Raw genomic sequence first — 57,671 nt, 5'->3', positions numbered from 1 at the left:
GATAGTTGTTGGTAAGCTGGCTTAGTGGAGTGTAATTATAGGTATTTCCATAGTTCGGGTCCTGAGGCGAATGGGTTACCAACGGGCTTAATTGTGGCTTATTCGGTAAATCTGTATAATCTACTCTTACTCCCGGTGAAAGTCTCACCCTTCCCCAATTGATCTCATCCTGAAGATATAGGGAAAGCAGATTCACCTTATATTGGGCATACGGATTATCAAAAAGCGTTTGTTTGCTGTCTCCGTTAAAAGGATATGTTCCTCTTATCCTGGCGGGAGTTCCGTTATAAAAATCATTCAGGCTTTTATAGGAGATTCTTCCGTTCAGAGCATTTACAAAACCGTAGTTAATATTGTATAATTCATTGTGAGTTCCCAACAGGAAGGTATGGTTTCCCTTCTTATAAGTAAGGTTGTCTGTAATTTCAAAAGTTTTCTGCTTCATATTGAAAACAGTAGCTTCCCTGTCATTACCCAGCAAGATTGTTCCGCCATTGTACGCAATTTCTACCTGTGGAAACATTGCATTTCCCGAAGTAGGATCCTGTAATCATGAATGGAAGAATAGCCTAAGACTAAATTGTTGCTCCATTGATCATTAAAACGGCTTTTCAGTTCGAGTGTAGTGGTAGATGCTGTATTTTCTGAACGAAATCCATGCTGGAGAATCTGAAGTTAGCTCCGTCTCTTTCCAGATTGGACGCCTGTGAAAATACAGTATTGTTTTTAATGGATAAAGTATGTTTGTCATTAATTTTCCAATCCAACTTATTGAAAAGTTTAGAGCTTTCAGAGAAGTTATTGTATTGGTTATAACTTCCAACATTGAATCCGTACTTATTGTGTACAAAGTCTGAAATTTGCTGGGCAACCTGTTCATTCACCAGTGCTCCCGGATCATTGGCATTATAGAAGACAGGATCTGTCCTTTTGGTATATTCCAGGTTTGTAAACAGGAATACTTTATCTCTTACAACCGGCAACCCTACTCTTCCTCCGTAGATAAAGTCTTCAAAATCCTTAGGCATCTTAGAATTATCCCCAACCCTGTTTCTACCGGTAATTGCAGCATTTCTTCCGTATGCATACATTGAACCTGTCACATCGTTGCTTCCGCTTCGGGTAACCGCATTAATACTTCCTCCAAGGAAATTCCCCAGTTTCACATCATAAGGCGCAATATACACCTGCACATCCTGAATAGCATCCAGACTTATAGAATTGGAACGGGTACTGCTTCCGGGCATTCCTGAAGTACCTGTCTGCCCTCTAATGAAGGACTGAATCCAATAGCGTCATTATTGATAGAACCATCAATAGTCACGTTATTATAACGGAAATTGGTTCCGTTGAAAGAGTTGTTGGCACTCTGGGGAATCAGCTTGGTAACATCCTGAATGCCGCGGTTGATATTCGGAAGACCGGAAATCTGGGCCTGGCTTATTCCGACTCCATATTTTGCTGTGCTCTTTTTAGAAGTGATTTTTACCTCATCAATTGTTTTCTCTTTACTTCCTACATCTACTACAGGTAAGTCGTTATTCCCTAAAGAAAGCTGCAGATTCGGATTTTCATAGATTACCTGTGATCCGTCAGATATTTCAATTTTATAAGGGCCTCCCGGCTGAAGATTATCTAAACTGAACTGACCTTTGCTGTTACTTTTCGTTTCAAAGGTACTATTGGTAGGAATGTGCACTACCTTTACTGTAACTTCGGAAGAAATTCCCTTTAATCTTCCAAAAATTTTAGAACTGGTTTCCTGTGAAAATGCAAACCCGAACGATAACAGAGCAAAAGCACAGATGATTTTTTCTTCATATTTTATTCGCTATAAACTTGGTGTAAAATTAGACCTAGTAAAAACGAAGTGTGGTAACACAGAATTAACATTACGTAACAGAATGTTTAATATTTCCTTAAAAAAACTTAATAGAAACTTAGTAAAAGTGTTAAAAAATTTTCTACATACAATGTAAAAAAACTATTCCTGGAGTATTTCAAAGGGGTTCAGTTTCTTAAAATTTTACAATCAATAATTTTTCATGTTTAATTACTTTCCATGGAAATCGTCAAATGCTCTGGGTTTTTTGGTTTATATTTGTGTTAATTGTTTAATACCAAAACTACAGATATGAAATTCGGACAAGTAGAAGACCCTTCAAAAATAGATTTCACATTACCTAAAGATCATCCCAGAACGAAAGAGATACTGGCTCTTAATAAAAAAGGACTGGAAAATATCTCTATCGGATGTGCCAAGTGGAATAAAACGGATCTCAAAGGGTTTTATCCCAAGGGAACTAAGGATGAACTGACCTATTATGCTACTCAATTTAATTCTATAGAACTGAATGCCACTTTCTACGGAATGCCAACACCGGATCAGGTAAAAACCTGGAAAGAAAAAACTCCGGCAAATTTTAAATTTTTTCCTAAGATCACCAATACGGTTTCCCATTTCAGAAGACTGATTGATGTTACCGATCCGGTGACTCATTTTGCTTCTGCTGTCATCAATTTTGATCAGAAGCTGGGAATGGCTTTCCTTCAGCTCCATGATAATTTTAAGCCTAAAGATTATGACAGACTGGAAAAATTCGTAAAAGAATGGCCAAAAGAGGTTCCTCTGGCTATAGAACTCCGCAATACGGAATGGTTTACTGATGAGGAAATTCTTAATACAACATGTGAACTTTTTGAAGCCCATAACATTACCAATATTATTGTAGATACTGCCGGAAGAAGAGATATGCTTCATATGCGCCTTACTACTCCCAATGCATTTATCCGTTATGTAGGAGCCAATGCAGAAAGTGACTACGAAAGACTGGATGATTGGTTGAAACACCTTACAAAATGGAAAAAAGAAGGCCTGCAGAATCTTTACTTTTTGTTCATCAGAATATTGAGAAAGCCTCTCCGTTATTATCCGCTTATTTCATCAGGAAAGTAAATGAGGAATGGGGAACTGATATTCATATTCCACAAATGGCAACTGAAAGTACCGGAACACTTTTTTAATATAAAGGGTTATTGTAAAAATAAAAATTTAAACAGGCTGATTTCAATTTATTTCACAAAAACAAAATTCCTTTTTCTTAACAAAAATTTCGTATATTAGAGTATAATGTATTTCACTAAACATTATAATTTAAAACATAAATCATGGAAAAAGAAATTTGTACAATCAGTATTGCCAATAACTGGCTGGGTGATGAATATATTTTTTATGAAAATCATACCATAAAAAGAGTATATGACAACCATAGTTTGAACTCCAATAAAAGCGAGTGGCTCAACCCTAAAGAAATCAGTAAACAGAATAAGGACAAACTTATCAAATCATGTCCCGAAGAATTTAAAGAACAGATCATGCAGATTCTGGATTATCCTTAACAAAAAGGCAAAAGGTAATGAGAATAAGAACTCATTACCTTTTTATTTATTCTTTCTGAGAAGCAGTACCAGATTGAGGAACAGAAGCAGGAAATCCAGTGTAATCCAGATCCCCAGTTTTGTATTCTCATAATTGTAGGCATCTACCTGTTTTTTGGCTGCATCAGAAAGTTTCATACTCTGATTAATATAATTCTGCACTTCAACAATCTGATCTATATTTTTATTCGGTACAGAATGTTGGGAAAAATACACAAGATTTTTCTTTCCGAGATATCCTGCAATCCAGTATTCATCGGATTTATCCATTTTCAGGTATTCTATTCTGTAATATTCCGGACGTATTTTTCCGATATGTTTCGGTTCAAGAGCCGTACTTTGATCCGTTTTGTTCACATTGATCAGGTAAAAATCCAATGTCTGGGGAAGTTTGTTCACCACCTGCAGCCCTACGGAATTATCCACAAATGCCACAGCACTTTTCTTAATAAACCAATAGGTAAAAACAGAAATTGAAAAAACGACTGTTACAATACGAAACAGCTTTGCCCACCTGGCCATACTTCCTGATCTGACCTTAAACAGGACCAAAGAAAAAACACAAGCCAGGAATATTATAAAAATAATGAGTGTCATATTGTACAAAGATACTTCTTCTCTATATTTTATCTATAGTTGTGCCCAATTTTCTAATCTACATTCCATTCTTTATAAAACTGGTCGAGGAAATTCAGCATGTAATCATGTCTTTCTTCGGCCATTTTTTTCCCTTTTTCAGTATTCATCATATCTTTCAGAAGCAACAGCTTTTCATAGAAATGATTAATGGTTGTTCCGTCAGATTTTTTATATTCTTCTTTCGACATTCCCAGTTTGGGTTTTATATCCGGATGATACATCAGATTATTTTTAAAACCTCCAAAGTTGAATGTTCTGGCAATTCCGATAGCTCCAATGGCATCAATGCGGTCAGCATCCTGTACAATCTGAAGTTCAATAGGCGGATTTACCGGAGCCTGGTCCCTGTTTTTAAAAGAAATATTTTCAATGACAAACAATACCTTCTGAATTATTTCCTCAGGAACATTCTGCTCTTCAAGAAACGTTCTGGATATTTTAGGAGCAATGGTTTCATCTCCATTATGGAATTTAGGATCTGCAATATCATGAAGAAGTGCAGATAATTCTACGACCTCTTTATCACAGTCTTCTGTTTCTGCTATTTGGGCAGCCAGCTTCCAGACCCTTTCAATATGGAACCAGTCATGACCGGCTTCTGCACCTTCTAATTTTTCTTTTACAAATGCTACAGTGTTGTTTATCGTACTTTTCATTTATCTGTCAGTTCATTTAAAATAATATCCCAGAGTTTACTGTTGTAACTTCTAAAAAAATTGATATGCCCTATTTCCTTTTTATCAGATTCTGAAACAGCTATCAGCCTGTAAGTGGGTTTAAGATTAGGATAGGTATTATTCAATAAGCTTAATACTCCTTTTTCTGTGAGCCATATGTCATCTTCGGCACGGATTACAAATACCTTTTGTGTCAAATTTTTTGAGAAGTTATCAATTTTTTCCAACAGCCTGTTGGTTGATTTTCTGTTTAAAATTAAGGTTCTCCAGTCATATGCGCAATTTTTGGGGAGACTTTCTCCAAGCCCGAACCAATGTGCCGGAAAATAGCCTAACAATGAAGTAGTTACTGGCTGTGCAATTCCAAACCCTAAATAGGCTTCCACTTTTGTTATTCCTCTAAGGTTTCCGACAAAAGCATTTTGGGTTCCTACAAAAACAAGTTCTTCAAATATTTCAGAATCTTTATTCATGCCCAGAATCAATGCTCCCACAGAATGCCCAAGGCAGTATTTTTGTATTCTTTAAAATTAGTCTTGATATATTGAGTGACGGCTTTATAATCTTTTGAGCCCCAGATTCTCATGGAACCATGAAACCCTCTCATATTCTTTGGTTTGGAAAGTCCTATTCCCCTGTAATCATAAGTAATCACCGTGAACCCCTGTTCAGCGAAGTAGCTGGCAAATGAAAAGTACACCTGCTGTTTTACTCCTGTTGCCGAATTGATCAGCAATAATTTCCCATTATCTTTCTGCGGTTTAAAGAGGTGGGCAGCCAGCATAATATCGTCTTCCGTGGTCAGTATTAGTTTTTCCATAGTATAAAAGAAAAAATCCACTATAAAAGTGGACATTTTACTTATCTTTTTATGTTAAGTTTCAGACTTTTGATATGTCGTAAATAGCTTTATGAAAAGAAATCTGAGATTCTCGGCAGTCCGGTCTGGGAACCTTTCCCTCCGGAGACTCTTGAAGAAACTTCATTCCCGAATTTCACACACTCCTCAATAGAATTCCCATGGCAAAGTGCGATAGCAAATCCTGAGGTAAATGCATCTCCCATTCCCATTTTATAAACGGTTTCATCCTTATCGTTTCTGTAATACTTCATCTCAGTACCATCAAAATAAATAGTGGAATTGGTATCATCTCTCACGAAAACTTTATTGAAATATTTTTTAAGGATGTCTTCTCTTTTTTCTTCCCCAAAGATAATGTATAACTCATTGCTTTTAGCCACAATAAAGTCGACCTTTTCTAAAATTTCTTCACTGACTCTCATTGCAGGAGAAGCATACAATCCTACTTTTTTCCCGTACTGTTTAGCTTTTTTAACGGTATGTTCCACTACATCCATAGAAACCTCAAGCTGTACCAATATAAGATCTGCGGTGTGAAAATATTTGTCAGCTTCATCTATATGTGATTTGCTGAGATATTTATTGGCTGCCGGTACCACCACAATGGCTGCATTCCCGTGGGAAGTTGTCACATAAGCAGTTCCTGTAGCTTCTTTATCTGTTTCATGAACAAATCCTACATTCACATTTTCGCTTACCAGATTTCTCATGATCTGCTGGCCAAGAGGGTCCATTCCAACACATCCGATAAAGTATACACTGGCCCCCAGTCTGGAAGTCCCTACCGCCTGATTGGCTCCTTACCTCCAAAATAGCTGTCTGACTTTACGGCCAGAACCGTCTCGTTAGGCAAAGGGAGTTTTTCGGTTTCGAGAACCAAATCTATGGATGAGCTGCCCACAACAATAATACGGGGTTGTTCTGATGAGAAATTCATTGTGTTTTGTATTAGCTTTAAAATTTATACCTTATAAAATTAAGTCTCTAAAATAACTAATTTTAATTTAACTTATTTCTATAAATTCAGTAATTATTTTCACCGGCAATTGATCTTTGTCATAAGCTATATAACTTGCATAAAATCCTTCTCCATATCCTGTTTCAAAAGCAAATATAGTTCCGGGATGTTCCTTTGCCGGTTTCAGAAAGGCATACTGATCTATGGCTCCGTTTTCATCAAAGAAATAATCATGGAAAAACTCTTCGTAGATTCCCATAAAATCACCTCCTTTATTTTGATACAGCCTTTGTTCAAGTTCATTGAGACTGTTTTGGGTATCAACATCCATGAAACATCCCATGCCGCTTTCTACAGGATATCCAAACACCTCTCCTTCTTCAAGGTCTTTTATTTGCTGCCCTGCTGTAGTGGCCAGTTTCCATTCTTTAACTTCAGAATTGCTGAATATAATTTCGGCATAAGCCACACAGTTGCTTTCTCTTTCTTTGTGCAGCATTACAGAGAAATCTCCCTTCGGAAATTCTGTAGTAAAAGGAAGCATATCATTGGTGATCAAAGGATCACAGGCTACCAGCTTTCCGCTCGAAAGATAAATCTTTCCTACTTCAAAACTTTCCAGTAACGGACTTTCCACAAAGTCTTTCGAGAATAGTTTTTTTATGTTTTCTATATGTGTCATTGTATTTATTCTTTTAAACCATCAGGCTGGATACAATTTTCATCTGTATCCAGCCTGAGATTTTGACAAATTTAGATTGTCTGTATTTTACAAACTTTTCAGTTTCTCTTCAAGGATCGCAATCTTATCCTGAGCATCTTTTTGTTTTTGACGCTCTACTTCTACGATTTCCGGTTTTGCATTCGCAACAAATTTTTCATTGGAAAGCTTCTTCTCTACAGAAACCAGGAATCCTTTCAAATATTTAAGCTCTTCTTCAGTCTTCGCTTTTTCCTCTCCCAAATCCAGGTTTTCACTTAGCGGAATAGAAACTTCAGTTGCTCCTACCAGGAATGTAAAGCTTGGTTTATCTGTTTTCTGTCCGAAGTGGATTTCAGAAACATTAGCCAGTTTTCTTACTACAGCTTCATTGGCAAATTCAGAAGCATTGGTATAAATTTCAGCAGCTTCTCTCGGCGAAATTCCTTTTGTCTGACGGTAATTCCTAACCCCTGAAATCAATTCTGCAGCAGTTTCAAAATTTTTAATAATGTTTTCATCAAACTGTCCTGCCTCTTTCTGCTGAGCAATCACCAAAGCCTCATCAACCTTCCTTTCTGAGATCATCTGCCATAATTCTTCCGTTAAGAAAGGCATGAACGGATGAAGCAACTTCATCAGCTCTTCAAAGAAATGGATGGTTTTGTTATAAACTTCTTTTGAAATTCCTTCTCCGTAATTAGGCTTAATCGCTTCAAGATACCAACCGCAAAAATCATCCCAAATTAATTTATAGATCAAATGCAGTGCATCGGAAATTCTGAACTTCTCAAACTGATCATTAATTTCAAAGATGGTTTTGTTCAGCTTATTTTCAAACCATTCAATAGCCTGGTTATCGGTAGCAGCAGCCGGTTTGTCTTCATGATTCCACATATTGATCAGACGGAAAGCATTCCAGATCTTTGTCATGAAATTTCTCCCCTGAAGCATTAAATCTTCATCAAAAAGAAGGTCATTTCCGGCAGCAGAACTCAATAGAATACCTACACGTACACCATCAGCTCCATATTTATCCATTAATTCAAGAGGGTCGGGAGAGTTTCCTAAAGATTTTGACATCTTTCTTCTCTGCTTATCTCTTACAATTCCTGTAAAATATACATTCTTAAACGGAACTTCTTTTCTGTATTCCAGCCCTGCCATAATCATTCTGGCTACCCAGAAGAAAATAATATCCGGTCCGGTTACAAGATCAGAAGTAGGATAATAATAATTAATATCTTTATTTTCCGGGTCAAGCAGGCCATCAAATACAGACATCGGCCACAGCCATGATGAGAACCATGTATCTAATGCGTCATCATCCTGTCTGAGATTTTCTGCCGTAAAACCTGAATTTCCTGTTTTTTGTCTCGCCAGTTCCAAAGCTTCTTCTTTGGTTTCTGCTACCACAAAATCTTCATCTCCTTCTCCATAGTAATAAGCAGGAATCTGCTGTCCCCACCAAAGCTGACGGGAAATATTCCAGTCACGGATGTTTTCCATCCAGTGTTTATAAGTATTCTTAAACTTCTCCGGATAGAACTTTACCTCATCATCCATTACGACATCCAAAGCCGGCTTAGCAATTTCAGACATCTTAAGGAACCACTGTACTGAAACTTTAGGTTCGATAACGGCGCCTGTTCTTTCAGAAGTTCCTACTTTATTGACATAATCCTCAGCTTTAAGCAAAAGATCTTTTTCTTCAAGTTCTTTAGCGATCTGTTTTCTTACATCAAATCTGTTTTTCCCTGCATAATGTAAACCATGCTCGTTAAGATTTCCGTCGTCGTCAAGAGCATCAATCATTTTCAGCTGATGCTTCTGTCCTATCTCATAGTCATTGATATCGTGTGCAGGAGTAATTTTCAAAGCTCCTGTACCGAACTCAATATCAACATACTCATCCTCAATAATCGGGATTACTCTGTCAACGATCGGTACAATTACATTTTTACCTTTTAAATGTGCGTATCTTTCATCATTCGGATTGATACATACGGCTGTATCCCCAAAAATAGTTTCAGGACGTGTAGTAGCTACTGAAAGAAACTCTTCCGAACCTTCAATCTTATATTTTAGGAAGTATAGTTTTCCGTTCTGTTCTTTAAATATTACTTCTTCGTCAGAAATATTGGTTTTGGCTTCCGGGTCCCAGTTGACCATTCTGTACCCTCTGTAGATCAGCCCTTTATTATAAAGGTCTACGAAACTTTTAATAACCTGCTGTGAAAGCTTGTCTTCCATAGTGAAGCGGGTTCTGTCCCAGTCACATGAACATCCCAGTTTCTTCAGCTGCTCAAGAATGGTTCCGCCGTATTTATTGGTCCAGTCCCAGGCATGAGTTAAAAATTCTTCACGGGTAATATCTGATTTATTGACTCCTTCAGATTTCAATTTAGCAACAACTTTAGCTTCAGTAGCAATTGAAGCGTGATCCGTCCCCGGAATCCAACAAGCATTAAACCCGCGCATTCTTGCACGACGGACCAGAACATCCTGAAGGGTATTATTCAACATATGCCCCATGTGTAATATCCCCGTCACGTTTGGCGGAGGAATGACCACGGTATATGGTGGTTTATCATTAGGCTCTGAATGGAAAAACTTATTTTCCAGCCAGTAATTGTACCATTTCTGTTCTGTTTCCTGTGGATTGTACTTTTCTGAAATCTGCATAAATTCTATTTCTTTGGCTTGCAATTTGCAAAAATAGTCTAAAGAAAAAAATTTTTAAGCATGAATTAAAATAATTTTTAACTTTGTTTCACAAAATTTATCTAACAAACATATTAACATTCAAGAATATGAAAAAACTAATTGCAGGAATTGCACTATTCGGGACATTTGCTCTTGCATCTGCACAAACAATTACATTTGATAAAACGACTTTCGATTACGGAACGATCAAGCCTAACGCTGATGGTACAAGATTCTTTACAGTAACGAATTCAGGTGATAAGCCTTTGATCCTTTCAAATGTAAAGCCTTCTTGTGGATGTACAACTCCTGAATTCAGCCAGGATCCTATCATGCCGGGTAAATCCGCTAAGATTAAGGTTGGATACAATACAGCGATCCCTGGACCTTTCAACAAAATGATTGAGGTTTTCTCTAATGACCCTGCAAACAACAGAAGCGTAATCTATATCAAAGGTAACGTAGATGCTAACGCTCCTGAGCCAAAAGTATTGACTCCTGCTGAGCAGAAAGAAGCTGCTAAAGCTGAGAAAAAAGCTGCAAAACTAGCTAAAAAGGCTGCTGCAAAGTAAGCTCTACTCAAAAAATAAAGGAACCGTCTCTATTGAGGCGGTTTTTTTATTACATTTATGTTGGATTAGATCACAGATGGTAGGAATAGTCGGCAGTAAATGTATTAGCATTGATCAATTGTTTAGGTTTTGGCTGAAATCCCGGGATTACTTAAATGGCTGGGCTAAAGCCCACCTCTATTGAATTTTAATAACATAATCTTTTAATCTTAAAAATATATGGACACCAATTTCTCAGATGACTTTAAAGTAAACGGAAAATTTTCAATAAAAAACTTCAACGTCCTATAAAGGGAAACTCACTAAAGAAGAAGGAGAACAGATGCTGATTCAGGAGAAAGAAAAGCTCCGTGAGCTGCAGGAAAAATTATATGCTGACGGAAGCCAGTCTCTGTTGGTCGTGCTACAGGCTATGGATGCAGCAGGAAAAGACAGTATGATAGAGCATGTTTTCGGAGGAGTGAATCCGCAGGGATGCAATGTGACGAGCTTTAAAACACCAAGCCCGAAAGAATATTCCCATGATTTTCTATGGAGGCATTACCTGGCACTGCCGCAGAAAGGCATGATCGGAATATTTAACCGCTCACATTATGAAAGCGTTCTTGTATGCAAAGTACATCCTGAATATAACCTGAGTGAAAAAACATGGTCTTCTGTAAAAGATTTTGACAGCAAATTCTGGGAAAACAGATATGAAAGCATCCGGAATTTTGAAAAACACCTTTCGCAAAACGGAACAACTGTGGTAAAAATCTTTTTGAACGTATCCAAAGACGAACAGAAAAAAGGCTTTTAGACAGAATTGACGAGCAGGAAAAAAACTGGAAATTCTCTGCAGGAGATCTTCCGGAAAGAGCATTATTTGATCAGTATATGGAAGCCTATGAAACAGCTATTAACGAAACCGCAAAAGAACATGCTCCATGGTATGTGCTTCCTGCTGACAACAAATGGTTTGCAAGAGTTGCTGCCATTCAGATCATTATTGATACCCTTGAAAAGATGAATCTTAAATATCCTACGCTTTCTGATAAGGACAGACAGGCATTGCAGGATTCTAAAAAACAATTGGAAAACGAATAAATTAGGTTGGAAGATGGAAGCATGAAAATGAAGATTTAAAATCATACGTTTAAAAAACTTCACTCTTTCAGCCTCTGACTTCCAGCTTTAAAAAAATCACGAGAAAATCTATAAGCCGGATTCTGTACTTCCTGAGAAGCGCCTGTTATTTATCTGCGTGTTACATTGCTGCAACACTTGAGCTGATTACCCCTCGGTTTTCAGGACGAGCCGCCCCTATTTTCATTACTGAAAAGAACCGATATACTTACCATTGCACCGCAAAGAGTTTACCTGGTTTCACTACAGCCGAACTGTACCTGCTTTCTGTTGCACTTGTCCTACCCTCACGGGTGACGGATGTTATCCGCTTTGCTGCTCTGTGGTGTCCGGACTTTCCTACCTCCCGTAAAACGGGAAATCAACAGGCCGATTTTCTCGCGGAGGCAAAGGTACACAAATTTTGTGGTAAAAAGCAAATGGTAAAACACCTAAAGATCTTAGTTCCGTGCAAACGATATTGATTGATCAATATTTTTTTCCGTTTTTTACCTTTTTACTATTTTACATGATAATTTTCCCTAATTACCAGTTTATTATTATCTTCGTGCCATTATATATCTATGGATTCCAGAGAAAAAGAATTTGCGCAGCTTATCAAGGATAATCAGGGACTGATTATCAAAGTATCGCGCCTGTATACCAATTCTCTGGAAGATGAAGAGGATCTTTTCCAGGAAATTGTGTTACAGCTCTGGAGAAGTTACGATTCTTTTAAAGGGAATTCTAAAATTTCCACATGGATGTACCGTGTAGCGCTCAATACAGCCATTACCCTCTTTAGAAAAAAGCAAAAGCCTACCTACGAATGAGCTGGACATCAACCACAGGGATTTTGTGGAAGATGATGATGAAAAACAGCAGCAGGTATCACTTTTGTATACTGTAATCAAGACTCTTCCTAATGTAGAAAGAGCCATTGTCATGATGTATCTTGACGATCTGCCTTACAAGGATATTGCAGAGAACCTCGGAATCACTGAAGTCAATGCACGCGTGAAAATGAACAGATTAAAGAAAACCCTTAAAGAACAGATGGAAAAATATGCCTGAATTTGATTTAGACAGCTTTAAGAAAACATGGCAGGAACAACCTGTACAGCATAAATATGACAACACTGAGATTCTTCAGATGTTGAACAGAAAGTCACGCAACTACGTGAAATACATTTTCTGGATCAGCGTCGTAGAATTACTTTTCTTTTCAGTACTGGGACTGTTTTACTTTTTCCCTGAAGAGGAATCGGACAGTTTCCGTAAAATGCTGGAAAGATTAGGGGCACAGGAAGCTCCTGAAGCAGAAAATAACTTTGGTCATGTTTATCTGGCTATAAAAATCTTAAGCTTACTGATCACAGCCTATTTCGTGCTGAAATTTTATCAGAATTACCGGAAAATAAAGATTGAGGAAAATCTGAAAGGACTTATTACCCGGATCATTAAATTCAAAACAACTGTCAATGCCTTTATTCTGATCAGTATTGTATTGCTGTTAATATTCACGTTTGTACTGGTCGCTTTTATATTTTATATATTGGATTCCCAGAATATACAGCCCAGCGGCTCCAACCTTACCATTATTATTGTTGGAATTGCCGTAAGCACATTGCTCGCAGTCTCTATGATCTGGCTTTATTACAGACTGGTTTATGGTACCATTATCAAAAAGCTTGATAAAAATCTAAAACAGCTTAAAGAAATAGATTCTCAGGAAAATTAATATCCATAGGCATAGTTCGGGATATAATTATTAATTTTATTCCACCAAATCTTAAACTATGCCCTTATCTTATGTGTATGGAACATCTGAGGTTCCATTATTAGGACAGACCATCGGAGCCAATCTTAAAAGTACTGTCGAAAAACATCCCCATCAGGAAGCTTTAGTCTGCGTTCATCAGAATTACAGAGCTACTTACCAGGAATTTTACAATCAGACAACAGCTGTTGCAAAAGCTTTATTGTTTTTAGGAGCAAAGGCAGGCGACAGAATCGGGATCTGGTCTTCCAACCGCTATGAATGGGTACTTTTGCAGTATGCCACTGCAAGAATAGGAACTATTTTAGTGAATATCAATCCGGCCTACCGGACTCATGAATTAACTTATGTGCTTAACCAGTCCGAAGTTCGTTTTATTTTCTCTTCTTTAAGTTTTAAAACCAGCCATTATAAAGAAATGGTTGAGTACGCAAAAGAAGTATGCCCAACCCTGGAACACGAAATATTCTTTGATGAAAACTGGGAACATTTTGTCAATAACGGACAGGAAATTTCTGATGAAGTGCTTCACAGTTTTGAAGAGCACGTACAGTTTGATGATCCTGTCAATATTCAGTATACCTCCGGAACTACCGGTTTCCCGAAAGGCGTTACACTTTCCCATCATAATATTCTCAACAACGGCTATTTTATCGGTATCAGATTAAAATACACGGAGAAGGACCGTGTCTGTATTCCCGTTCCTTTTTACCATTGCTTCGGCATGGTGATCGGAAATATATGCTGTACTGCCCACGGAGCCTGTATGGTAATCCCCAATGACAGTTTTGATCCGGAAATTACTTTAAAAGCTGTTTCGGATGAGAAATGTACTTCTCTGTATGGTGTGCCAACTATGTTTATTGCAGAATTGGCTGTAAAAGATTTTGACAGCTATGATTTTTCAAGTTTAAGAACCGGTGTTATGGCAGGTTCCGTATGTCCTCCGGAAATTATGAAAAAGGTGGAAAATCTGATGAATATTAAAGAAATGAGCATCTGCTACGGAATGACGGAAACATCGCCTGTATCTACCCAGACTTTAATAGGAACACCGCTGGAGAAGCAGGTCAGTACTGTAGGAACAGTTCAGGATCACCTTGAAATAAAAATTATTGATGAAAACGGCAGAACATTAAAGCGTGGTGAACATGGTGAGCTTTGTACAAGAGGTTACTCTGTCATGCTGAAATACTGGAATGATCCTGAAAATACTAAAAAAGTACTGGACGACGCCCGCTGGATGCATACCGGAGATATGGCCGTAATGGATAAAGACGGTTATATTACTATTTCAGGAAGGATAAAAGACCTCATCATTCGTGGCGGAGAAAATATTTCCCCAAAAGAAATTGAAGATTTTTTATATACTTATACCAACATTCTTGATGTCCAGATTATTGGTGTTCCCAGTGAAAAATTCGGGGAAGAAGTAATGGCCTGGGTGAAAGTGAGAAAAGGATTTACCATCACTGCAGAAGAGCTCCAGGAATACTGCAAAGGCAGAATAGCCCATTATAAAGTACCCAAATACTGGAAATTTGTAGATGAATTCCCCATGACTATTTCCGGAAAAATAAGAAAGGTGGAAATGCGGGAGATTTCGATGAGGGAACTAGGACTTGAAAATGTAAAACAGAACTGATCTCAGCAGAAAGGCGAAGAGGCAAAGGAAAGTTGAAAAACAAAAACTTCATCATCTTCATTATAACAGACAACAAAAAAGCATTTCATCTGAAATGCTTTTTTGTTTTTTATATTAAAGTTCTTTTCTTAACCTTGCTACCGGAATATTAAGCTGTTCACGATATTTTGCAATCGTTCTTCTTGCTATATTATACCCCTGTTCTTTCAGAATGACCACTAATGCATCATCTGTAAGCGGCTTTCTCTTATTTTCTTTATCAATAACTTCCTGAAGGTGGGTTTTGATCTCTTTGGTGGAAACTTCTTCCCCATCATCATTCGTTAAACTGTCTGAGAACAGATCTTTAAGATATACAATACCGTTAGGCGTATCTGCATATTTACTTTTTACTACCCTTGAAATCGTAGAAATATCAAATCCTGTAATATCAGCAACATCTTTTAAGATCATTGGTTTCAGAGATTTTTCATCTCCTGTGATGAAATAATCTTTCTGGAATTTCACAATGGCTGTAATCGTTTGCAGCAATGTATTCTGACGCTGATTAATGGCATCGATATACCATTTTGCAGCATCCAGTTTCTGTTTGATAAATAAAGCGGCCTGTTTGTGTTCCGATGAGTTTTTATCATGGGAATACGTTGTAAGGATGTCCTTGTATTCTTCAGAAACTCTTAAAGTAGGTGCATTTTTACTGTTCAGCATAGGAATTACCTGGCCGTCTTTTACCTGGATAACAAAATCCGGAATAATTTCCTGATTGATGGTAATCGTCTGTGTATCAAAGTTTCCTCCTACTTTAGGGGATAGTTTTGATATTTCATCCAAAGCATCTTTCAGATCATCTTCTTCAATATCGTATTTCTGGATGATTTTGTTATAATGCTTATTTGTCAAAGCTTCAAACTGATGTCTCAGGATGTTGGCAGCCAAAGAAACTGCCTTATCTGAACTGACTTTCTTTTCAATCTGTAATAAAAGACATTCCTGCAGTCCTCTTGCTCCCACTCCTGGCGGATCAAGTTTCTGAACATAATTTTCCAGGATATCCTCCACTCTTTCTTTAGTCGTGTAAATTCCCTGTGAGAAAGCCAGATCATCAACAATAGACTTGATCTCTCTTCTCAGATATCCGTCCGTATCTAAATTCCCGATAAGATATTCTGCAATCTTCAGATCTTCATCACTGATATTCACCAGATGAATCTGCTCTGTAAGATAATCATATAAGGACTGGCCTTCCGTTAAAAGACTCTCGTTATCAAATTCTTCATCATCCGGAGAGTAGTTGCTGGATGCGGTTTTATAGCTTGGTTCGTCATCATAGATATATTCATTGACGTCGAAATCTGTTTCAATGCTTTCTGTACCCTCATCCTGATAAGCGTCTTCAAGGGAAGAATAATCATCTTCCTTAGAATCTTCTTTCGCAATTTCCAAAGCTGGGTTTTCTTCTAACTCTCTTTCCAACTCCTCTTCAAATTCAAGAGTATGAAGCTGAATAAGCTTCATCAACTGGATCTGCTGAGGGGCCAGCTTTTGTCCTAATTTGAGTTGTAAGTGTTGTTTAAGCATATTCTTATTTACGTTTTAACATAACATATTCTACGAATTTAATAAATTTATTTGATAAAAAACACATTTAGCATGATTTTTGCATTACTTGTCTTAACATAATAAACTATTAAAGAATAAAAAAGCCTTAACTTGTGATTAAGGCTTTTTTTATGGTTCTAGAATTCAGCACTTTTCGGCGTTCTAGGGAAAGGAATTACATCTCTGATATTTGTCATTCCTGTTACGAAAAGAACCAATCTTTCCAGTCCTAAACCAAATCCGGCATGCGGTACAGAACCGAATTTTCTGGTATCAAGATACCACCAAAGCTCGTGCTCATCTACATGCATATCTGCCATTTTCTGTTTTAAAACATCTAATCTTGCCTCTCTCTCTGATCCACCGATGATTTCACCGATACCAGGGAAAAGAACGTCCATAGCTGCAACGGTTTTATTGTCATCGTTCAGTTTCATGTAGAAAGCTTTAATTTCTTTCGGATAGTCAAATAATACTACCGGGCTTTCAAAATGTTTTTCAACAAGGTATCTTTCATGCTCAGACTGAAGATCAGTTCCCCATTTTTCAACCGGGTAAGCAAATTTTCCTTTTTTATTCTCTTTAGAGTTCAGTAAGATTTCAATAGCTTCTGTATAGCTTACACGCTTGAAACGTTTTGCCACTACGTTCTTAAGTTTTTCAATAAGACCTTCTTTTGCTCTTTCTTTTTCAGGTTTTGACTTTTGTTCTTCTTCAAAACGCTTGTCTAAGAATTCAAGATCATCTTTACAGTTATCCAATACATACTGGATCACATATTTTAAAAAATCTTCCGCAAGGTCGATATTATCTTCAAGGTTGTTGAAAGCTACTTCCGGCTCAATCATCCAGAATTCAGCAAGGTGTCTTGTGGTGTTGGAATTTTCTGCACGGAAAGTAGGTCCGAAGGTATAAATTCTTCCCAATCCCATAGCTGCAGTTTCTCCTTCAAGCTGTCCTGAAACGGTAAGGTTTGTTTTTCTGCCGAAGAAATCCTGTGCAAAATCTATTTCTCCTTCTTCAGTTCTCGGCATATTGTTCAGATCAAAGTTGGTTACCCCAAACATTTCTCCTGCTCCTTCCGCATCAGCACCTGTAATAACCGGTGTGTTAATATAGAAAAACTGGTTCTGGTTGAAGAACGAGTGAACAGCAAAGCTTACTGCGTGACGCACTCTGAACACTGCTCCGAAAAGGTTTGTTCGGAATCTTAAGTGTGCCTGCTCACGAAGTTTCTCCAGACTGTGCTTCTTAGGCTGAAGAATTGTACTCTGAAGTTCTTCCGTAAAGTTATCCCCTAAAATAATAATCTTTTTAGCGATAATTTCCACAGACTGTCCTGCTCCTGGCTTTCCACCACTTCACCTACCACTTTCAGGGATGAAGCCGTACTGATATTCTTGATGATCGCTTCATCAAAATTTTCGAAATCAACAACTATCTGCAAATTATTAATCGTAGAACCATCATTAAGCGCAATAAAGCGATTAGCACGGAATGATCTTACCCATCCGTAAACTGTAATGTCATGATGTAATACTTTCTTGTAATCCTTCAGGATTTCTTTGATCGTTTGCTTTTTCATTTGTTGATGATAAATTTTTTATATAAAAATTAATGTCTGCAAAGTTACAAAAAAACAGCGCAACTTAATGATTGCGCCGTCTTTAAAAATCATTTAACAAGCATTTAAACTTTCAGTTCAGGAAATTTACCTTTTTCTGCTGCTCAATCTTTTTCATTGTAAGGATACATTTCCACTCAATATTGTCCTGAACTTCAAGATAAATCCGCATCTGACCGGAGTGAACCACTCTACATTATCACTTTTAGAAAGAATAAATTTTAATTTATTCTGAGTTTTCATGGAATTAGTTTTTATTTATTGAAATGGTTATTAGTTTTTAAGCAATAATTTCATGATCAACTACAGGCCAGCGAATCCAAATTAAACTATACTACACTTTTAAACACTTTTGGATGGATTCTGCGGATTTTGTTTTTAATTACTTTAATGATTTTTCAAATGATCACCACTCTTTTACATCTCTGAATTCTGAACAATTACCTCATTCTTTTCCTATTGTTTTTTTACTGGTTATCTTTTCTCACTTTTACCCGTTCGTTAATAATTTTTGTTATACAGTTCCTGACCTGATTCTTTAATTAACCGGCATTCTGGAACTGATATTTTGTAATGTGCACATACAAAATAAAACGTTGTGTTTTTACCTGAAGCAAAGATGCAGAAAAGAGGAAGAATGATACAAGTGAATGATATATAGATTCATAAATCTATATATTTAAAATCATGAATTTATAAATACAAACAAATAAAAATCAGCAAATTAAATAATTATTCCGCCATGTTTTCAATTTCTTTCAGATAGATAGAAAGAGGGGTACCGGTTCGTTTTTTGAATGCTAAAGTGAAGGCCTGCTCGTTATTATATCCTAGTTCTTCAGCGATAAATGGAATCTTATAAGACCTGAATTTTTTATCATTGGCCAATCTGTTGATGGCATAATCAATACGTAGATCATTAAGATAAGTGGCAAAGTTTTTTCCTTTGTAGGTATTGATAATTTCCGACAGATATTTTGAGTTTGTTTTTATTTTTTGGCAAGACTTCCAAGCGTAATTCCCTTATTCAAAAACTGATCTTTGTTTTCAAATATTTCAAGTTCTTTTAAAATGGTCTGGGCAATATCTTCGGAAATCGTTCTTGGTGTTTTGTCCTCAGCATGTTCTGTATTTTGTAACTTAGTGGCTTCAGGAAGAATTTCTTTGGCTTCCGGCATCCTGTTTTTTCCTACCTTGTTTTCATTAACAGACTGAATAAGGTCCTGGGCAATCTTTTTATAGTTCTTTTCGGATTTTTTATATTTAAAATAAACATTGATAAACAACAGGTGTGATATCAACAGAAGACTCAGTACAATATAAAATAAACTTTTTCTTTTTGTAAGCTCATTGGTAATGCTTTCTTTCTCCTGCTGCAGTTCCGGAGTATCATATCTTCTGGGGAGTTCTCTGGAAATATACCTGAACTGGGTATCCAGAACATGATCTACATTTAAAAACCGATCTACATAATACAGCTGCTTTTCTTTATCATTGTTTTCTTTATAATAATCGATCAGGTAAGTATATACATCTCTCAGCTCGGGATAAATGTAATTGGTTTTAAGAACCATAGAATCAATCTTCCGGAAATACTCTACCGCTTTCTCTTTTTTGTTGAGGCCAGCATAGGATTTCCCTAAATATAAAAAGGTATAATGATGGTTTCTTTCAGAACCGTTATTGTTTGTAAAGAAATATTTTTCACACTCCAATAAACCATCGATCGCTTTCTGGTATTTTTTTGAATGCAGATGATAATATCCTAACATTCCAAGGTTCTGGTGATAGCGGTAGACATCCTTATTCTTTTTAGAATCCAGCAAGCCTTCTTTTATAAGGATATAGGCAGAATCCATCTTATTGATTTCTATATATGCGTCCGCCAGATTCAACTTAAGGGCGTTCTTCTCATTCTGATTCATATAATCGGCATCATACGCATAATGTCTTAAAACCTTGGCTGTCTCCGCATGTTTTCCAATATAATTATTAAGATAGGCAATACTGATATGTGCCATAGCAATCTGCCTTTTATTTTTTTCTTTGGCATATTTCAGTCCTAAAATATAATTGTTCAGGGCAGCCTGAAGATTATCTGTTCTGAAATACAGATTCCCTTTAAGAAGATAGATTCTGGCCGGATACGTATTTTCTTTGGAATTTTTGGTGATATACTGTAAGCTGTCAAGATATTTTAATGCATTGGGCAGGGTCTCATCAAAATGAAGCATAACGTATCCTTCAGCAATCTGAGTAATGTTTTTTTCAGATTTTGCTTTTTTAAGATAACTTTCTGCAATACTTTTACCGTTCAGATCCCCTACATGGCTGCTATAGAATTCTTTTTCCAATTCTTTATAAGACCGCTTTTCAGGAGTATTTTTTTCTAAATTATTGGTTTGTGCATGAAAAAACAGATTTCCAATAATAAAAAACAGTATTAAACATTTTATTTTCATCATTCATCCGAGCTATATTACAAAAATATTATTTTTTCTTCAGTGCAAGTGCCATTGCTTTCGCTTTTTTCAACGTATTCATCAATATTTCCATTAAAATTATTTTCGATAAATATAAACAGAGAGTACAGGCTGAAAATGCACGCTCTTCAAAAATTATTTCCATTCTATTTTACCTTCCATATAATATACTCTTCCGTTGTTCTCATAGAGAAGATCATAGCCCTGAGAGGTCAGATAGAAATGACAGACTTTCATTTCATTGTTTCTATCGCTGAATTGAATCACTGCAGGGCACATTTTAGCGCGGTCCATTTTCTTCACCATCAGATTGAAGTTCTTCCGGATATTTTTTTTGCTATACAAGGACAGCATTCTGTCATCAATAAAACGGACATATTTCAAAGATGACAGAGGATAAGTAATCAACTTAAAGGACTGCCCTGCGAGCTTAGCAGCATTCTCATTGAAAAAATTAGTGATTGAAATACTGTCCTGGGTAATACTTTTCACCACACTTGATTCATATCTCTGCCCATCCGCAAATTCCATACTATAGATTGCTTCCATTTTAATGGCAAAACCTTTCCCGGATTTTCTTAAATCTGTCAGGTCTGTAAATTCTTTTCCCTTTTTAATGACAATCAAAACATTCCCTTCTCCAAAATCACAGTCATAATATTTTTTATAATCGAAAGGTTCTTCAATATTTGTTTTTAAGGTATCATTCATCGTATTTTGTGAAAAAATGCGTGCTGATAACATCAGTAAAAATAAGATCAGTTTATAATTTTTCATGGTTGGCTATTTAAGGGTTAAACTGATTTTGGTTACTCTCCTGCAGGGTCTTATTTACTTTCTGCTTCTTAAAATTCCAGTTGATAAGAGGAAGCTTTCTTTTCCCGTTCTCATTCCATCCGCCAATCTGTATTCCTCTGAAATCCTTACATTGATTATACAACCCGATCTGAATTCCCCGGCATTTCTGACCAATATTTGCCAGTGGCGCTACAGAAACACCTTTCATCTCATGATGCAGATTAAAAAACGGAGAAACAGACACCCCGTTCGTAACAGCGTAAGTATTTACATTACTGGAAACATTGATTTCCAGGCCATTGGTTACTGTAGGCTCCATATTGATCAGGGATAATTGCAACCCGTTAATCGTATTCATTTTCTCACGGGGAACAATTACATAACCACCATTAAGATTCCAATTACCCGGCTGGAGGGTGACAAGCATCAGCGGTGGAAGAAAAATCCCCATACAATTGAATCCCATTCCCAATCCGTTTACTTTCTTAGGTTTAAAATGATCTTCCTCATCAAAATATTTAAATAAAATCCCGTTGACATTCCGGACATTCTTTGAGGGTGAAGCTGCAATTAATCTTGGCTTCAAAGAATCAACCTTCAGACTGTCTGATGCGTATGTCAGACCATGGACTAAAAGAACTGCTGTTACTAAAATTCGTGTTTTCATAATTCGTTATTTTAAAATTACAGTTCAAAATTATCGGCAGAAGGTACAGTTCCGAATGTGAAAAAAAATTAAAAAATGTCCAGTTTGCGAAAATCACAAATATGCAGATGACGAAATGAAGTGTTAACTAATATAAGCGGGCTGGAAGCGGGAAGAAAGAGTCTGGAAATTATTTTACATGATAAACAGTAATAATGATATAAATCCTATTGATGTTGTAAACGGCTATTTATTTTTTCGGCTTTCAAATACTTCCCTTCTCCCAACTTCCATCTTCCAGCCTTTAAAATAGAAAATCAAAAACTTTCTCCACAAAAAATGCTACATTTGTGAAAATCACAAAACTATGCATCAGGAAGCTCTATTGAAGGAAATCCGAAGAAAAATCGGTGAGAAATCTTTAAATGATGAGATTGCCAACATTCTTAATATCAGCTATGATGCAGCCCACAGAAGAACTTCACTGAAAGCAAAATTCAGCTTTGAGGAAGCACTGGAGCTTGCCGGATATTATCAGATCTCACTGGATCAGTTTTTGGGAACAGAAAACCAGTTGGTTGTCAAAAGAACACAGCCTGTAAAAACCACAGAAGACCTTTTGAATTACTTTGAAAACTCTTTAAAGATTCTGAATGTTTTTCAGAATATCGCTGATTCCAAAGTATTTTACTCTGCAAAAGACATCCCTTTTTCTATACCATTTCAGATTCCATCCTCTCCCGTTTCAAGTTTTATGTCTGGATGAATCTGCTGAATCAGGATAAGTTTTTAAATCCCTTCCATGAATTTACCATGGAATATCATTCTGTAAAAAACGAGATGCTGAAAGATCTTTACGAGAAACAAAACGTAACGGAAATCTGGAATGACACTACCATTATGAGCGCCCTGAGGCAGATTTTGTTTTATAATGAAATGGGATTACTGAAGAAAAATGAAGCAGATCTTATCCTGGATGATCTGAAAAAATTATTAGAAAGCCTGGAAACTAAAACACTGGAAAAAGCTAACTTTCAGATTTATGTGAATGATTTGGTCATTTTAAACAACAGTATTTTATTCAAAAATGAAGAACAGTGTTCTTTTTGTCCCTTTCAGTATGTTCGGATATATGATGACCAATGACAAAATAACCTGTGAAGATTCACTGAGCTATTTTGAGCATCAGATCAAAAACTCAAAATCTCTGAATGAATCCGGAAACCGGGAAAGGAAAATATTTTTTAATAAAATGTATGAACAGATTGACCGGTTAAAACAGAATATATCATGAATACTCTTCGGAACGGTGAATATTTTGGGGAAACCAATCAAATGGTCAGTTCAGATGGATGGACAATTACTGATACGGAATATACCCATCCCTATGTAGACTGGCATTATCATGAGAACGCTTACTTTACCTTCCTGCTTCAGGGCAATATGACGGAAGGGAACAGAAAAGAAACTTATTGCTGTTCTGCGGGAACTTTACTGTATCACCAATGGGAAGATCCACACTTTAATAGTAAACCGGATATCTTTACAAGAGGCTTTCACATAGAGATCACCCAGGATTGGTTTGACCGGTTTGACATTAAGAAAAATAAAGCCGAAGGCAGCTTTACTATAAAAAACCTGGGCTTAAAGCTATTGGTCTGGCAGTTATTCAAAGAAACCAAAATAAATGATACTTCTTTTGAATCCTCCGCCAATCAGCTTCTATTACATCTTTTCAGCGAACTGACCCAAGAAAAAGAAAGCAAAGAAAGAAAACCTGTCTGGGTAAATCAGATCAATGAGATTTTACATGAGAACGCTGCTGAAAAGCTTACCCTTACCGGAATTTCAGAAACCCTGAATATCCATCCTGTTCATTTAAGCAGAGATTTTCATAAATATTTCCATTGCAATCTTGGAGAGTATCTCCGGAAATTAAAGGTCAATAAATCGGTCAAGCTTCTCCATTCTCCTTCTTCTTTAACGGATATTGCGCTGGAATGTGGTTTTTCGGACCAGAGTCATTTTATCCGGTGCTTTAAAGAAAACCTCGGAATCACCCCTTTGAAATACAGGAATCTTCTGAAAAACCATTAAGATCCTGCCGGATCAAATCATCATTCACGATTTGGATACATCATTCCCCGATTCGGCTACATTTTCCTCTTTCTGACTTTCCATCTTTGTACCATCATTTAAACAAAAAAATATTTAAAATGGAAACAAAAAAGTATGGTTCGTGACAGGAGCTTCAAAAGGTTTAGGATTCGAGTTGGTAAAGAAATTATTATCCGAAGGGTTTCAGGTTGCTGCAACCAGCCGTACCGTTGAATCCCTGGTCTCTTCAATCGGAGAAACTTCAGAAAACTTCCTTCCTCTCAGCGTCAATATTACAGACAACAACGATATCAAATCTGCTATTGAAAAAACAGTTTCTCATTTTGGAAGACTTGATGTAGTGGTTAACAATGCAGGCTACGGACAGATCGGAACTCTTGAGGAGCTTACCGACGAAGAAGCCAGAGAAAATTATGCAGTGAATGTTTTCGGAACATTAAACGTGATCAGAAACGCGATGCCTTACCTCCGTGAGCAAAGATCAGGAAACATCTTCAACATTTCATCGGTCGGCGGATATTCAGGAAATTTTCCGGGCTGGGGAATTTACTGCTCTACAAAATTTGCCGTTGCCGGATTTACGGAAGCGCTGGCGGAAGAGGTAAAAGACTTCGGAGTTCATGCTACCGTTGTTTATCCCGGCTATTTCCGTACAGATTTCTTAAATAAAGATTCTGTGAGAACCCCTTCAAATCCTATCCAGGCCTATGAAGCAGCAAGAAGCTCCGAACAGGCACACCTTAATGAAATCAATGGAAACCAGCCGAATGATCCGGTGAAAGCCGCTGATGTTCTGATCCGGATCAGCAAAGAGAAAAATCCCCCAGTACATTTATTATTAGGGGTAGGAACCATGGAGTTTCTGAACAATAAGATTGATATTTTAAAAAAAGATGCTGAGAAATGGGAAAATCTGACAGTTTCAACCGCCATTTAACTTTACTATGATATTCTTCGGCTCTGCTTAATCAAAACAGAGCCGAAGTCTTTCATTAAACTTTTTACAAAAACAACTACATTAGCTATTATGAAACAGCCCGTTCGTTTTAATACCATTTCAGATTTTCATGCTTTCTGCAGTCTTCCGAATCCTGAACACCCGCTGATCAGCCTGATAGATTACAGCAAGGTCCGCTATGCTGTGGATAATAAAGAGTTGAGATGGATCCAGGATTTTTATTCTATCGGCCTGAAAAAAATGTCAGCCCGAAATTCAATTATGGACAGCAGCAATACGATTTTGATTCGGGTGTATTGTGCTTTGTTTCCCAACAGTACTTAAGCCTGGAGATTGATCCTGATGTTGAAGTGGAACCGACTGGTTTTTTACTGTTAATTCATCCTGATTTTCTGTGGAATACCTCATTGACCAAGAAAATAAAATCCTATGATTTTTTCAGTTACCAGGTGAAGGAAGCTCTTTTTCTTTCTGATAAAGAGGAGAAAGTGATTGTTGATATCCTTAAAAATATCGAAAGGGAATATATGGCCAATATCGATAAATTCACGCAGGATCTGATTATTGCCCAGATTGAATTGTTACTGATTTATTCAGACCGCTTTTATGAAAGGCAGTTTTTTACCCGAAAGAAATCAAGCCATGAACTGCTGTATAAGTTTGAAGATATTCTTTCCCGATACTTTGAAAACGGCAACCTTCTTGAAAACGGGATTCCATCGGTAAAATGTATTGCTGAACAAATGAATATTTCTCCCAACTATTTGGGAACTTTGCTTCGTCTGCATACCCGGCAAAACACACAGCAGCATATTCAGAATAAATTAATTGACCTGGCTAAAGAACGTCTGAGTACAACGAATCTTTCTGTAAGTGAAATTGCTTACGAGCTGGGATTTGAACATCCGCAGTCTTTCAGTAAACTTTTTAAACAAAAAACAAATCAGTCACCGGGAGAATTCAGAAAGCTTTTCAATTAAAGATTGGGTTTTTAAACAGTAATGTTAATTTCATTCTATTTTACCCTGTAGAAGTTTTTTATTTTTGTTTAAATACTTCTTTGAGATGAAACCATTTCTGTTATTGATCTTTAATTTTATATTTTGTCTTTACCTAGGGCAAAACAGCAATATTGTCAATCCTGAAAAAATTGAGAATCTCCTCCAGAAAAAATATTCCGGGAAAATTGTTTTTCTCAACAAAACCGTCTCCCTGGAAAACCTGAAAGATCCGGATATTCTTACTTCCTCCGTATTTCAGGAAAATGGTGACCTGGGTATTTACGCTTTTTTCGACAATTCGCTTGTTAATTATCTTCATCAGCTTGAACCTAAATGGACTGCAGATGAGTTGTTGAAAAACGGAAATTACCAGTTTTCATTCTATGTTGACGGAAAACTGATCTACACAGAAAATCTCAGCACAGGAGCCGGTACCCCGGAAAATAAAAAATTCAAAACTGCATTGCGGATCCCTCTTATCAGCAGCAGGAATGAAGACTCATGGGGAAGATATTTATGGATGCGTTTTTACATGGCTCATGACGGAATTGATGCGCTGGCTGCAGGAAATCACATTTTAAAACTTGAAATCCGTCCTTATCTGAAGGCTGCCACCATCAAAACAGGATCTGTTATTGCAGAAGGGCAGATTAGCCTTACTGTTCCTTCCCAAAATATTCCTGAAAAACAGATTGCTGTTCAGCCCATCCTGCCCAACAGTGGCTGGAAGATTTCCAAAGAAAAATCAATACCGAAGTTATCAGAACATTGAACAGGAAAATTGCAGAAAAAAGATTTAAAGAACTGACCGGAATTGTAATGGTAAAAGACGGAAAACTGCTTCTGGAAGAATATTTTAACGGTTCAGCAAGAGATTCTCTGCAGGATACAAGATCCGTAGGCAAATCTTTTTCTTCAGCTTTGACGGGAATTGCGATCAGAGAAGGGTATTTAAAGAGCGAAAATCAGTATTTAAAGGAATTTTATGATGTAAAACAATTTAAAAATTATTCTGTTCAAAAAGGCAATGTCACTATAAAAAGCTTACTGACGATGAGCTCCGGTTTTGAAGGAAATGACGATGATTCCGAATCTCCCGGCAATGAGGAAAATATGTATCCGACACAAAACTGGGTAAAATTTGCATTGGATCTGCCAATGTCCGGGAATGAAACAGGAAAAAAATGGAGTTATTTCACTGCAGGCGTGGTAGTAACCGGAGATATTCTGGATAAAACAGTTCCTGAAGGATTGGAAAACTATGCGGACAAAAAACTGTTTCAGCCTCTTGGAATCACACGTTATCAATGGCAGTTCACTCCCCAGCAAAAGCCTTCCCTGGCAGGAGGATTACGGATGAGAGCTCTTGATTTTGCAAAATTCGGGCAGCTGTATAAAAATAACGGGGTCTGGAATGGAAAAACTATTTTAGATAAAGATTGGGTGAAGAAGTCGTTCACCAATTATTTTACAGATCATTCTGATTTTGAAGGATACGGATATTTATTCTGGAGAAAAGTTTACACGGTTGGAGATCGTAGCTATGAAGCATTTCAATCCAGCGGAAACGGGGGAAATAAAATCATTTTGTTTACTCAGATTCCAGTTGTTATCGTGATTACAGCACAAGCTTACAACAAACCATATGCCCATCAGCAATCTGAAAAAATAGTACAGAACTATCTTTTACCAGCCTTAAAATTGAGTAATGAGTAATGTGGAAAAATGAGAAAGAATAGTAATAGCTGTTGCTTATTGCAAAACTATTCGTCTTTCTTAGAAGGAATCAGAAAAACATCGATAAGACCTTCGGGAAGTTCCATTTTAATGGTTCTTTCTTCTCTGTCAACTTCAAGAATCCAGTCTTTGATCATAGGAATAACCACTTCTTTCCCATCCAGATTTGTAATGAAATATACCTGTGCTGTCTGATCGTTTACAGATCTGATTACTCCACAGTTGTGATCATCCTGATCAAAAATTTCAAATCCAATGATTTCGTGGTAGTAGAATTGTTTTCCTGAAAGTTTGGGTAGTGTGGAAAGAGGAAGGTAGACGCTTTTACCTAAAACCTGATCTACCAGTGCCTCAGAAGAGTTCTTGAATGCAATATTCAAAGCATCAAGCTTGCTCCATGATGATTTTTCAATAAAAAATGGAACCAATAATCCGTTGATTTCAACGAATATTGATCCCAATTTATTGTAAAGCTCGGGTTGATCGGTATCCAGTTTAAGGATTACATTCCCCGCAAGTCCATGTCTGCGTGTGATTTTTCCTAAAAATAGCAATCTTCTTTACGCATAACAGGGTTTGTTCTTAAGCTTCAGTGTTTTCTTCAGTTTCAGCAGCAGGAGCTTCTCCTTCTGTAGCTTCAGCAACTTCTTCAGCAGGTGCGTTTGCAGCTTCTTCAGCAGCTTTAGCATCAGCTTCAGCTTGTGCAGCAGCAGCTACTCTAGCTTCGTTTACTTTTACTTCAGCTTCTAAAGCAGCTTTCTTAGCATCAGCTTTAGCAGTAGCTAAACCATCTACTTTACCTTGAACTTTAGCATCTTTAGCTTCTACCCAAGCATTGAATCTTTTTTCAGCTTCAGCTTCATCAAAAGCACCTTTAGCTACACCACCTTGTAAGTGTTTTTTGTAAAGAGCACCTTTGTAAGATAGAATAGCTCTAGCAGTATCAGTAGGCTGAGCACCGTTGTTTAACCACTTTACAGCAGAATCAACGTTCAATTCGATAGTTGCCGGATTAGTAATTGGGTTGTAAGTTCCTAGTTTCTCGATGAATCTACCATCTCTTCTAGCTCTAGAATCTGCAACCACGATGTGGAAAAAAGGCTTTCCTTTTTTACCGTGTCTTTGTAATCTGATTTTTACTGACATAATGTTTGAATTTTATGGGAACTCGTCCCAGTTAAATATTTAAGAGTGCAAAGATAGTAAAAAATTCTATTTGAACAATTAATAAATATAACAATTTATCAATCTAACAGTGTAACAATATTTGATTTTTTTTTAACCATTGTTACATTGGTAAATTTTCAGATTGTTACATTAAAAATATTATACCTTCCCCATATAGAAAAGCCCCAGACATTTCTGGTTTTCTTCAATAGTCAGGGAATCTTTCAAATGATCTACAATTTTGGGAGAACTCCAGTAGCACCCGATATTGTTGGCGGTACAGGTAAGATACATGTTCTGAACAGCCATTGAAGTAGCTGCTATTTCTTCCCATTCAGGAACCATGCCGCTGAAATTGACAATAATGGAAACCACTACGTCAGCTTTATTGATTTTGAAACCGATGTCATTATATTTTTTTCCAGAAATAGTTGTTCAGGCTGGGTGGCTTTATAGATGGCCTGCATTTCTGATGCCAGTTTAGCTTTTTCTTCTCCTTTGAATATTTTAAAACGCCATGGCTTTGTACGTTTATGGTTCGGAGCTAGTGTTGCCGCGTGTAAAATTTCCTCCAGCACTTCCTGAGGAATTTCCGCATCAGTATAATCTTTCGGGAAAATACTTCTCCTCTCCTGTATAATTTCTTTTAAAATGGTTGCTTTATTCATACCTGCAAATTTACAACATGGAATTCAATCTATCTCATTTAAAACGTTAAGGATTTACAGCCAGTTTACGATTTTTATACGCCTGATAATTGCTTATGATAAATGTTGCTGCAATGATCAAAGCAATCGGAATACTCAGCCATTTTTCATAGACCTCGCCTTTTGCAGGATTCAGCATAAACAATGCAATAAAACTTATGGAATATACTACCCCGGCAATGACCCATCTGTTATCCGGATCAGGATATTCCTTCACCATACTTGCTTTATTGTAATTAAACAGAGGGAGCAGTTTATGTTGATCCCAGATAATCAATATCAGTACAGCAATCATCATTAAGGAGGTGATTATCCAGGTCCCTGTAAAGGAAAGGCTGAGGGTAATCACCCAGATATTACTCAATATAGCCAGAAACATCAATGCTCCAAGTGTTGCAAAGCGTTGTGTCATCAGTAAAATTCCGGCTGTCACCTGTGCCAGTCCTAAAAATTCCAATAAAAACCGGACTGATATAAGGCCTCAAAAAAATATCCGACCGGGTTATCGGTTGAAATTCTGGTAAATCTTTCTCCCATAAGCTTTATTAAACCTGATGGAAAAAAAGCGGATCCCACGAGATAACGAAGATGAATAATGATCCACTGATTCATTCTGCCCGTTCTTAATTTTTCAAATTCCATAGTATAGTATTTTGCATAGCAAGGTACTAAATAAAAATAAAACTTCAAACATAAATCTGAAGTTAATCCTTATAATGATGAATAACTATACGTTGAAAAGAAATACTGCTTAATCTTGTTTAAAGTACCTCTACAATCTTCTGATGGATTTTATTGAGGGTAAACTCATCGCCTGGTTTCATCCCCATCATTCTTTTGGCCATCGGGCTTTCCGGAGAAATGGCGTAGAATCTGTCGCCTTCAAAAAACTCACCCAATGACACGGAAATATAGAACCGGGCTTTGTTGGTGATCACCAACGAGCCAAGCTGAACTCTTTGTGTAGCCGTATTCAGTACTTTTGCCATATTTCTTTTAAGATCATTCAAAGCACCCAGCTGTCGTTGCATCTGGTAGATCTCCTCCTGCATTTCTTCTCTCATACTGTCATATTTAGGAGTTTTTTTGATGTCACGGCTTGCTTCCAGGGTAAATTCGATAAAGTTTTTAAGCTTTTCTATTTTCTCTGCGATAGTCATTTTCACAAAGTCTCTGATGTCACTTTTTTCAAATACAATCTTCTCCATACAATCGATTCTTTATATAAAGATAATATTTTTAAAATAATTTTCAATGACCTTCCATAAAATAAAACTTCTTCTCAATCACCGGAATCAGTAAAAAGAATTATAAAAAAGCCCTGTAAATTTTACAAGGCTTTCATTTTATTTTTCTGCAAGCTTTTTCAGATCTCCGAGTCCCTGGCTGAACATTTTGTCCATGTTACCGTTCATCAGCGGTTTCATGATCTTCATCATTGGAGTCAGCTCGTTATCAATCATCCATGTTACTTTGGTGCCGCTGCCTTCAGGAGTCAGTATGATATTACTTTTAGCAGTCCCTTCAAAAGGTTGTATGAAATGAAGCCGGGTTCCCAGTTTTTCATTCGGGATAATTTCTGTGATAGACTGTTCTCCTTCACTGCCATCACCCTTCCAGTGATAAGAACTGCCAGGCTGATTACCTGGACCTGAATAAGTGACAGAAAAGTTTTTGATTTCTTTAGAAAAAGGATCCCAGGTATTGTATGCTTGTAAAGAGTTGGTATGTTGCCATACTTTTTCCTTTGGAGCATTAATGACAACAGATTTTTCATAGTGATAATCTTTACTGAAAGCCAGCACGGCAATTACAGCATATATAAGTACCAGCACGATGATGATACCAATAATTTTTAAGAGTGTTTTCATAGTCTATATATTTAAGGTTATATTATTACTGATGATTTTACATCTGTTCCCAAAATTAAATATTCCCACATCACTCCTTCTTTCCATATGACAAGATTAATTAAAGATAAGGTATTTTTGTCATACCACACCAGTAAGGCATTATTTTTGAGCAGTTCAGCTGTGATTCCCGGTGAATCATTAAATTTACCTTATAATAAAAATCGAAAAATGAATATTTTAACAGAAAAATTTAACACTCCATATCATTCGGCTCCGTTCAGTGACATTAAAAATGAAGATTATCTTCCGGCATTTAAAGAATTGATCCAAAATCTGAAGCAGAAATTGATGCTATAGTCAACAATCCTGAGGCACCCACTTTTGAAAATGTTATTGAAGCATTAGCTTATTCCGGAGAACAGCTGGATGTGGTTTCAAATATTTTTTTCAACTTGAATTCAGCGGAAACGAATGACGAAATTCAACAGATCGCCCAGGAAGTTTCGCCGATCTTAACGGAATATTCTTCAAAAATATCTCAAAATGAAGCCCTTTTCAACAAAATCAAAAAGGTATACGATGAAAAGGAAAAATATAATCTCAATGAAGAGCAGGAAATGCTTTTGAATGAGACCTACAAAGGTTTTGTAAGAAGCGGAGCTTTACTGAATGAGGAAGACAAAGAAAAATTAAAGAAAATCAGCATGGATCTTTCTTTAAAGTCTTTACAATTTGGACAGAATGTACTGGCATCTACGAATGCTTATTTTAAACATATCACCCATAAAGAAGATCTTGCAGGCATCCCGGAGGCCATTACCGATCAATATGCAGAGGAAGCTAAGGAAAGAAATCTTGAAGGCTGGGTGGTAACTTTACAGTACCCAAGTTATATTCCCTTCATGACCTATGCACAAAACCGCGAACTGAGAAAGGAACTGGCTTTGGCCAATGGTAAAAAATCTTTCGACGGTGGAGAATTTGACAATCAGAATCTGATTAAAGAACTTCTGAATTTAAAACAACAGAAAGCTGAACTTTTAGGATATAAAAACTATGCTGATTTCGTTCTGGAAGAAAGGATGGCTAAGTCTCCGGTGAAAGTTTTCGATTTTTTAAATGAACTTCTGACCAAAGCAAAACCTTATGCTGACAAAGAAATTGAAGAATTGAGATCTTTGGCAAAAGCTGACGGAATAGAGGATATGCAAAGCTATGACCACGCCTACTATGCTGAAAAACTTCGTAAGGCAAAATTTGATCTGAATGATGAGGAACTGAAACCTTATTTCCCGTTAAATCAGGTACAGGATGCTGTATTCGGGCTGGCAGGTAAATTATTCGGCCTGACTTTCGAAGAAAGAAACGACATTCCGAAATATCATGAAGATGTAAAAGTATATGAAGTAAAAGAGAACGGGACCTATAAATCCTTGTTATATGTGGATTATTTTCCGAGAAAAGGGAAAAGAGCCGGTGCATGGATGACGAGCTATAAAAATCAGTATAAACAAAACGGTGAGAACTCGCGACCGCATATCTCAATTGTCTGCAACTTCAGTAAACCGACAAAAGACACGCCTAGCTTACTGACCTTCCAGGAAGTGACTACCTTATTTCATGAATTCGGCCACGCACTTCACGGGATGATGGCAGATACCCAATATCCTACCCTATCAGGAACTTCAGTAAAATGGGATTTTGTGGAACTTCCGTCTCAGTTTCTGGAAAATTTCTGCTATGAGCCTGAGTTCCTGAAAACATTTGCAAAACACTATAAAACAGGAGAAGTACTTCCGGACGAAAAAATTGAAAAAATCGAGCAGTCCAAAAACTTTATGGAAGGTTACCAAACTTTAAGACAGCTAGGTTTCGGACTTCTGGATATGAATTACCATACAAAAGCCGGAGAATTGGAAAATGAAAGTGTAAAAGAGTTTGAAGATAAATATACAAAAGCGACAAGTCTTTATCCTTCCAATTCAGAAACCGCCATGAGCCCAAGTTTTTCACACATTTTCCAGGGAGGATATTCTGCAGGATATTATTCCTACAAATGGGCGGAAGTTCTGGATGCTGATGCTTTCCAGTATTTCAAAGAAAACGGAATCTTCAATCCTGAAATTGCAGCGAAATATAAAGTATTGCTTTCTTCAGGAGGAACCAAAGATCCAATGGAATTATATAAAGCCTTCAGAGGCAGCGAGCCAAAAGTAGAAAGTTTATTGAAAAGAGCATTCGGATAGAATATAAATTCAAATTATGACAGAAAAAATCAATAAGCTGGAAGCCATTTTTAATGATGCTTTGAAAACGGCTCTTACCGGTATTACTCCCGAAAAGATAGATGAGATTCTTGATAACAGAGATTCTGCAGAATTTTCTGATGCATGGATGAAAGCATATCGCACCGTTGAAGAGAAGGTTACTGATGAGGAGACTGAAGACAGAATCAGTGATATCCGAAAGGAAATTTTTGTATCTGTCTTCAAAACTACAGGTTCCTCTGACCTTCCGGCTTATATTTCTGATGATTTTGGCCTGATCTGCTCTTACTCTGTTCATCAGATTGAAAACAATTGGGTAACCAATTTGCTTTTCACTTATCTTCATCATCAGATCCCTCAGGGTGAGCTGATGAAAACAGAAAAAACAATGGAAGAACTGATTCAGTAAATCAAAAATGATAAAGTACAACAGAACAGCAATTGCTGTTCTTTTTTTGTTGATAATCATATTACCCTACCTTAAAAATTGATAAATTAGTCGTTTTTAGCAACGTTAAATTTAATATGGACATTCAGGAACAAATCAAAGATTATATCAACAGTCATTCTGAAAAGAAATGCAATGATATGCGGGAGCTTCACTGCATTATCCTCGAACTTATGCCGGAATGCCGGCTGTGGTTTCTTGATGGTAAAGACAGTGAAAATAAAACTGTGTCCAATCCCAATATCGGCTACGGATCGTATACCATGCAATATGCCGGAGGAAAAACCAGAGATTTCTATCAGATTGGGTTGAGTGCCAATACTACCGGGATTTCAATATACATTATGAATATCAATGATAAAACCTATTTACCTGAAACTTACGGAGAAAAAATAGGTAAAGCCAGTATAACAGGGTATTGCATTAAATTCAAAGCGTTGAAAGATATCAATACTGAAATACTGAAAGCCGCAATATTGGACGGGATTAAAGGGTAATTATTCTTACCTCTTAATGACATCTATATTTAATAAAGCTAAATTTGTACAGCATAACAAAACATGCATCCTTTAATTTTAAATAATGAGCAGCATAACACTAAGATTAGAAAACGTAAAAAAACTTCAGGCTAAAAGATGGGAAAATGAAGATCATTGGGATACCTTAAACGATCTGCTGGTCAGAGAGCTGGAAGAAATTCTGCTTATTGAGCCTGAAAATACTTCTGCTTTAATAAATATAGGCGCTGTTTATTCTGATATGGGGGAGAATGAAAAAGCTTTGGAGTATTTAAAGACGGCATTAAATCTGGGTTCTAAAGACAAAAACCTGTTTATCAACCTTTCCATTGTGCTTGTTTATATGGGAAAACATCAGGAAGAATATCTTGAATACCTTGAAGAAGCTGAGGACAAAACAGAAGATCCTCTTACTTTTAAAGCTCATTTTGAGCCTCAATCGCGTTAAAAAAATCGGTTCAATTAAAAGTCAAAATCATGTTACTGGCTATCTTACTTCCCTTCTTATCCTTTATTGTCCGTGGAAAAATTTTCACAGGAATTATCTGTCTGATTTTACAGATCACCTGATCGGCTGGCTCCCTGCTGCCATTTGGGCTGCACTTTCTTTACAAAATGAAAGAGCAGATAAACGGAATGAAAAATTAATTAGAGCCCTTAGACAAAACAAAAAATAATTTTTCACCGACAACCAAAATGCTGATTATAAAATAATTACACAGTTTATTTCATCATTTTTTAATTTCTGATAAGTAAATTTTCCAGAAAAAACTTGCGAAACCGAAAAGTTGCACATATATTTGCAACCATATGGTTTCATTTAAAAATTGTTATTGATGAGAAGAGATATTTTCCAGGCTATAGCTGATCCTACACGCCGGGCCATTATTGCACTGATCGCAGTACAGGCCATGACACCGAATGCCATAGCAGAGCATTTTGATACCACAAGACAGGCGGTTTCAAAACACCTGAAAATCCTGACGGAGTGCGAACTGGTAACTCAAAATCACCAGGGAAGAGAAATTTATTACCTGTTAGAAATTGATAAAATGAAAGAAATAGATCATTGGCTGGAACAGTTCAGAAAGATCTGGGAAAACCGCTTCGAACAGCTTGACACTTTACTGGCTACATTGAAAAGCCAGCAGAAATAAAACTCGACAAAGTAAAACCAAAACAAACTATAAAAATACTATTATGAAACATCATCTTCAGTTCGATTTTCTTGCAGACAAAGAAAAGAACACCCTTACTATCAGACGTGAATTTATGGCCAACAGACAAATGGTCTGGGACTGTTATACAAAAAGTGAGCTTCTTGACCGCTGGTTTGCTCCGAAACCTCTGACCACCAAGACAAAATCAATGGAATTCCGTGAAGGAGGACATTGGCATTATGCCATGGTGGAGCCTAACGGGACAGAGTACTGGGGCTGGGTAAGCTACCATAAGATCAATCCGATTGACTCCTATACTTCAAGCGATGCCTTCTGTAATGAAAAAGGAGAGATCAACACCCACCTCCCTCAGGCAGAATGGACAGTAACTTTCACAGATAAAAATGAAAATACCCTTGTAGAAACCGTTGTAAGCTATGAATCCTTAACTGATCTGGAAACCATTATCGAAATGGGAATGGAACAGGGCATGATCGCGACGCTTGAAAAACTTGATGAATTACTATTAACATTAACTCAATAAACATGACCCGCAAAATCACAGTTTCTGCTACCATCAATGCAGATGCACAAAAAGTATGGAATTACTACACCAATCCTGAGCATATCACCCGGTGGAATTTCGCAGATCCTTCATGGCAATGTCCTTCCGCTTCCAATGATATGAAAGTCGGAGGGAAATATGCAGCCAGAATGGAAGCAAAAGACGGAAGTTTCGGTTTCGACTTTGAAGCTGTTTATAATGAAATAAATGAGGGTAAAAACTTTACATATACTATGCCTGACGGAAGAGAGGTTCATGTTGATTTTAAAGAAAATAACGGACAAACCCAGCTGAATGTAGCTTTCGATCCTGAAAACCAAAATCCTGAAGAAATGCAGAAAGGAGGCTGGCAGGCAATTCTTGATAATTTCAAAAAGTATACGGAAACAAACTAAAAAAATTTCTGATCGGGAACAATAATATAAAGCTGGATGCAGAGCATTCAGCTTTTGCTTTTCAGTCAGACTCTCTCAGAATTCCGATATAATTGTTGTAAATTTACTCAGCTCTTATTTTCAGTAAGAAATAATGTCATGATAAATTCTCTGCCACTATGAAAGAAAATAAATACGACAACCCGTCATTTTTTGACCAGTATGAAAAGATGCTCCGCTCTCAAATCGGGCTGGAAGGAGCCGGAGAATGGCATACTTTAAAAAATATGCTTCCTGACTTCCATGGGAAGAATGTGCTGGACCTTGGATGCGGTTTCGGGTGGCATTGCCGTTATGCTATGGAAAACGGAGCAAAATCCGTGATTGGAATTGATCTTTCGGAAAGAATGTTATCCAAAGCAAAAGAAATCAACAATCTGGAAGGGATTCAATATGAAAGAAAAGCCCTTGAAGATGTTGATTATCCTGCTGAAAAATTTGATGTGATACTCAGTTCACTTACTTTGCATTATGTAGAATCATTTGATGCTTTGATCCATAATATTTACCAATGGCTTACTCCCGGCGGGTCATTTGTTTTCTCAGTAGAACATCCTGTTTTTACAGCAGAAGGAGGCCAGGACTGGATATATGATAAAAACGGAGAAAAAATCAGCTGGCCTGTGGACCGCTACTTTCTGGAAGGAAAAAGAAATACCACTTTTCTGGGAGAAAATGTTATCAAATACCACCGCACTTTAACGTCATATTTAAATACTTTATTAAAACATGGCTTCACCATCAGAGAAGTCACAGAACCTGAGCCCAGCCGGGAAATGATCAAAGAAATTCCGGAAATGAAGGAAGAGCTCCGCAGGCCTATGATGCTATTGATCTCCATTGAAAAATAATTGAAAAAGTGTAGGGAAATAACCTTAAAAAAATATCAGCGATTAAAATGTATATTTGCAAATATCACAAATAACAGGTTATGAAGCTTTTAAACTTTTTCTTCATTCTTATATTTTCAGTAAAACTTTCTGCGCAGCAATACAGCAAGGAGCTTGATCATTACTTTACAGCACTCACGGATCTGAAAAATTTTAACGGAAATGTAAAAATTGCCAAAGACAATAAAGTTCTTCTTGACAAGACCTATACTATTTCTGGTGAAGACAAGGCTTTACTGGTCAATAAGAACAGTAAATTCATTATTGCTTCAGTTTCAAAAATATTTGTCAAATATGGGATACTGAAACTGGTTGAGCAAGGAAAACTTAAACTGTCAGACCACCTTAATCAATACATTTCTGATTTTCCAAACGGAGGAAAAATTTCTATTGAAAATCTGTTATTTCATCAGTCCGGCCTTCCAAGGGAAATTAAAGATTACGAAAAATATGATCACCTCAGCCTTGAAAAGACTATAGAACTGGCAAAGCAGGAGTCTTTACAGTTCGAACCCGGAACCCAGACCTTATATTCCAATGTGGGATATTTTATCTTGCATTATCTTATTGACCAATTGTCTGATAAAGGATACTGGCATTTTATCCAGGAAGAGATCATCAAAAAATACCAGCTGAAAAACACAGGTGAGTTTAATTCTTCCCGATCATTGTCTGATTTTGCTTATGGATTTTCAGCTGAAAACGGTAAAATTATTCCTGTTTCCCATAGCAGCATCAACCGGTTTGAAACCGGAAATTATTTTTCGACGATTGACGATTTATACAGCTTTAGTCAGCAGCTCATTTCCGGAAAGAATCTCAGAAAAGACCTCGTCCTTACCATGTTCGGAAAAGACAGCCAATTGATCCAGGCAGGAGGAAGACCGGGTTACAGAGCCTATTACTATCAGGATTTAAAATCAGGAATCACCTTTATTTTTACTTCAAATTTCACAGATATCCCTTTCCAGAAAGTGACTGAAGATATCATTAATCTTTTGAATGGCCAGCCCTATCGTATTCCTCAAAAAATAAACAGGAAAGCAATTGAAGTTTCTGATGAAGTTCTCAAACAATACACCGGAAAATTTGCTCTTGAAGCTGATTTGTCACAGGTTTTCACAGTCATCCTGGAAAATCATTTTCTGTATATCCTTGATAAAGACGGAGAGAAAACAAAAATCTACCCGGAATCCCCGACCTCTTTTTTTGATAACCCGGGATCTGAAGACGGCTATCAGTTTTTAATTGGAGAAAATAATCAATACCACTTAATGATTATTTCAACAGGTGTTAAATTCAATACCAGAAAAATACAATAATTAATATTCTTTTTAGACATCAAAGCATAAATATAAATAACTATATTGTATAACATAGTAATATAAAAATATCATATCTTTGCATAACAAAATACATCCATATGCATATTAAAAAACTAATAACCGGCCTTGCCTTGTTTTTACTTTTCAATACAACAGATGCCCAGATCAATGGATTTGAAAAGAAAATCGACAGCATTATCCAGACAGAATTCGGGAATCATGACGAACCCGGCGGCGTTTTCATGATTACTAAAAACGGCAAAAATATCTACAGGAAAGCATTTGGAAAAGCCAGCCTGGAACTTAATGTCAATCTGACACCTGATTTTGTTTTTCAGATTGGATCTATGACCAAACAATTCACAGCTATAGCAATTCTGATGCTTGAACAGCAAGGCAAACTTAATGTCAGCGATCCTGTCTCCAGGTATATTAAAGATTATCCTGACGGAGATCATATTACGGTTCATCATCTTCTGACCCATACTTCAGGAATAAAAGATTTTACCAAATGAAGTCTCTCTTCCATTGCCCAAAAAGAGATGAAGCCGGAAGAAATGGTGAATTTTTTAAAAGGGAACCTGTGGATTTTGCACCGGGAGAAAAATTTGATTACAACAATTCCGGGTATGTGGTTCTGGGTTATATCATCGAATTGGTCTCAGGAGCTTCTTATGAAGATTTATCAAGAAAATATCTTTGATAAAGCAGGAATGTCTCACTCTTACTATGCGTCTGACAGGAAAGTTATCCGGCAAAGAGCATATGGCTATCACAAAAAAGAGCAGGGATTTGTAAATAAAACAGCCATCAGTTTCAGTGTTCCATTTTCTTCAGGCTCACTGATGTCTACTGTGGATGATATGCTGAAATGGCAACAGGCTCTGAATCAGAATATTTTGCTGAATTCTAAGGAAACTCAAAAGCATTTCAGAAATATAAACTGAATAATGGTGAGGAATTTACCTATGGATATGGATGGCATCTGAAGGATATCAACGGGATTCCTGACCGTGAACATGGTGGAAGTATATTTGGATTTAAGAGTATGGGAGTTTACATTCCCGGTGAAGACATTTATGTGGTAGGATTCAGTAATTGTGATTGCCATTCTCCGACTGAAGTTACCAGGAATATTGCAAAGGCAGCTTTAATTGAGTTCAAAACTTCAGCAAAGATGCCACAGAAATAAGTCAATGTTATTGTTTACGTATTTCCGGAAGAACATGATCGGGAACTTTAACCACAGAAGCAATAACCAGAATCAGACAGAAAATATTGATCAGTAAGGTCACCGAAAAAGCTCTCTGATAATGCTGTACTGCAGGTTTTTCTCCGAGAAAATAATAAAATATGCTTCCAATAGCAACAATTCCTATGATGGCAGCAATCTGCTGAAAGGTATTATATACCCCTGACGCATTTCCTATCAGTTTTTCAGACATGCCGGATAACGCAATATTGGCCAGCGAAGGAATAATGGAACCTACTCCCAACCCATGCAGAAACAATAACAGACAGAAAAGCGGAAAACCCGCCTCCATACTGAATAAGAACAGCTGAAAAATAAGAATAACAATAATAAACACCAGTCCAGCAACCAGGGCTTTTTTCCATATCGTAAAATCAGTCTTACAGAAATAACGGAGGCAAGTATAAAACCCAGCCCCTGAAATACAATGATTTCACCGGCTTTTAAAGGGTTTATTTTTAATCCGTCCTGAAAAAAGTGAAAGAATATAAAAATAGGAATCCAGCATAATAAAAAACAGGGAAACTGCCACGATTCCAAGATTGAAATTTTTATACCGGAACAATTCAAAATCAATCAGATAAGATCGTTCATCTCTGATTCTTTCTTTTGGTTTTTAATAAAAATAAAAAGAATAAGTACTGAGACCACCATCAATGAAGCATTTTTGAGATGAATCTCCTCATGTTCAGATATTGTTAATGCATAGGCAGCACAGAACAATCCGGCGGAAAGCATTACAACACCACTCATATTGAAGGATTGTTTCACTGGTGTTTTAGATTCGTTTAATACTTTCAGACTAAGAAAAATGGCCGGCAGGCATACCGGAATATTCATCAGAAAGATAAGCCGCCAGGGTTCTTCCATCATTGTTAATGAGGAAAATATCCGCCCAGGAACTGTCCCAGAATAGTTCCTGCCCCGATTGTAATCCCATACCATCCCATTGCTTTTGTGCGTTCCTGATGATCAGAAAACAGTACCTGTATCATTGAAAGTACCTGTGGGGCCATCATTGCAGCGCTTACCCCCTGGATAAACCTTGAAACAACCAGCTGGCCGGCCCCTACGGAAATTCCGCAAGCCACCGAACTCAGCATAAAAGCTGCTAATCCGATCATATAGACCTTCTTTCTGCCATACACATCACCCAATCTGCCGCCGGTAATCAGAAAAGAGGCAAATCCGATGAGGTAAGCTGCAATCATAAACTGAATTTCCCCGCTGCCGGCACGCAGATCCCTTTGGATAGATGGAATAGATACGTTAATGATAAAAATATCCATAATCGTCAATAACTGACCCGATAATATCACCAATAATTTCAAACAGTTACGTTTCATTTTTATATAGATATATCTATTTTTTTTAAGATCAAAAAAAATTAAGGTAGTAATCCCTCAACAATTTTTTTCACCTGATCAAAGGAATCATTTTGTCTCCTGATTGTGGATGCAACAACTGCTCCTTCTATTAGCAAAAAAATATTCTCTGCTAACAGATCCGGGTCAGAAACCTGTCTTTGCATTCCGTATTCTTTTACAAGGGCTGTGATCAAATCCTTTTGCTTTTCTTTATGCCGTTGGGCAAAACCGGATACGGAAGGATTGCCCTCTCCTATTTCAGAGACAATTTTAATAAAATGACATCCGGCAAACTTTGAAGTCTGCTGCAATTTTTTCCTGTAATCAATCAGGTTTAAAAGTTTTTCTTTGGGGTCTGAGATGTTGGATGTACTGTTTTCAAACCCTTCAAACCAATCCGATTCCTGTTTGATCAGATAAGCCTGCAGAAGATCGTTCTTAGATGAAAAGTGGTTGTAAAGTGAACCTATAGCGATATCAGCCTCTGCAATAATCTGATTGATTCCTGTAGAATTAAACCCTTGCTTATAAAACAGATCTGAGGCAACCCTGATAATTCTGTCTCGCACTTTTTCCTTTTTCATCGATAAATTTTTACAAATCTAAACAAAAATAGATAAGTCTATCTATTTTTAACACAGATAAAATTGATTACACTTCTGAAACAGTAAAAATAACTGTACCATTCAGTGCATATTATTTTTTTTAATAAAGTTGAAGCATATTTTGTATCTTTAATAACCATTATAAAAGACTATTTGGTAAATAACTATGGCGGAAGAACTTTATTTCATCAAAACCAATCCAACTATTGCCAAAATTAATTTGTACAATAAGCTCAGTCGTGAAGAAGAGAATATTCTGAAACACCTTCCAGCTGATGCAGTACACACCCTTGAAAATATTAAAAACAAAGTAAAAGATTCTGTGGAAGAGCTCACCCGGGAGGAACTCTTACTTATTTTCCAGTGGTTTACCAAAGTATATTCTTCAGATCACGAAGAGGCCAAAACACAGCTTTTTATCAATGGTATTGATCTTTTTTATGAAATTCCGACAACCGTTCATGCCGAAAATTTTCTTAAGATCCTTTCTGACTATGAAAAACTCCTGAAACAGGACATGAATTATATCGTGGATTCCGGCAATTTCAACCAGTTTCTGATCTATGGAATTTTCTCACGGAAATTCTCAATAAAGAACAGCATCAGGAAAATATCCTCTGTGAGTATCTGAAACCGGATAATCAGTCTTTATACGTACTCGCGGAGGACCAGTGCAATGTGAAGGAATTTGACGGTAAGGTCATTCCGGATCTCCAGCAGCATTTTACAGATTTATATGATCTGACCCGGTTTTACAAAGGCCCTATTATCAAGCTGGAACAACAATAAAATAGAGGCTTTTCAGACCTCTTTCTGCAATTCAGGACTTTTATAAGAACATTATTTCCCACTCAAAACAGTGTTTGACAGCTTCTGTCTCTCATCAGTAAAAGCATGTCCTGAACGGATATATTCCCAAAAAATAAAACCTCAATATTTATCAGCATTAAAAAAGATTCTTCACCATACGATGTAATATCAAAGACAAAACAATTGTCTTTGATATAAACTAAAAATATGAATCGGAAGATTACCATTCTTTTAAGTCTTATTTCTTCGTCTTTTCTTTTTGCGCAGAGTGTTGAAGGGATTATTACAGACAAAGACAATAAACCGGCATTGGAAACCGAAGTCCTGATTACCAAAAATGATGTGAAGTTTTCAGCCATCACAGACGATAAAGGGATGTTTAAAATTCCATTGAAAGAAGACGGAGAATATTTATTTGAGATCATAAAAGACGGGGTAAAAACCAATAGTGAAAAAATTACGGTAAAGGGAACACACAGAAAAGATCTGCAAATTAAAGAAGCACCTGTCACCGAACAGAAAATAGAAGGGGTGACCGTTACTGCAAAGAAGAAATTATTCGAAAGAAAAGTAGACCGCCTGGTTTTCAATGTTGAAAACTCTGTTGCCTCTCAGGGAATTGATGCGATAGAAGCGCTCGCGAAAACACCGATGGTAAAAACCAGTGATGACGCTATAAGCATTGCCGGAAAAAGTAATGTGGCAGTGATGATCAATGACAGACTGCTGAATCTTAATGGCCAGGAACTGATTAACTACCTGAAAACATTACGCTCCGATGATATTCTTAAAATTGAAGTCATCACCACTCCACCTGCAAAGTATGATGCAGAAGGAAAAAGCGGACTGATCAACATTATTCTCAAAAAGAACGCCAACCTGGGCTGGAACGGATCTGTTCAGACTTCAGGTAACTATTTCTGGGGCAGACCTACAGTATCAGCAAGAAGTGGGGCTACATTCAATTATCAGGGAGAAAAGTTATCTCTGAGCACCAATCTTTCCGTGGGAGATAATTACTGGTACTACACTACCTATAATTACCTTTCCGCCAACAACAATAATGATTACTGGAACCGGGATACTCAGAATCTCAATAACTACAGGTATAAAGGTGGTAATGCAAAGGCTGAATACAAGATCAATGATAAAAATCTTATCGGAATCAATTACAATTATTCACACAGTAATCCTCTGGAAAAAGGAGAAAGCCAGGCTGTAAGGTCCAATGATGAAGGATTTCTGAATATTCTTTCCAACTTCAGGAACCGGAACAGCAGGGATGTTCACAACGCTACGGCATTTTATGAAACAAAGCTTGACAGTGCAGGAGGCAAGCTGAATATTACCGCCAATCTGATGCTTAATAATTCCAATGCCAGAAATTTCTCCAATACCATTACTACGGAAACGATTTCTACCATAGCCAATCCCATCAGCAAATACCGCATTTATTCCGGGCAGGCTGACCTTGAAAAAACATTCGCCAAAATCAAAACAGAATCCGGTATAAAGTATACTAAGATTAAAAATGATTCTGAATTTAATTTTTTCAATATCAACAACGGACAGTATGACCTGAACCCGGGCAGAACCAACACGTTCTTTTATAATGAAGAAAATTATGCGGTTTACTTTTCTACCAACTTTAAAATCAGTGAAAAATGGGATGCAAAAGCCGGTCTCCGCTATGAGTACACCACATTGGAAGGGATTTCCATGAATGATGACACCTCAGCAAAGATCAATTACGGAAAATTTTTCCCTACTGCTTATATCAGTTATAAGCCTAATGAGAATCATTCATTTTCTCTTAACTATTCACGAAGAATTTCACGTCCTTATTTCGGTAACCTGAATCCTTTCAGATATTACACTTCCGAGTACGAATACAGCACCGGTAATCCTTACCTTTTACCTACGTTTTCAGATAATTTCGAATTTGGATATGTTCTGAACAATAATCTCAATATCACTTTATATTACAATTACAATAAGGATAGCTGGGACAGAGTACAAATGGTAGATGGTGATTACAGATACACAGTCGCTAAAAATTTTTACAATGAAGATCAGGCAGGCATTAATATCAGCTATAACTACAACAAGCTGAAATGGCTGGAATCTACAGTATTTGTAAACGGATATTATACGAAATCAAAATCATATGATCCTTTGATACTGACTGCTCCTGCAGGATACAGTGCCAATCTTAATATCGATAACAGTTTCTTCCTCAACAAAGAAAAAACAGTCACTTTTATGCTGGGGCTTTGGGGCAGTCTTCCTAACAGGGTTGGAAATTCATATTATTACAACAGTTCTTCACTGTATACGGGTATGAAACTGGCATTTATGGAAAAAAAGCTGCTGGTTAATCTGTATCTTAACGATATTCTGAATACCAACCGTGAAAAAGGAATTGAGTATTATCCTGCTTATAATATTGATTTTCAGTACAAAGGAATTACCCGGAATGTCCACCTTTCTCTTACCTATAAGTTTGGAAACAATAATGTTAAAGGAGCTACCAAGCAGGTGAAATTTGAGGAATCAAACCGGGCGGGCGGCAGTAATTAAATTTCATCTTCATCAATTATTACAAATCAGGATAAAAACTATAGCACCGCCGGCAGCTTCCTTACGATATGAAGCTGCCGGCTTTATTTCACTATGTTTCCAAAGGCTTGACCTTTATAAAATAATATATTGTTCCACCGGCGCTATAAGCCAGTGCATCAAACAAATCACCTGTAAAATTTCCGGATAAGCCCGGACAAAGTATTTCAAATAAAAATGAGAGATAAAGTACCGAAGTCAGTACAAATTTAAGGTCAGGTTTCCAATGATAACCTAAAACATTATTCATCAGATATTCTATCAGATAACAATACATGGGAACAGTAATACAGTCTGTAAAATAATTATTGATAACAGGAATGTAAATTCCGGTATGCCTCATAAGAACAATCAAGCCCCATGCTGCAAGCCCCAGCAAAAACCAATATGAAATTCTTTTTTCATTACATATGAAGTACTGCCATGATAACTCCAAGGATGACCTGCAGGATTTTTGATATCACTTCCTGCGGATCCGTTTTCTTTTCTGTTTCGGTCCTTTCTGCTGATTCGTAATCGAATTTCTGCTTTCCTTCCATTATGACAAGATTTATAATGCAAATATATAAAATTAGAACAAATGTTCTAATTTAAAAATATGATTTATTTCAATCTGTATATTCTTATCTTTGAACTATGAAGACCAAGGATAAGATTCTGTCTAAAGCACTGGAGTTATTTAATGACAAGGGGTATAATAATATTACTACCAGGCATATCGCGGCTGAGCTCAATATCAGTGCGGGAAATCTGCATTATCATTTCAGGCATTCGGAAGACATTATTAAAATTCTTTTCTCAGAGCTAACTTTGAAAATGGATGAGCTCCTGAACCATATGAAAGAAAAGGAACATAAAACCCTGGAAGACCTTTATCAGTTTACCTTTTCCACTTGTGAAATCTTTTATTCCTACCGCTTTATATTCATCAACTTTATAGATATACTGAATCAGATTCCTGAAATAGAATCCAGGTATGAGGGCATTAATTTCAGCAGAAAAGAAGAGTTTCAACTGATTTTTTCAGATCTCCAGAGGAGCCGTATTTTTCAGAAAGATGTTCCCCTCTTTATTGTAGACTGCCTTACTGAACAAATTTTTATCATTGCAGATAACTGGCTTACCCATAACAGGCTTATCCTGAAGCTGAGTCCTGAAGAAGCTATACAGCATTATACGCTTCTTCAGATGAATCTTTTATCCACTTCTCAATAAAGAACAGCAAAAGCTTTATGAACAGCAATATATCCGATAGCCACAGTATGACCATCCGAAAAGGCAGTGAAGCAGATCTTCCGGAAATGTTGCAGCTTTTTGCAACCACTATAGATGCAGTGTGCAGAAAAGATTATACACCTCAACAGCTCGAAGCATGGAAATCCGGAGCTGAAAATGAAGAAAGATGGACGAAAGTGATCAGAGATCAGTATGTTGTAATTGCTCTCAACGAAAATAAGATCGTTGGTTTTTGTACTCTTGATCAGGGAAATTATATCGATCTTCTTTTTGTTCACAAAGATGAGCAGCAAAAAGTATTGCATCAATTCTTTATCAGGAGATTGAAAAAGAAGCATTCCGGCAGCATGAAAAACAACTGACAGCGGATGTAAGCAAAACTGCCAGACCATTTTTTGAGAAAATTGGTTTTCAGATGGTTCAGGAACAAGAAGTCAATATTAAAGGAGTAAATTTGACCAATTATAAAATGATAAAAAGTTTCCTTTAATTTTCTGAATAATGGAATTACCACCGGAATATAATGAGTTCAGAATTTCAGTTCCAGAGGAATTTGAAAATATATTCACGCATTTTTATTTTGCTGAAAACACAGCTGAAAGACCGGTCACCAAAACACTTTTACCCACCTACCAGACGATCCTATTATTCTGTTTTGGAGAAAGCGCCACCATGTCTACCCTGGAAAAGACAAACATACATGTTGATAAATGTATGGTATTCGGTCCTGTGAGGCAAGCCTTTGATTATACACTTCCTGCCGGCTGCTCCATTTTAGTGGCCAATTTTAAAGATGATGCATTCTACAGGTTTTTCGGGAAAGCATCTATTGAGCAATCCGTAAGACATCCTGACGAATTGCTGGAAGAAAATTGTTTTACAGAACTGTGGCATCAGCTGGCAGAATTACATTCCGCCACAGCACAGGTGGATCATATTCTTGAATTCTGCAAGCCTTATCTTCAATATCAGGACATTACCGGCAAGCTGCTAAGCAGTTTTGAAAATGATCTTTTAAACCCAATAAAAGTGATTGCAGAACAAACCCGGCAAACGGAGAGAAACATCCAGCGAAAACAGAAGGAACAGTTTGGATATTCCTTAAAGGAAATTAACCGGTATAACCGTTTTTTAAAAGCAATCAAAATTATTGAGCAGGAAACCGGAAAACAGAATAAGGTCCAATGGTTTACCATCATTGATGAATGCGGTTATTATGATCAGAGCCAGCTCATCCATGATTTCAGACATTTTATCAACATTTCACCGGCACAGTATCTGAAATTCCAGCAGGATATCTGCAATCCAAAGTCCGGATAGACCGTTTCGTTTTCTTACAATTTTTGAAAAGCTCACGCCTCTACCTTTGTCTCATTAATCTAAATCATCAACAACAATGAGACATTTAATCATTTACGCACACCCCAATGAAAACAGTTTAAATCACCATCTTTTAAACACAGTAATTGAAACCCTCCAATCCCATCATCATGAGATCATCGTGAGAGATCTTTATAAAATAGGTTTTGACCCTCTCCTTTCTTTGGCTGATATGCAGGGACAACGTATAGGGAAAGTATCGGATGATGTAAAAAAGGAACAGGATCATATTACGTGGGCAGAACAGATAACTTTTATTTATCCCATCTGGTGGACAGGGCTTCCCGCTATGATGAAAGGCTATATAGACCGTGTGTTCAGTTATGGTTTTGCCTACCGTTATGAACAGGGGGTACAGAAAGGGCTTCTGAAAGGGAAATCAACAATGATTATCAATACCCATGGGAAATCATATGAAGAATATGAAAGATCAGGAATGGATAAAGCACTTACGCTGACTTCTGATCATGGCATTTTCATCTATTCCGGACTGGAAATCACCAGACATTTATTTTTTGACAAGGCAGACAGGGCAAGTTCTGAAGACCTTGAAATCTGGAAAGAGCAGATTAAAAATTTATATTCAAAACAGCTGCTTCATTATTAAAATTCTTTTCATGAAAACAGATAACGAAAAACATAGCATAAACCCAGCTTTATTAACTTCATACAAACTAATGAAGAAAATAATAAAATACAGTTTTTACATTCTGATCTTCTATTTTGCTTTAAAGGGATTTATGGCATGAAATTAGCTTCAGAAACCGCAAGTAAAATTGTTTTGAACCATTATTTTAAGCCATTAAGATTGATGGATGGTTAAGTTTTTCTTTTAAAACAAATCTTGTTATAACCCTGCAATGCGTCTTAATGGTTTAAATATTGGCTTCACAGGTAAATCCTGTATATTTGCATCATAATGAAACATCTGAACAGTATATTACGTCTTCCGTTCTTCAGTGAATATTACATCCGGACTATCGTTCGGGAAGACTTTCTATATCTGTAATCCAATAAAATAATCTAACGTATATATAGAGCCCGGACAGTACCTGTCCGGGCTTTTCATTTTAAAACTATTCAACATGATTCATCCATTACAAGAAAATGTGGCCATCATCCTTCCGGAAAACGGCCTCGAAGAAAAGCTTAATCAGGCAAAAAAAGAAAACAGAAAACTTTCTGTCAAGCTGGGATTTGATCCTACCGCTCCGGATCTTCATCTGGGGCATGCAGTCGTATTGAAAAAACTGAAGCAGTTTCAGGATCTGGGGCATCAGATTATTATAGTCGTTGGAAGCTTTACAGCAAGAATTGGCGATCCCACCGGAAAAAATAAAGCAAGAAAACCTTTAGGCCCTGACGATGTGCGGCATAATGCACAGACTTATATCAGTCAGCTTTCCAAGGTTATTGATGTAAAGAAAACAAAGATTGTTTTTAATTCCGACTGGCTGGATATACTTGATTTTTCAGATGTGATCCAGCTGCTTTCAAAGGTTACCGTAGCTCAGCTGATGCACCGTAATGATTTTAATAAAAGGTTTACTGAAAATACTCCTATTGCCATACATGAACTGGTGTACCCTATTCTTCAGGGCTACGATTCCGTAAAAATTGAGTGTGACATTGAAATGGGCGGCACGGACCAGCTTTTTAACTGTACAATGGGAAGACAGCTTCAGGAAGTCCACCAGATGCCTGCTCAGATTGTGATGTGCATGCCATTGCTGAGAGGGCTTGACGGAAAAGAAAAATGAGCAAGTCCCTGAACAATATTATCGGGCTTACAGATGAACCCAATGAAATGTTTGGAAAAACCATGTCTATTCCGGATGCTTTGATTGAAGAATTTATCAGCCTGACCACCGATTTTTCCCCGCAAGAAAAAGCAGACCTCCTGTTCAGAATGACAGAGGGTGAAAATCCTATGAATATCAAAAAGATCATTGCAAAAAACATCATTGCACAATATCATAATAAAACGGCAGCAGACCAGGCGGAACAGTTCTTTATCAACCAGTTTCAGAATAAAAATTTTGAAGAGAAAGAATATGAACCCATCCCTATCAGCTCTTTGGGTATTGAAAACAAAATTTCTGTTGTGGAACTTTGTCATCAGCTTAAAAATGACCTCAGCAAATCTGCTATACGGAGATTAATTGAAAACGGAGGAGTTCAGATCAATAACAATAAAATAACAGACTCCAATAACGAATTGGGGCTGATACCCGGAACAAAAATAAAAATCGGAAAAAGAGGCTTTTTGAGCTGATATAAAGCCGGAAGAGGGAAGCTGGCAGAGGGAAGTTTTTATCAGACGTGAAACATCTGAAGTTTTTTGATTGCATTTTTTAAAACAAAAGTTAAATTAAAAAATGCAGGAGTTCAATACAGCACAATAACTTCCAGCTTCCTTCTCCCAGCTCCCAATCCTTGCCCTTACATTACTATTCCCTCCTTCAAATTATTTCAATATCTTGCTTTTTGAGCATATAAAGCCGGAAGAGGGAAGCTGGCAGAGGGAAGTTTTTATCAGACGTGAAACATCTGAAGTTTTTTGATTGCATTTTTTTAAAACAAAAGTTAAATTAAAAAATGCAGGAGTTCACTACAGCACAATAGTAACTTCCAGCTTCCTTCTCCCAGCTCCCAACCCTTGCCCTTACATTACTGTTCCCTCCTTTTCATATTTCAATATCTTGCTTTTTGAGCTGATATAAAGCCGGAAGAGGGAAGCTGGGAGAGGGAAGTTTTTATCAGACGTGAAACATCTGAAGTTTTTGGTTGCATCTTTTTTAAAACAAAAGTTAAATTAAAAAATGCAGGAGTTCACTACAGCACAATAGTAACTTCCAGCTTCCTTCTCCCAGCTCCCAACCCTTGCCCTTACATTACTGTTCCCTCCTTCAACTTATTTCAATATCTTGCATTAAAATAGAAACACTAATCTTTGACTATGAGTCCAGACCTGCATTACAAAAAAGCCGATGAAGCTGATATTGATTTTCTTCTCAATCTCAGAATGAAAACCATGAATCCTCATTATGAAGCTTCCGGGCTTTCTACGGACAGGGAAACAACCCTTCAAAGAGTTCTTCATGAGTTTGATAAAGCCCATATTATTCTTTTAGACAACCAACCCATCGGGCTGTTAAAAGTAAGCAGAACCTTTACCAATATTGAGGTTCTTCAACTTCAGATTGATCCCGGCCAACAGGGTAAAGGACTTGGAAAAAAGATTCTGTCGGATATTCTGTCGGAAGCCTCATTAGCAGGAAAAACAGTATCATTAAGCGTCCTAAAAACCAATAAGGCTCAGCATCTCTATACAAGTCTGGGATTTAAAATCGTAGGAGAAGATGAGCATTCTTATTTTATGGAAACTGAAAGGCAGTAAATTGAAGTGTTTAGATTTTGATCAAAATGAGCATAAAAAAGTCCAATCAAAAAATTGGACCTTGTATAATGTAAACAGCTATGTTGAACTTAATTTTCAAAGCTTTTATCTGCAACAGCCGTATTTCTTGCTTTTGCCAGCATAGGAATTGAAATCAAACCCATTACCAGCATAATAACAATCTGCAGCGGCAAAGAAATAAAGGAATAAGTAAGCCCCATTTCACCTCCGAAGTCAGCGCTTTTACCCACTGAAATAAAAAGTGCCATGAAACCGTATTTCATTGCAAGATTATAAGCACCGATTCCTCCGCTTGCAGGGATAATCATTCCCAATGTTCCCACTACAATGATAAAGAAGCCGTCCGCAAAGGTAAATCCGGAGGTTTCAGGAAGGGCAAAACAGACAAGATAAGCCGCCAGATAGTAGCAAATCCAGATTCCCAATGTATAAAGGATAAATTTTCCTTTTTCTTTTAGCTTAAAAATAGAAGTTAATCCCTGAAAAATCCCATCAATAAAGCTGACAACTTTTCCTAAAAACGGGATTCCTGAAAGTTTCTTTTTAAATACAAAAAACAAAACTGTTCCTACAATCAGAATTGACAGAACCAGTATTATTTTGTTAGGATTCATTGTTATTCCTGAATTTTTATAGAATGACAGGATTGCATCATATTTAAACAATAAAGTCAGTCCTAAAAATCCCAGCATACAAACAAGATCTACCACCCTTTCCAGAATAATAGTTCCGAAAGATTTATCTACAGGCACTTTTTCCACACCATATAAAGCTGTAGCTCTAGCTACTTCCCCGCTTCTCGGAATGGTAAGATTCATCAGATAACCGAATGATATGGACCAAAGCGCATTGGAATTCGATATGCGATGTCCCATAGGCTCCAGCATAAGGTTCCAGCGAATAGCCCTAAACCAATAAGCAAGAAGTCCAAATACGGAAGCAAACAGTACCCAAAGGTAATTGGCTTTTGCCAGTGATTTCTGAATAACTTTAAAATCCAGCCCTCTTAAGGCGAGCCATAAAAAAGCCTGCAAAAGCAAGCGATATTACTATTGTAAATATTGATTTTACCGGACTTTTTGATGTTTTCTCCATGTATTACGTAAGAAGGTTTGTTTTTTCATCCGGGAAAACAATTTTCGGCTGGAAGTCTTTTGCTTCTTCCGGGGTCATCTGTGCATAAGCAATGATAATAATGATATCATCTTTCTGTACTTTTCTTGCAGCAGGCCCGTTCAGACATACTTCCCCCGACTTTCTTTTCCCTTTGATAACGTAAGTATCAAAACGTTCTCCGTTGTTTACATTCACGATATAGACCCTTTCTCCCACTACCAGGCCGGCAGCTTCTATAAGATCTTCATCTATCGTTATACTCCCTATATAATTAAGGTCAGAGGCAGTTACTCTCACCCTATGAATCTTAGACTTGAAAACTTCTATTAACATGTTGCAAATTTATTAATAAAAATTAATAAAACATGTCTTTACTATCATTTAAAAACTCCCACAAACACAGGGGTTTAATTTTACAAAATATAAGAAATATGAAAATTGCTTGTAAATTTAATAATCATATGGTCAAAAAAATTAATTGTTTACACCCAATTTAGGATTTAATAAATAAAGGAAATAATATTAACTTTTTGCTAAAGTCAATAAACATAAGCATTTGGCATGATTTTAGTAACCCGTAACGTAGATTTTCTGTGAAAAGTGGAATTATCATATTTTAACTGATTTTACTTAAACGTAAAAAAATTACACAAGTTTTAATAAAAAAATTGCACAATTAGAAAATAGTACTATATTTGCTATAATTACGAACTAACTTTAATATTAAAAATTATGAACAAGTCTGAATTAATCGACGCAATCGCAAAAGATGCAGGTATCACTAAAGTTGCAACTAAAGCTGCTTTAGAATCTTTCATTGGTAACGTAACTACAACATTAAAGAAAAAGACGGAAAAGTTTCTTTAGTAGGTTTCGGTACTTTCTCAGTAGCTGAGAGAGCAGCAAGACAAGGTATTAACCCTGCAACTAAAAAACCGATCAAGATCGCTGCTAAAAAAGTTGCTAAATTCAAGGCTGGAGCTGATTTATCAAATGCAGTTTCAGGTGCTAAGAAAAAATAATCATTCAGATTACAAAAAATTCAGGGCTGTTTCTAGGAAACAGCCTTTTTTATTTCTATAAATCAGGAATTTAAACCGTTAAGCTTTTTTAAGCGTTTAAGATTATTAAGTTTTGGCTAAAGCCTCCCCACTACGTACAATAATAAGCGGGCTTTAGCCCGCTTCTATTGATAATTCATTCACGAATTTCACCATATTGTTTAACAGATAATATTGAAAAAGACAAAATAGAAACGGGCTTTAGCCCGTTTTAAAATAAACATTAATTCCAATGGCTTCAGCCAAAACTTAAAACGACAACAATCTCCACTTATCCACATCAAAACCTGCAGAATATTACGTTTTGACTAAAGTCTTACATCATGTTTATAAAATAAGCGGGTTAAAACCCGCTTCTATTGATAATCCATTCACGAATTTCATCATATTGTTTAACAGATAATATTGAAAAAGACAAAAATATTCAATAGAAACGGGCTTTAGCCCGTTTAAAATAAACATTAATTCCAATGGCTTCAGCCAAACTTAAAACGACAACAATCTCCACTTATCCACATCAAAACCTGTAGAATATTACGTTTTGACTAAAGTCTTACATCATGTTTATAAAATAAGCGGGTTAAAACCCGCTTCTATTGATAATCCATTCACGAATTTCACCATATTGTTTAACAGATAATATTGAAAAAGACAAAATATTCAATAGAAACGGGCTTTAGCCCGTTTTAAAATAAACATTAATTCCAATGGCTTCAGCCAAAACTTAAAACGACAACAATCTCCACTTATCCACATCAAAACCTGTAGAATATTACGTTTTGACTAAAGTCTTACATTATGTTTATAAAATAAGCGGGTTAAAACCCGCTTCTATTGATAATCCATTCACGAATTTCACCATATTGTTTAACAGATAATATTGAAAAAGACAAAATATTCAATAGAAACGGGCTTTAGCCCGTTTTAAAATAAACATTAATTCCAATGGCTTCAGCCAAAACTTTAAACGACAATAATCTCCACTTATCCACATCAAAACCTGTAAAATATTACGTTTTGACTAAAGTCTTACATCATGTTTATAAAATAAGCGGGTTAAAACCCGCTTATTTTCATAGAACTTCCAGTTTCTAACTTCTGATTTCTGTTATGGAGCCAATCTTGAAATTTTCCAGTCCAGATCTTCCAGCTGGTAAATGATCCTGTCATGAAGACGGTTGGGCCTTCCCTGCCAGAATTCAATTTCATAAGGTCTTGCCAGATATCCGCCCCAGTGGGCCGGCCGTGGAACTTCAGTGTTTTCGAATTCTTTTTCCAGCTCTTTTAATTTATCTTCCAGAACCTCTCTGTTGGGAATAACCTGGCTCTGCGGGGAAACAACAGCTCCTAACTGGCTTCCTTTCGGTCTTGAATGAAAATAACCATCACTTAAATTTTCGGCTACCTTCTCCAGATCTGCTTTGATAATGATCTGACGTTCCAGATGAGGCCAGAAAAAATGCAGGCATGCTTTATGATTGTTTTCTATTGCTTTTCCTTTTCTGCTGTTATAATTGGTATAAAAAATAAACCCTTCATGGGTATATGCTTTCAGAAGAACCATTCTTGTTCTCGGACACCCATCTTCTTCCACTGTAGAAACCGCCATAGCATTAGCTTCTGAGATCACCGGGCTCTCATTGGCCTCCAAAACCAGTCCCTGAACTGTTCAATTGGATTTTGTTTGATCTCACTTTCAATAAGTTGGGATTTCTCGTACACTTTTCTTTTGTCGTGCAGGTTTTCCATAGATATTTTTTATTAAATTTGAGTATGAATCACTCATACAAAGGTAAAATATTAATCTCGACACCTGACATCTCCGGCGATATTTTTTCAAGATCGGTAGTATTGGTTATTGAACACAATGAAAGTGGTGCATTTGGTTTGATATTGAATAAAAAGAACAGCCAGATGAGTAGCAAATTCAAAGATTTTTTTGACTTTAAAATTGAGGTATATGACGGAGGGCCTGTAGAAAACGATAAAGTTTTTTATTGTAAAAGGCAAAAGAGTTACTGAGATCTATACTGATATTACCGATGAATACTATCTTACAGAAGATATTGAGCGTATCATCAATGCTGTTTTAAGCAGCGAACTGAATATTGAACATATCAAAATATTTTCGGGGTATTCCGGATGGTCTCCTAACCAGCTGGACACAGAAGTTCAAAGGAAAATGTGGACGGTAGTTGACGTTTATAACCTTGACTATACGCTTCCCAACGATCAGACACTCTGGAAATCTATTATGCAGAATCTTGGAGGAGAATTCCTTCTCTGGGCCAATTCTCCTGAAGACATTTCATTAAACTAAAACCGTATATTTTTGTATCAATCTGATAATTAACAAACTTTAAGATTCTTTTAACCAATTTTAAAGGAAGTTTTTCCGTTCTTTGAAAAACTAAAATCACTGATATGAAAGGTATTACATTACTTGCTTTATCAATATTTTCTACAGCTTTTTTATCATTTACCCCTATCAACAAAAAATGCATTGTCATTGATGCCGGTCATGGCGGAAATGATTTTGGGGCTACTTATGGTGAAATCCTGGAAAAAAATATTTCGCTAAGTGTTGCTAAAGAAATCCAGAAGATCAATGAAAGCCAGGATAAGTACGAAGTCATTCTGACCAGAGATTCCGATAGTTTCCCTACTCTTGCCGAGAGAACAGATCAGATCAATAAACTGAACCCTGAAATGGTTATTTCCCTTCACGTTAACAGCTCGCCTCAACAAGAGAGAACTGACAACGGATTTGAAGTGTATGTTCAGAATTCTGATGTTTCAAAGGAACTGGCCGGAAAAATTTACAAAAAATTCAATGCCCGCAAAATTGAAGAGCGCAATCTTCACATATTAAGAGAAACCAAGGCACCTGCTGTATTGGTTGAGCTTGGTTTTATCAATAATTCTGATAACAGGAATTATATTACCAGTGAAAAGGGGCAAAAAGAAATCGCACAGAAATTTGTTGAGATCATCAACGAATATTAAATAAAAAGAAACAATTTCTGATTTACTCAGAATAAAACCCGGTAAAGGACTTCTGGAACTTTGTTGTTTACCGGGTTTGTCAATTTTTACTGATTAAAACTTTTCTTCCAGCTTTCTACCAATTCTGAGAAACGGGAGATTTCAAAAGTTTTATTTCTTATTTTACCTACAGAAAACATACCTTTCTCGTCAGAAATCATTAAAATTTCTTCAGCTTTCTGAGATTCAAATGCAATAATCTCGTGTTCCTGGATATCTGCAAGGTTATTCTTATGCAAAAAAGTAACAAAATTTTCCATCAAAGGAGAAATGTACGATCCTTCGGTCTGCTTTGGAACTTTGATCACATCACCTTCTAAAAAAGAAGATTTCCGGCTGTGGTACGTGCAATTCTTTTGTTTGGGTTCAGAAGAATCACG

General features: G+C 36.8%; 47 protein-coding genes, 1 other RNA gene and 19 pseudogenes (2 of these 67 cut by a window edge). 37 read left to right on the top strand and 30 right to left on the bottom strand.

What is annotated here, in order from left to right; genetic code table 11:
• Window positions 1-1,828: pseudogene (locus tag OWR28_RS26715) on the bottom strand (TonB-dependent receptor) (it extends 1,361 nt beyond the left edge of the window).
• Window positions 1,829-2,134: 306 nt separating this feature from the next.
• Between OWR28_RS26715 and OWR28_RS00710 the strand changes: the two are divergent.
• Together OWR28_RS00710 and OWR28_RS00705 are read left to right on the top strand one after the other, a co-directional pair.
• Window positions 2,135-3,024: pseudogene (locus OWR28_RS00710) on the top strand (DUF72 domain-containing protein).
• 144 nt (window positions 3,025-3,168) lie between these two features.
• A complete protein-coding gene (locus tag OWR28_RS00705) occupies window positions 3,169-3,399 on the top strand; it encodes a hypothetical protein (RefSeq protein ID WP_002977020.1) in 231 nt (76 codons plus the stop codon).
• A 42-nt stretch (window positions 3,400-3,441) separates the two neighbouring features.
• On the opposite strand, the gene OWR28_RS00700 is transcribed toward OWR28_RS00705, so the two are convergent.
• The 6 genes and pseudogenes from OWR28_RS00700 to OWR28_RS00675 form a co-directional block, all read right to left on the bottom strand.
• Window positions 3,442-3,960, bottom strand: a complete 519-nt coding sequence (locus OWR28_RS00700) for a hypothetical protein (protein ID WP_332385068.1) — start codon at window positions 3,958-3,960, stop codon at window positions 3,442-3,444.
• A 128-nt stretch (window positions 3,961-4,088) separates the two neighbouring features.
• Entirely contained in the window at window positions 4,089-4,733 is a 645-nt protein-coding gene (locus OWR28_RS00695; RefSeq protein WP_332385067.1) for an HD domain-containing protein, read from the bottom strand.
• Window positions 4,730-5,574, bottom strand: a pseudogene (locus tag OWR28_RS00690) (alpha/beta hydrolase family protein). Before OWR28_RS00690 ends, OWR28_RS00695 begins: the two are co-directional and overlap by 4 nt.
• A gap of 89 nt (window positions 5,575-5,663) precedes the next feature.
• Window positions 5,664-6,553, bottom strand: a pseudogene (locus OWR28_RS00685) (ribokinase).
• A 67-nt stretch (window positions 6,554-6,620) separates the two neighbouring features.
• Entirely contained in the window at window positions 6,621-7,256 is a 636-nt protein-coding gene (locus OWR28_RS00680; RefSeq protein ID WP_332385066.1) for a DUF4241 domain-containing protein, read from the bottom strand.
• A gap of 87 nt (window positions 7,257-7,343) precedes the next feature.
• Entirely contained in the window at window positions 7,344-9,959 is a 2,616-nt protein-coding gene (locus OWR28_RS00675) for a valine--tRNA ligase (RefSeq protein ID WP_332385065.1), read from the bottom strand.
• Between the two features lie 128 nt (window positions 9,960-10,087).
• Between OWR28_RS00675 and OWR28_RS00670 the strand changes: the two genes are divergently transcribed.
• Together OWR28_RS00670 and OWR28_RS26710 are read left to right on the top strand one after the other, a co-directional pair.
• The gene (locus OWR28_RS00670; RefSeq protein WP_002977002.1) at window positions 10,088-10,552 is read left to right on the top strand and encodes a DUF1573 domain-containing protein; all 465 of its coding nucleotides are present in this window, start codon (window positions 10,088-10,090) and stop codon (window positions 10,550-10,552) included.
• A 322-nt stretch (window positions 10,553-10,874) separates the two neighbouring features.
• A pseudogene (locus OWR28_RS26710) lies at window positions 10,875-11,638 on the top strand (PPK2 family polyphosphate kinase).
• 95 nt (window positions 11,639-11,733) lie between these two features.
• Here OWR28_RS26710 and rnpB read toward each other — a convergent pair.
• Window positions 11,734-12,058: RNase P RNA component class A (gene rnpB, locus OWR28_RS00655), an RNA gene on the bottom strand.
• A 182-nt stretch (window positions 12,059-12,240) separates the two neighbouring features.
• Between rnpB and OWR28_RS00650 the strand changes: the two are divergent.
• From OWR28_RS00650 to OWR28_RS00640, 3 genes and pseudogenes are all read left to right on the top strand, one after another.
• Window positions 12,241-12,730 (top strand): annotated as a pseudogene (locus tag OWR28_RS00650) (RNA polymerase sigma factor).
• Window positions 12,723-13,397 (top strand): DUF8845 family protein, encoded by a 675-nt coding sequence (locus OWR28_RS00645; RefSeq protein ID WP_002976996.1) that lies wholly within the window; start codon window positions 12,723-12,725, stop codon window positions 13,395-13,397. Before OWR28_RS00650 ends, OWR28_RS00645 begins: the two are co-directional and overlap by 8 nt.
• A 58-nt stretch (window positions 13,398-13,455) precedes the next feature.
• Window positions 13,456-15,081, top strand: a complete 1,626-nt coding sequence (locus OWR28_RS00640; RefSeq protein ID WP_332385062.1) for an AMP-binding protein — start codon at window positions 13,456-13,458, stop codon at window positions 15,079-15,081.
• Window positions 15,082-15,195: 114 nt separating this feature from the next.
• Here OWR28_RS00640 and rpoN read toward each other — a convergent pair whose 3' ends face one another.
• The 6 genes and pseudogenes from rpoN to OWR28_RS00610 form a co-directional block, all read right to left on the bottom strand.
• The gene (rpoN, locus tag OWR28_RS00635) at window positions 15,196-16,659 is read right to left on the bottom strand and encodes an RNA polymerase factor sigma-54 (protein ID WP_002976989.1); all 1,464 of its coding nucleotides are present in this window, start codon (window positions 16,657-16,659) and stop codon (window positions 15,196-15,198) included.
• Between the two features lie 158 nt (window positions 16,660-16,817).
• Window positions 16,818-18,265, bottom strand: a pseudogene (gene asnS / locus OWR28_RS00630) (asparagine--tRNA ligase).
• Window positions 18,266-19,036: 771 nt separating this feature from the next.
• Window positions 19,037-19,264, bottom strand: a complete 228-nt coding sequence (locus OWR28_RS00625; RefSeq protein ID WP_332385083.1) for a helix-turn-helix domain-containing protein — start codon at window positions 19,262-19,264, stop codon at window positions 19,037-19,039.
• A gap of 29 nt (window positions 19,265-19,293) precedes the next feature.
• Entirely contained in the window at window positions 19,294-20,658 is a 1,365-nt protein-coding gene (locus OWR28_RS00620) for a hypothetical protein (protein WP_332385061.1), read from the bottom strand.
• A gap of 264 nt (window positions 20,659-20,922) precedes the next feature.
• Window positions 20,923-21,564, bottom strand: coding sequence for a hypothetical protein (locus tag OWR28_RS00615; protein ID WP_332385060.1), 642 nt, complete (start codon window positions 21,562-21,564; stop codon window positions 20,923-20,925).
• A 10-nt stretch (window positions 21,565-21,574) separates the two neighbouring features.
• A complete protein-coding gene (locus tag OWR28_RS00610; RefSeq protein ID WP_332385059.1) occupies window positions 21,575-22,252 on the bottom strand; it encodes a hypothetical protein in 678 nt (225 codons plus the stop codon).
• Between the two features lie 346 nt (window positions 22,253-22,598).
• Between OWR28_RS00610 and OWR28_RS00605 the strand changes: the two genes are divergently transcribed.
• The 7 genes and pseudogenes from OWR28_RS00605 (at window position 22,599) to OWR28_RS00575 (ending at window position 28,024) form a co-directional block, all read left to right on the top strand.
• The gene (locus OWR28_RS00605; RefSeq protein WP_332385058.1) at window positions 22,599-22,997 is read left to right on the top strand and encodes a helix-turn-helix domain-containing protein; all 399 of its coding nucleotides are present in this window, start codon (window positions 22,599-22,601) and stop codon (window positions 22,995-22,997) included.
• Window positions 22,994-23,377 carry a hypothetical protein gene (locus OWR28_RS00600; protein ID WP_332385057.1) on the top strand — a complete coding sequence of 128 codons (384 nt, stop codon included), beginning with the start codon at window positions 22,994-22,996 and terminating at the stop codon, window positions 23,375-23,377. Before OWR28_RS00605 ends, OWR28_RS00600 begins: the two co-directional genes overlap by 4 nt.
• Window positions 23,378-23,521: 144 nt before the next feature.
• On the top strand, window positions 23,522-24,328 hold the full coding sequence (locus tag OWR28_RS00595) for an AraC family transcriptional regulator (RefSeq protein WP_332385056.1): 807 nt from the start codon (window positions 23,522-23,524) through the stop codon (window positions 24,326-24,328).
• 142 nt (window positions 24,329-24,470) lie between these two features.
• Window positions 24,471-25,286, top strand: a complete 816-nt coding sequence (locus OWR28_RS00590; RefSeq protein WP_332385055.1) for an SDR family oxidoreductase — start codon at window positions 24,471-24,473, stop codon at window positions 25,284-25,286.
• Window positions 25,287-25,376: 90 nt separating this feature from the next.
• A pseudogene (locus tag OWR28_RS00585) lies at window positions 25,377-26,287 on the top strand (helix-turn-helix domain-containing protein).
• An 85-nt stretch (window positions 26,288-26,372) separates the two neighbouring features.
• Window positions 26,373-27,080, top strand: coding sequence for a hypothetical protein (locus OWR28_RS00580; protein ID WP_332385054.1), 708 nt, complete (start codon window positions 26,373-26,375; stop codon window positions 27,078-27,080).
• Window positions 27,077-28,024: a serine hydrolase gene (locus OWR28_RS00575; protein ID WP_332385053.1), complete on the top strand. Its 948-nt coding sequence runs from the start codon at window positions 27,077-27,079 to the stop codon at window positions 28,022-28,024. Before OWR28_RS00580 ends, OWR28_RS00575 begins: the two co-directional genes overlap by 4 nt.
• Window positions 28,025-28,071: 47 nt before the next feature.
• Here the strand turns inward: OWR28_RS00575 and rimM are convergent.
• The 6 genes and pseudogenes from rimM to OWR28_RS00545 all read right to left on the bottom strand — a co-directional run bounded on the left by rimM (window position 28,072) and on the right by OWR28_RS00545 (window position 31,790).
• A pseudogene (rimM, locus tag OWR28_RS00570) lies at window positions 28,072-28,613 on the bottom strand (ribosome maturation factor RimM).
• 14 nt (window positions 28,614-28,627) lie between these two features.
• Window positions 28,628-29,191, bottom strand: a complete 564-nt coding sequence (locus OWR28_RS00565; protein WP_332385051.1) for a 30S ribosomal protein S16 — start codon at window positions 29,189-29,191, stop codon at window positions 28,628-28,630.
• Window positions 29,192-29,371: 180 nt separating this feature from the next.
• Window positions 29,372-29,880: pseudogene (locus OWR28_RS00560) on the bottom strand (nitroreductase family protein).
• A gap of 46 nt (window positions 29,881-29,926) precedes the next feature.
• Window positions 29,927-30,376, bottom strand: coding sequence for a hypothetical protein (locus OWR28_RS00555; RefSeq protein WP_332385050.1), 450 nt, complete (start codon window positions 30,374-30,376; stop codon window positions 29,927-29,929).
• A gap of 304 nt (window positions 30,377-30,680) precedes the next feature.
• On the bottom strand, window positions 30,681-31,127 hold the full coding sequence (locus tag OWR28_RS00550) for a hypothetical protein (RefSeq protein ID WP_332385049.1): 447 nt from the start codon (window positions 31,125-31,127) through the stop codon (window positions 30,681-30,683).
• Between the two features lie 138 nt (window positions 31,128-31,265).
• A complete protein-coding gene (locus tag OWR28_RS00545) occupies window positions 31,266-31,790 on the bottom strand; it encodes an SRPBCC family protein (RefSeq protein ID WP_332385048.1) in 525 nt (174 codons plus the stop codon).
• A 210-nt stretch (window positions 31,791-32,000) separates the two neighbouring features.
• Here OWR28_RS00545 and OWR28_RS00540 point away from each other — a divergent pair.
• The 11 genes and pseudogenes from OWR28_RS00540 (at window position 32,001) to OWR28_RS26705 (ending at window position 40,326) form a co-directional block, all read left to right on the top strand.
• Window positions 32,001-34,018 (top strand): annotated as a pseudogene (locus OWR28_RS00540) (M3 family metallopeptidase).
• A 16-nt stretch (window positions 34,019-34,034) separates the two neighbouring features.
• A complete protein-coding gene (locus OWR28_RS00535) occupies window positions 34,035-34,448 on the top strand; it encodes an immunity protein PIM1 family protein (RefSeq protein WP_332385047.1) in 414 nt (137 codons plus the stop codon).
• 116 nt (window positions 34,449-34,564) lie between these two features.
• Window positions 34,565-34,984, top strand: coding sequence for a DUF1801 domain-containing protein (locus OWR28_RS00530; protein ID WP_332385046.1), 420 nt, complete (start codon window positions 34,565-34,567; stop codon window positions 34,982-34,984).
• 85 nt (window positions 34,985-35,069) lie between these two features.
• Window positions 35,070-35,453: a hypothetical protein gene (locus tag OWR28_RS00525; protein ID WP_332385045.1), complete on the top strand. Its 384-nt coding sequence runs from the start codon at window positions 35,070-35,072 to the stop codon at window positions 35,451-35,453.
• 388 nt (window positions 35,454-35,841) lie between these two features.
• Window positions 35,842-36,162 carry an ArsR/SmtB family transcription factor gene (locus OWR28_RS00520; protein ID WP_332385044.1) on the top strand — a complete coding sequence of 107 codons (321 nt, stop codon included), beginning with the start codon at window positions 35,842-35,844 and terminating at the stop codon, window positions 36,160-36,162.
• A gap of 43 nt (window positions 36,163-36,205) precedes the next feature.
• On the top strand, window positions 36,206-36,709 hold the full coding sequence (locus OWR28_RS00515) for an SRPBCC family protein (RefSeq protein ID WP_332385043.1): 504 nt from the start codon (window positions 36,206-36,208) through the stop codon (window positions 36,707-36,709).
• A gap of 2 nt (window positions 36,710-36,711) precedes the next feature.
• The gene (locus tag OWR28_RS00510) at window positions 36,712-37,125 is read left to right on the top strand and encodes an SRPBCC family protein (RefSeq protein ID WP_332385042.1); all 414 of its coding nucleotides are present in this window, start codon (window positions 36,712-36,714) and stop codon (window positions 37,123-37,125) included.
• Between the two features lie 158 nt (window positions 37,126-37,283).
• The gene (locus OWR28_RS00505; protein WP_332385041.1) at window positions 37,284-38,015 is read left to right on the top strand and encodes a class I SAM-dependent methyltransferase; all 732 of its coding nucleotides are present in this window, start codon (window positions 37,284-37,286) and stop codon (window positions 38,013-38,015) included.
• An 80-nt stretch (window positions 38,016-38,095) separates the two neighbouring features.
• Window positions 38,096-39,376: a serine hydrolase domain-containing protein gene (locus OWR28_RS00500; protein ID WP_332385040.1), complete on the top strand. Its 1,281-nt coding sequence runs from the start codon at window positions 38,096-38,098 to the stop codon at window positions 39,374-39,376.
• 101 nt (window positions 39,377-39,477) lie between these two features.
• Window positions 39,478-39,894 carry a serine hydrolase domain-containing protein gene (locus OWR28_RS00495; RefSeq protein WP_332385039.1) on the top strand — a complete coding sequence of 139 codons (417 nt, stop codon included), beginning with the start codon at window positions 39,478-39,480 and terminating at the stop codon, window positions 39,892-39,894.
• Window positions 39,891-40,326: pseudogene (locus tag OWR28_RS26705) on the top strand (serine hydrolase domain-containing protein). The gene OWR28_RS00495 and the pseudogene OWR28_RS26705 overlap by 4 nt, the downstream one beginning before the upstream one ends.
• 252 nt (window positions 40,327-40,578) lie before the next feature.
• On the opposite strand, the gene OWR28_RS00480 reads toward OWR28_RS26705, so the two are convergent.
• From OWR28_RS00480 to OWR28_RS00465, 4 genes are all read right to left on the bottom strand, one after another.
• Window positions 40,579-40,968 (bottom strand): MFS transporter, encoded by a 390-nt coding sequence (locus OWR28_RS00480; protein ID WP_332385036.1) that lies wholly within the window; start codon window positions 40,966-40,968, stop codon window positions 40,579-40,581.
• Window positions 40,969-41,207: 239 nt separating this feature from the next.
• The gene (locus OWR28_RS00475; protein ID WP_332385035.1) at window positions 41,208-41,504 is read right to left on the bottom strand and encodes a hypothetical protein; all 297 of its coding nucleotides are present in this window, start codon (window positions 41,502-41,504) and stop codon (window positions 41,208-41,210) included.
• Between the two features lie 2 nt (window positions 41,505-41,506).
• On the bottom strand, window positions 41,507-41,977 hold the full coding sequence (locus OWR28_RS00470) for an MFS transporter (protein ID WP_332385034.1): 471 nt from the start codon (window positions 41,975-41,977) through the stop codon (window positions 41,507-41,509).
• Window positions 41,978-42,018: 41 nt separating this feature from the next.
• Window positions 42,019-42,567, bottom strand: a complete 549-nt coding sequence (locus tag OWR28_RS00465; RefSeq protein WP_332385033.1) for a TetR/AcrR family transcriptional regulator — start codon at window positions 42,565-42,567, stop codon at window positions 42,019-42,021.
• A gap of 202 nt (window positions 42,568-42,769) precedes the next feature.
• Between OWR28_RS00465 and OWR28_RS00460 the strand changes: the two genes are divergently transcribed.
• Both OWR28_RS00460 and OWR28_RS00455 read left to right on the top strand, forming a co-directional pair.
• Window positions 42,770-43,234: a hypothetical protein gene (locus tag OWR28_RS00460; RefSeq protein WP_332385032.1), complete on the top strand. Its 465-nt coding sequence runs from the start codon at window positions 42,770-42,772 to the stop codon at window positions 43,232-43,234.
• 386 nt (window positions 43,235-43,620) lie between these two features.
• Window positions 43,621-45,993, top strand: coding sequence for an outer membrane beta-barrel family protein (locus tag OWR28_RS00455; RefSeq protein ID WP_332385031.1), 2,373 nt, complete (start codon window positions 43,621-43,623; stop codon window positions 45,991-45,993).
• Window positions 45,994-46,084: 91 nt separating this feature from the next.
• Here OWR28_RS00455 and OWR28_RS00450 read toward each other — a convergent pair whose 3' ends face one another.
• Together OWR28_RS00450 and OWR28_RS00445 are read right to left on the bottom strand one after the other, a co-directional pair.
• On the bottom strand, window positions 46,085-46,411 hold the full coding sequence (locus tag OWR28_RS00450; protein ID WP_332385030.1) for a hypothetical protein: 327 nt from the start codon (window positions 46,409-46,411) through the stop codon (window positions 46,085-46,087).
• 25 nt (window positions 46,412-46,436) lie between these two features.
• The gene (locus tag OWR28_RS00445) at window positions 46,437-46,571 is read right to left on the bottom strand and encodes a hypothetical protein (RefSeq protein WP_332385029.1); all 135 of its coding nucleotides are present in this window, start codon (window positions 46,569-46,571) and stop codon (window positions 46,437-46,439) included.
• A gap of 97 nt (window positions 46,572-46,668) precedes the next feature.
• On the opposite strand from OWR28_RS00445, the gene OWR28_RS00440 reads away from it, so the two are divergent.
• The 7 genes and pseudogenes from OWR28_RS00440 (at window position 46,669) to OWR28_RS00410 (ending at window position 52,048) form a co-directional block, all read left to right on the top strand.
• Window positions 46,669-47,247, top strand: coding sequence for a TetR/AcrR family transcriptional regulator (locus tag OWR28_RS00440; protein WP_332385028.1), 579 nt, complete (start codon window positions 46,669-46,671; stop codon window positions 47,245-47,247).
• A gap of 17 nt (window positions 47,248-47,264) precedes the next feature.
• Window positions 47,265-47,758: pseudogene (locus OWR28_RS00435) on the top strand (GNAT family N-acetyltransferase).
• An 11-nt stretch (window positions 47,759-47,769) separates the two neighbouring features.
• Window positions 47,770-48,588 carry a helix-turn-helix domain-containing protein gene (locus tag OWR28_RS00430; RefSeq protein ID WP_332385026.1) on the top strand — a complete coding sequence of 273 codons (819 nt, stop codon included), beginning with the start codon at window positions 47,770-47,772 and terminating at the stop codon, window positions 48,586-48,588.
• 76 nt (window positions 48,589-48,664) lie between these two features.
• Window positions 48,665-49,255: an NAD(P)H-dependent oxidoreductase gene (locus OWR28_RS00425; RefSeq protein ID WP_332385025.1), complete on the top strand. Its 591-nt coding sequence runs from the start codon at window positions 48,665-48,667 to the stop codon at window positions 49,253-49,255.
• A gap of 478 nt (window positions 49,256-49,733) precedes the next feature.
• Window positions 49,734-50,617: pseudogene (gene tyrS / locus OWR28_RS00420) on the top strand (tyrosine--tRNA ligase); the annotation flags it as partial.
• 135 nt (window positions 50,618-50,752) lie between these two features.
• On the top strand, window positions 50,753-50,923 hold the full coding sequence (locus tag OWR28_RS26700) for a S4 domain-containing protein (RefSeq protein WP_494168413.1): 171 nt from the start codon (window positions 50,753-50,755) through the stop codon (window positions 50,921-50,923).
• A gap of 684 nt (window positions 50,924-51,607) precedes the next feature.
• Window positions 51,608-52,048, top strand: coding sequence for a GNAT family N-acetyltransferase (locus OWR28_RS00410; RefSeq protein ID WP_332385022.1), 441 nt, complete (start codon window positions 51,608-51,610; stop codon window positions 52,046-52,048).
• Between the two features lie 89 nt (window positions 52,049-52,137).
• Here the strand turns inward: OWR28_RS00410 and OWR28_RS00405 are convergent.
• Both OWR28_RS00405 and panD read right to left on the bottom strand, forming a co-directional pair.
• Window positions 52,138-53,164, bottom strand: a pseudogene (locus OWR28_RS00405) (lysylphosphatidylglycerol synthase transmembrane domain-containing protein).
• Window positions 53,165-53,167: 3 nt separating this feature from the next.
• Complete coding sequence (panD, locus tag OWR28_RS00400; protein WP_002976902.1) at window positions 53,168-53,518, bottom strand: aspartate 1-decarboxylase; 351 nt, start codon at window positions 53,516-53,518, stop codon at window positions 53,168-53,170.
• A gap of 399 nt (window positions 53,519-53,917) precedes the next feature.
• On the opposite strand from panD, the pseudogene OWR28_RS00395 reads away from it, so the two are divergent.
• A pseudogene (locus OWR28_RS00395) lies at window positions 53,918-54,207 on the top strand (HU family DNA-binding protein).
• 1,147 nt (window positions 54,208-55,354) lie between these two features.
• Here OWR28_RS00395 and pdxH read toward each other — a convergent pair.
• Window positions 55,355-55,995, bottom strand: a pseudogene (pdxH, locus tag OWR28_RS00390) (pyridoxamine 5'-phosphate oxidase).
• A gap of 24 nt (window positions 55,996-56,019) precedes the next feature.
• Here pdxH and OWR28_RS00385 point away from each other — a divergent pair.
• Window positions 56,020-56,566, top strand: a pseudogene (locus tag OWR28_RS00385) (YqgE/AlgH family protein).
• A gap of 104 nt (window positions 56,567-56,670) precedes the next feature.
• Window positions 56,671-57,252 (top strand): N-acetylmuramoyl-L-alanine amidase, encoded by a 582-nt coding sequence (locus OWR28_RS00380; RefSeq protein WP_332385020.1) that lies wholly within the window; start codon window positions 56,671-56,673, stop codon window positions 57,250-57,252.
• Between the two features lie 86 nt (window positions 57,253-57,338).
• Here the strand turns inward: OWR28_RS00380 and OWR28_RS00375 are convergent.
• Window positions 57,339-57,671 (bottom strand): annotated as a pseudogene (locus OWR28_RS00375) (aminotransferase class IV); it runs 482 nt beyond the window's last position.

Origin of the sequence: Chryseobacterium sp. 1B4 (assembly GCF_036631475.1) — a bacterium.
Classification (GTDB): domain Bacteria; phylum Bacteroidota; class Bacteroidia; order Flavobacteriales; family Weeksellaceae; genus Chryseobacterium.
The sequence above is the reverse complement of the archived record's forward strand: the minus strand, read 5'-3'. Positions and strand labels throughout refer to the sequence as shown.

What these genes read in the sequence shown, in the direction of transcription:
- OWR28_RS00675 (WP_332385065.1), bottom strand. Translation starts at nt 9,959, where the DNA reads ATGCAGATTTCAGAAAAGTACAATCCACAGGAAACAGAACAGAAATGG.
- OWR28_RS00475 (WP_332385035.1), bottom strand. Translation starts at nt 41,504, where the DNA reads ATGATGGAAGAACCCTGGCGGCTTATCTTTCTGATGAATATTCCGGTA.
- OWR28_RS00700 (WP_332385068.1), bottom strand. Translation starts at nt 3,960, where the DNA reads ATGGCCAGGTGGGCAAAGCTGTTTCGTATTGTAACAGTCGTTTTTTCA.
- OWR28_RS00530 (WP_332385046.1), top strand. Translation starts at nt 34,565, where the DNA reads ATGGACATTCAGGAACAAATCAAAGATTATATCAACAGTCATTCTGAA.
- OWR28_RS00605 (WP_332385058.1), top strand. Translation starts at nt 22,599, where the DNA reads ATGCATCAGGAAGCTCTATTGAAGGAAATCCGAAGAAAAATCGGTGAG.
- OWR28_RS00640 (WP_332385062.1), top strand. Translation starts at nt 13,456, where the DNA reads ATGCCCTTATCTTATGTGTATGGAACATCTGAGGTTCCATTATTAGGA.
- OWR28_RS00495 (WP_332385039.1), top strand. Translation starts at nt 39,478, where the DNA reads ATGCATATTAAAAAACTAATAACCGGCCTTGCCTTGTTTTTACTTTTC.
- OWR28_RS00380 (WP_332385020.1), top strand. Translation starts at nt 56,671, where the DNA reads ATGAAAGGTATTACATTACTTGCTTTATCAATATTTTCTACAGCTTTT.
- OWR28_RS00680 (WP_332385066.1), bottom strand. Translation starts at nt 7,256, where the DNA reads ATGACACATATAGAAAACATAAAAAAACTATTCTCGAAAGACTTTGTG.
- OWR28_RS00645 (WP_002976996.1), top strand. Translation starts at nt 12,723, where the DNA reads ATGCCTGAATTTGATTTAGACAGCTTTAAGAAAACATGGCAGGAACAA.
- OWR28_RS00520 (WP_332385044.1), top strand. Translation starts at nt 35,842, where the DNA reads ATGAGAAGAGATATTTTCCAGGCTATAGCTGATCCTACACGCCGGGCC.
- OWR28_RS00410 (WP_332385022.1), top strand. Translation starts at nt 51,608, where the DNA reads ATGAGTCCAGACCTGCATTACAAAAAAGCCGATGAAGCTGATATTGAT.
- OWR28_RS00595 (WP_332385056.1), top strand. Translation starts at nt 23,522, where the DNA reads ATGAATACTCTTCGGAACGGTGAATATTTTGGGGAAACCAATCAAATG.
- OWR28_RS00445 (WP_332385029.1), bottom strand. Translation starts at nt 46,571, where the DNA reads ATGGAAGGAAAGCAGAAATTCGATTACGAATCAGCAGAAAGGACCGAA.
- OWR28_RS00460 (WP_332385032.1), top strand. Translation starts at nt 42,770, where the DNA reads ATGGCGGAAGAACTTTATTTCATCAAAACCAATCCAACTATTGCCAAA.
- OWR28_RS00430 (WP_332385026.1), top strand. Translation starts at nt 47,770, where the DNA reads ATGGAATTACCACCGGAATATAATGAGTTCAGAATTTCAGTTCCAGAG.
- rpoN (WP_002976989.1), bottom strand. Translation starts at nt 16,659, where the DNA reads ATGCTTAAACAACACTTACAACTCAAATTAGGACAAAAGCTGGCCCCT.
- OWR28_RS00425 (WP_332385025.1), top strand. Translation starts at nt 48,665, where the DNA reads ATGAGACATTTAATCATTTACGCACACCCCAATGAAAACAGTTTAAAT.
- OWR28_RS00500 (WP_332385040.1), top strand. Translation starts at nt 38,096, where the DNA reads ATGAAGCTTTTAAACTTTTTCTTCATTCTTATATTTTCAGTAAAACTT.
- OWR28_RS00550 (WP_332385049.1), bottom strand. Translation starts at nt 31,127, where the DNA reads ATGGAGAAGATTGTATTTGAAAAAAGTGACATCAGAGACTTTGTGAAA.
- OWR28_RS00705 (WP_002977020.1), top strand. Translation starts at nt 3,169, where the DNA reads ATGGAAAAAGAAATTTGTACAATCAGTATTGCCAATAACTGGCTGGGT.
- OWR28_RS00535 (WP_332385047.1), top strand. Translation starts at nt 34,035, where the DNA reads ATGACAGAAAAAATCAATAAGCTGGAAGCCATTTTTAATGATGCTTTG.
- OWR28_RS00515 (WP_332385043.1), top strand. Translation starts at nt 36,206, where the DNA reads ATGAAACATCATCTTCAGTTCGATTTTCTTGCAGACAAAGAAAAGAAC.
- OWR28_RS00525 (WP_332385045.1), top strand. Translation starts at nt 35,070, where the DNA reads ATGAGCAGCATAACACTAAGATTAGAAAACGTAAAAAAACTTCAGGCT.
- OWR28_RS00440 (WP_332385028.1), top strand. Translation starts at nt 46,669, where the DNA reads ATGAAGACCAAGGATAAGATTCTGTCTAAAGCACTGGAGTTATTTAAT.
- OWR28_RS00615 (WP_332385060.1), bottom strand. Translation starts at nt 21,564, where the DNA reads ATGAAAAATTATAAACTGATCTTATTTTTACTGATGTTATCAGCACGC.
- OWR28_RS00695 (WP_332385067.1), bottom strand. Translation starts at nt 4,733, where the DNA reads ATGAAAAGTACGATAAACAACACTGTAGCATTTGTAAAAGAAAAATTA.
- OWR28_RS00545 (WP_332385048.1), bottom strand. Translation starts at nt 31,790, where the DNA reads ATGAAAACACTCTTAAAAATTATTGGTATCATCATCGTGCTGGTACTT.
- OWR28_RS00610 (WP_332385059.1), bottom strand. Translation starts at nt 22,252, where the DNA reads ATGAAAACACGAATTTTAGTAACAGCAGTTCTTTTAGTCCATGGTCTG.
- OWR28_RS00565 (WP_332385051.1), bottom strand. Translation starts at nt 29,191, where the DNA reads ATGTCAGTAAAAATCAGATTACAAAGACACGGTAAAAAAGGAAAGCCT.
- OWR28_RS00505 (WP_332385041.1), top strand. Translation starts at nt 37,284, where the DNA reads ATGAAAGAAAATAAATACGACAACCCGTCATTTTTTGACCAGTATGAA.
- panD (WP_002976902.1), bottom strand. Translation starts at nt 53,518, where the DNA reads ATGTTAATAGAAGTTTTCAAGTCTAAGATTCATAGGGTGAGAGTAACT.
- OWR28_RS00470 (WP_332385034.1), bottom strand. Translation starts at nt 41,977, where the DNA reads ATGAAACGTAACTGTTTGAAATTATTGGTGATATTATCGGGTCAGTTA.
- OWR28_RS00510 (WP_332385042.1), top strand. Translation starts at nt 36,712, where the DNA reads ATGACCCGCAAAATCACAGTTTCTGCTACCATCAATGCAGATGCACAA.
- OWR28_RS00670 (WP_002977002.1), top strand. Translation starts at nt 10,088, where the DNA reads ATGAAAAAACTAATTGCAGGAATTGCACTATTCGGGACATTTGCTCTT.
- OWR28_RS00455 (WP_332385031.1), top strand. Translation starts at nt 43,621, where the DNA reads ATGAATCGGAAGATTACCATTCTTTTAAGTCTTATTTCTTCGTCTTTT.
- OWR28_RS00600 (WP_332385057.1), top strand. Translation starts at nt 22,994, where the DNA reads ATGAATCTGCTGAATCAGGATAAGTTTTTAAATCCCTTCCATGAATTT.
- OWR28_RS00580 (WP_332385054.1), top strand. Translation starts at nt 26,373, where the DNA reads ATGAAACCATTTCTGTTATTGATCTTTAATTTTATATTTTGTCTTTAC.